The sequence below is a fragment of the Micrococcaceae bacterium Sec5.1 genome, from assembly GCA_039636795.1.
Lineage (GTDB): Bacteria > Actinomycetota > Actinomycetes > Actinomycetales > Micrococcaceae > Arthrobacter.
The window spans coordinates 4,944,244-5,001,914 of sequence record CP143430.1; the positions used below are offsets into that span (position 1 = coordinate 4,944,244).

Sequence of the window (57,671 nt, forward strand, 5' to 3'; positions counted from 1 at the left end):
TCATCATCCAGGAGAACGGCGAATCCGTGGCTGGCGGCGCGTTCCGGCGTTACGACGAGCACACCGCAGAGCTCAAGAGGATCTGGACCCACTCTGCGCATCGTCGTCGCGGCCTGGCACGGCGGGTGCTCACAGAGTTGGAGAATGAAGCACGACGCCGCGGCTACAGGAAGCTCTACCTCACCACCGGTCCACGCCAGCCGGAGGCCAGGAATCTGTACCTCGCCACGGGCTACAAAGCGCTCTTCGACCTCGCCGCCGACCCCGAAGACATCAAGCATTTGGCCTTCAGTAAGGATCTCGCCCGGGCCAGCTAAGCTATGCGCATGGCCAACAAAACCACTGCTGAAAAACTTGCCACCATCCAGCAGGGGTACGCCCTGGAAGGTGCAACCATCGAGCTGGGCGCCGCGATCGTCGATGGTGAAATTCACAAAGAGGCCCAGGTCCGGCTCCCTCTGGCCATGATGAACCGCCACGGCCTCGTGGCCGGCGCCACCGGTACTGGCAAAACGGTCACGCTGCACATGATTGCCGAACAGCTCTCGACGGCGGGTGTTCCGGTTTTCCTCGCGGACATCAAGGGAGATCTTTCCGGACTGGCCACGGCGGCAACGGGCAGCGAAAAATTGAGCGCACGAACTGAAGCCCTCGGGCAGCAGTGGCAGGGAAAGAACTTCCCTGTTGAATTCCTGAGCCTGGGCGGTGACGGCAATGGAATCCCGATCCGCGCCACCATCACCTCGTTCGGGCCCATCCTGCTCTCACGCATCATGGACCTCAACGACACCCAGGAATCCAGTCTTCAGCTGATCTTCCACTTTGCGGACAAGAACAAGCTGGAACTGATCGACCTCAAAGACCTCCGGGCCGTGATCCAGTTCCTCACCTCGGACGAGGGCAAGGAACAGCTGGAGGACCTTGGCGGACTCTCCAAAGCCACAGCTGGCGTCATCCTGCGGGAACTCGTCACCCTTGAGGCGCAGGGCATGGAGAAGTTCTTCGGCGAACCGGAGTTCGATACCGCCGAGCTCCTCCGCACAGCCCCCGACGGCCGGGGCGTGATCAGCTGCCTTGAGCTGCCCACCCTGCAGACCAAGCCCCTGCTGTTCTCCACGTTCCTCATGTGGCTCCTGGCGGACCTTTTCGAAGACCTCCCCGAAGCCGGCGACCTCGACAAGCCCAAACTGGTGTTCTTCCTGGACGAGGCACACCTGCTGTTCAGCGACGCCTCCAAAGCCTTCCTTGAGGCCATCACCACCACGGTCCGGCTCATCCGTTCCAAAGGCGTAGGCATATTTTTCGTCACCCAGACACCCAAGGACGTCCCCGCTGATGTCCTGGGCCAGCTCGCCAACCGTGTGCAGCACGCCTTGCGAGCGTTCACGCCGGAGGACGCAAAAGCGCTCAAGGCCACGGTTTCCACATTCCCCGTCAGCGATTACGACCTCGAAGAGACGCTCACCTCCGCCGGCATCGGTGAGGCCGTCATTACCGTGATGAACGAAAAAGGCGCCCCCACCCCTGTTGCCCTCACCCGGCTCCGCGCACCCGAATCCGTGATGGGACCCAGCGCCGATGACCTGATCCGCAGCACCGTGGCTTCGTCCTCCCTTCTGGTCAAGTACGGGACGGCTGTAGACAACGTGTCCGCCTACGAGAAACTCACTGGCAACGCCGCGCCCTCCACCGGCGACGCCGCACCGGGCTTGCCACCGGTTCCAGGCAACGCTTCAGGTTCTGGCGCTTCAGGTTCTGGCGCTTCAGGTTCTGGCGCTTCAGGTTCTGGCGCTTCGGGGGGTACGCCCTACGACATCGACGCCGAAGCGCGGCGCATCGAGGAAGAGATCCTCGGCCGCCCGAGTTCCCGTCCGGCGCCTGCACCCTCCTCGTTTCCTGCGCCGGCTCCCGCGCCCCAGCAGGCGCCGCAACAGTCATCCCAGCAGGATAGTGGCATGTTCGGCGACCTCGCCGGGGCACTCGGCGGAGCCTTGGGCGGCGGGCTGAAGAGCATGGTCCGCTCCATGGGGACACAGCTTGGCCGCGACCTCATGCGCGGCGTTTTCGGTACCTCCTCGCGGCGCCGCCGCTAGCCGTTCTTGACTGTCAAAAGCCCGACGGCGGGTGGCGGCACATCTTGCTGCCACCCGCCGTCGGGCCCTCCAGGAAGGGTCTTCGCAGGTCACGCTGACGCCCTCATGCACAGCTATCGCCGCCACGGCAGGTAACGTAAAGGGCGTGCAGTTGAGTCAAGCGATAGTCAGGACCGCAGCCGGATGGCTGCTCGGTCTGATGCTTGCTGCCGCCGGGGCCATCGTCTGCATCAACCTGGTGAGCTCCTCCGTGGCCAGTCCGCAACAGCCTGTCCGGGAGTATTTGGAGGCCTTGCAGAAGGGCGAAGGCGAGCAAGCCCTGGGCCTGTTGCGGGCAAAAGTTCCCAGTGCAAACGCCGCCATGCTCGACGGCACCGCCCTGCAAACTGCGGCCTCAAAACTGTCCGACATCAAACTCGGAAATGCCGAGGCCAGGGGCAGCAACCGTGTTGCCGTGCCCGTGGACTACACGTTGGACGGCAACCGGCTCCACACCGAATTCCTGATGGAGCGCACCGGTACCCAATGGTTGTTCTTCGGCAAATGGGCTTTCGTTCCCACCACGCTGCCCACCCTTGAGGTCACCGTCGTCAACTCCAACGAAGCAGCGCTCAATGGCGTCCCGGTGAACATGCCCAATGGTCACAACACTTTTGCAGTGTTCTACCCCGGCAAATACGAAGCCAGCCTGAACGGCACCTACTTCGAGGCGCCTGCTGCCTCGGCCCTCGTTTCAAACCGCGACGGCGGTCAGGCACCCCTGAACCTGCAGACGCGGTCAACCAAGGCCATGAACGAAGCCGTTGCTGGTAAAGTGCGGGAGTTCCTGGACACTTGCGCCGCCCAAGCCACCGAGCAGCAGCGGCTCCAACCTGATTGCCCGTTCTACCACGCCAGCAATGCGCGCGTCGTCGACGGAACCATCAAGTGGGAAATTACCGAGTACCCCAAGATCACCATCGAGCCCTTCGGCGGCAAATGGGTTGTAGCCCCGCTCAACGGCAAGGCAAGGGTTTCCGCCCGCGAGATCAATTTGTTCACCGGCCTGGTCAACGACCTCAACGTGGAGCACGATTTCAGCTTCACCACCCAGCTGGACACTGACAACAACACCGTGACCGTCACCCCGATGCTGACGTTCTAGGCCCCCCGCGCACTCCACAGTTCCCTACGCCGTCGATAAAGACCTGGCTCTCGGTCCGGATCCCCACATCCCTGAACAGGACACGCGCCAAGGTTTCGATCAGGGAACCCGCCCCACGATCAACTTTTGCAACGACTTCACGGGCGCGACTGGCCCAGTTCTGGAAGGCTGGGGGCAGGAAAAGGCCTAGGTCCTCCCCCTTCAAGGGTCAAACCCGGGCCAGTTCAGCAGGCTTTAGTCCATGCCGCGGAGATCAAGCACCAGCTCTGATTCGCCGTCAGCCTGCAAAATAACAGGGATGCCCCAATCCTGCTGGTACAGGTGACAGGCCGCGTGGTCCGGAATCTCTCCGTCCGCGGTTTCAGGTCCATCGCAGGCGGCCGCACGGGCAGTAATGTGAAGGATGCCCTCTGGCACGTCGGGCGACAATTCGATGGTGCGCAACAAGCCCACCGATGTCCCGCCGCCGGAGACCAGCAGTTCAGGCGGCGTGGAAGAGACCTTCATCTGCGTCGGATCGCCCCAACGGTCATCAAGCTTCTGGCCCGTGGGAGCCTTGAAGCGAACAGCCAGCTCCAGGATTCCAGGGGTCACGGGGCTCTTGGGACGGTGCGTCTGTGACGCGCCCTCATCCACCTGCTGGGCTTCCTTGGGAATCGGTACCAAAACCAGTTGATGCTTGTTTGATTCAACCACCACCAGCAGCGGCTCACTGTTGCCGTGGTTCACCACGACGACGTCACTCGGCTCGGCCAGGCCACGCGCCAACGTTGACACGTTCTTCGTCGCGGGATCGTACCGGCGAACGGCACCGTTGTAAGTATCGGCGATCGCTACGGAACCATCCGGCAGTACCGTGACCCCCAAGGGGTGCTGCAAGCGTGCCTCGCTGGCGTCGCCGTCACGGAATCCGAAGTCGAACAGGCCTTGGCCGACGGCTGTCTCCACTGTCACGCCGGACTCGTTAAGCACCAAACGTCGCAGCGAGGAAGTCTCCGAGTCGGCCACCCAGATGTTGTCATCGGCATCAATGGCCAGGCCGGACGACTGCGCGAACCAGGCATCCTCCGCGGCCCCGTCCAACAGTCCCTCCAGGCCCGAGCCCGCCAGGATGGAAACCTGGTTGGTCACGGGATCGAACGCAAAGATCTGGTGAGTTCCCGCCATCGCGATGACAACACGCTGCAGCTTCGCGCTCCACACCACATCCCACGGCGAGGACAAGGAGACCTCCGTACCGAGGCCAAGCACCCCGACGTCGATTGCGTCGGCAGCAAAGTCAGCCGGACCGCCGTCGTGGTGTTCGGACCAGGCACCCGCGCCCGTCTCGGTTACACGGGCAGGGCCGGCATCGAGCAAGCGCTGCACACCGTTGCCGGCAACAGTCCGGACATGCCCTGAACTCAACGTCACACCCCGAAGGCGGTGGTTAACGGTATCTGCGACCACGGCGTCATAACCGAGCGTGGAAGCGAGTTCCGCCGGAAGAACAGCTATGCCTTGCGGCTCGTTGAACTGGGCCGTGTCCGTCTGGCCGTCCGTGTAGCCCTTGGTTCCGGAGCCAATAACCCGCTCAACGGTTTTCAGGTCCGGGTGGAGCTCCACCAGGCGGTGGTGACCGGAGTCGACGACGAGGTAATTGCCGTTGGCCAACTGGGTCGTTTTGCCCGGGAAGCGCAAAGTGCCCGACGTCGGCACAGGAGCGACGTACGGACCGTTGCCCCGGTGAAGGGTCCCCTTTGCTTCATGCTCGGCCACAAGCTCCTCAAGCAGCACAGCGAGGCCATCTGCGTGGCCTTCCCCGGAAAGATGCGCCACGATGTAACCCTCCGGATCCACAACAACCAGCGTGGGCCAAGCACGGGCTGTGTACGCCTTCCACGTGGCCAGCTCAGGGTCATCCAGGACCGGGTGATGGATCTCGTAACGTTCCACGGCAGCTGCAAGAGCAACAGGATCAGCTTCGTGCTCGAACTTAGGCGAATGTACACCAACTGTCACCAGGACGTCAGAGTACTTTTCCTCGAGGGGCCTGAGTTCGTCGAGAACATGCAGGCAGTTGATGCAGCAGAAGGTCCAGAAGTCCAGCAGCACGATTTTGCCGCGCAGGGATTCCAAGTCAAGGGACTTGTCGCCCGTATTGAGCCAGCCGCGGCCCTCCAGTTCGGAGGCCCGGACCCGGTGTTGGGTGCGTACGGTTTCGCTCATCAGCGTCCTTCCAGCTTCGTGTTTCGTTCGGTCTTGCTGCTTGCTTGGTCAGCGTTTTCCTCTGGGGTGGCGCCTGCCGGGGCGTCACTTGTTCGGGTCGCTTCAGTCGTTTGAGTGGTCAGGGCCGTGGGGATGCCTGCGGCCGGGCGGCCGGCCAATTTGGCGTCGCGGTCAGCGAGCCGGGCAAACATATCGTTATAAGCGCTCAGATCGGCGTCGTTATTCCTGTCGGCCGCACGGTCCACCCGTCGGGTCTCCCGCTCGTCCGAGCGCGACCACATGACGGCCACGCCGATTGCCACCAGCAAGGTGGGAACTTCACCAATGCCCCAGGCCACAGCACCGCCCATTTGCTGGTCTGCAATGGCCGAGGCACCCCAGGTCCGGCCCAGGTTGCCAAAGTAGTCAGCAGCCAGCAGGCCAGTACCGCCCATAATGGCCACGCCAAAGAACGCGTGGAAACCCATGGTTGCGAGCAGGAGCAGCAGGCGCATGGGGTACGGCGCGCGGCGCGGCAGAGGATCACTGCCGATCATGCTGAGCACAAAAATGTAGCCGGTCAGCAGGAAGTGCAGATTCATGAGCTCATGGCCCACGTGTTCCCGCATGGCCAGGCCGAAAAGGTCCGAGTAGTAGAACAGCACGATGGATCCCGCGAAGTTCGCAGCGGCGAACAACGGATGAGTCACTACCTGCGAGAACCTGGAGTGGACGAACAAGAGCAGCCACTCCCGAAGACCCCGCGAACCGTGTGCGCCTTCACCGCGGGAAGGGAGTGCACGCAGTGCAAGGGTCACGGGCGAACCCAACACCAGGAAGATCGGTGCCACCATGGTCAGGGCCATGTGATCCACCATGTGGGCAGAAAACAGTACTCGGCCATAGACAGCCGGCGGACCCGAGGTGATGTAGGTGAGAATCACCAGTCCGATCATCCAGTTCACCGTCTTGAACCAGGACCAGCTATCCCCGCGCTTGCGGATCTTGATGATCCCAAGGATGTAGGACACGGCGCCAAATAAGGCGACTCCCACCCACAGCCAGTCAAGACGCCATTCGGTAAGCCAGCGCTCTGGCGTAAGTTCAGGGGGAACCTCATAGCCGGACAGGATAAAGGCCGGCGAGGCGTCCGGTGCGTACGTGGTGGGCTGCGGAGGGGCCGAACGCCCGAGCGCCACGGCGAGGCCCGACGTCGCGCCCATCACCAGCAGCTCAACCAGAACCAGCTGCCACAGCACCCGGCGGGCAGACATCGAACCGCTCTTCCCGAGCTGAGGTATGACCCACTGACGATGCATGAAGCCAATGCCACCGAGCACCAGGGTGGCAAGTGCCTTGGCGAGAATGAGCTGGCCATAGGCAGAGCCAAACAGATCGCCCAGGTTGGTAACGCGGATGGCTGCGTTTATCACACCGGATGCAAACACCAGGACGAAAGCAAAGCCTGCCAGGGCCGAGAAGCGTCGGAGGGTCGATTCAGTGATATCGCTGGTTCCATAGCTCCGCGAACCAGCGAGTAATCCGGAAAGGACCGCGAGCATGATGATGCCTCCCACCCACACGGAGACTCCAACCAGGTGAAGGCCCAGCGAGTTGATGGCGCCTTCGTGATCACTGGAGCTGGAGGAGTGGCCGATCAGCGCGGTTGGAATGAGCCCGATCAAGGCAAGCAGCAGGGTAAAGGCGAGGCCAGTCAACGAACGAACGCCGAAGAGTGCTGTGGTGACTACCGCGGCAATGATGGTGATGGACAGCCAAGCCTTGCCCGTATCGATGTCCGTCATAAAGTACACCAGCGAGCGGGTGAATTCGGCGTCACCGGAGAGTCCCTGACCCGCGACATCCGCGTAGGTCAATACCAGGACCGCTACGGCGGACAGTGTCCAAGCGGCACCTGCCGCGGCGGCAACGGCAAGGGCGCGTGCAAAAGCCGGATGCTCCGGAGCCTCCAGATCCTTCTCACGGGATCGCGACGCTCTAAGGTTCTTGGGCAGGATTCCGACTGCGAAGATCAGGCCACCAATAACTGTGGCTATGGAAACGTTGTGGACGGCTTTAGCCACCGGCAAGCCCCACCGGACCAGCGCTCCGGGGTCCGATACCTGGCGGGCAGCAGAAGCACCGGAGAAGATGAGGGCCGCCACCAAAGTCAGGAAGAGCACCGCCAGTCCAGCAAGCTGCCACGGAAGGGAAATGCCCGTGACGGCATTGCCTCCCCGCGCTCCCGGCTTGGGAACAGGCGATGGGGCAGTTGCGGAGCTTCTTGCTGATGGCACCTATCCATTGTCCGTTACGTGTGGCTGGGCTGCGAATCGGGAAGCATTTGGGGAGGAGAAGTGGGCACGAGCAATCCGGACCCCGCCTTGGTGTGGGGGACAAGTGATTGCTTAACGGCAAAAGGGGCGGCAACCAGTTGGTTGCCGCCCCTTTCAGGCGTTCGCCGAAGTGGAATTACTTCTTCTTGGCGACAGCAGCCTTCAGCTTGGAGCCTGCGGTCAGCTTAACGCTGTGGCCAGCGGCGATCTGGATGGTTTCGCCCGTCTGCGGGTTGCGGCCGGTGCGTGCTGCACGGTCGGTGCGCTCAACTGCGAGCCAGCCCGGGATGGTGATCTTCTCGCCAGCGGCAACAGAAGTCTCGAAAACTTCGAACAGTGCATCGAGCACGGAGTTGACGGCTGCCTGGCTGGTGCCAGCCTTGCCTGCTACCTCTGCAACGAGTTCACTACGGTTCTTAGCCATTTACGTCCTCCTGGACTAATACGTTTTTTGAGCTTTCAAGCGGAATGCGAGCAAGCCACTGCTCGAAAACTTACCAGCTTGCACCGGCTTGGCCAGCAAATTCCGCGTGTTTCCGCGCTTTTTTGACCAAAATCACCGGTTTTTCAGGGTTTTTGGGGCTGTGGACCGCACATGGCGTACCCTACGGCGTTGAAGACGTCCCCCACCATGGCGCCTTCAGAGCATCCGATCGCGGTGAATCAGAAGAGAATTCGCTGATACAGGACGTGGTCTTGCCACTCGCCTGCGATGTGGAGACACGACGGCGCCGGCCGATCCTCTCGAAGCCGGATCGTTTGAGGACCGCCTGTGAGGCCGCGTTGTGCACCAAGGTTGCGCCGTGGTTCCCATGGTTCGAGGTGCTCTGCGTTCCGGCTGTACGCGGCCGCCAATGGCCCGGCGTCCGACAAGGACAAAGTCCTAAGGTGGACTTTCCCGTTCACGGCGTTCCCCGTGGGGACATCCAGGGTTCGAGTCAGCGTCATCCTGCGACTCTAGCGGTCTTAATTGTCTGTTAAATGTGGGAGACCCCCCGACCCGTGTGGGTTGGGGGGTCTCGACCTAATGTGTGTCCGGCGGTGTCCTACTCTCCCACACCCTCCCGGGTGCAGTACCATCGGCGCTGTGGGTCTTAGCTTCCGGGTTCGGAATGGGACCGGGCGTTTCCCCCACGCTATGACCGCCGTAACCTTGTTACCCGAACCCCTGTGCCGGTTTGGTGCCGGTGTTGGGGTGGGAAGCTTTGTGGTTACAACATGTGTGTTCCCTCGATGTTGAGGGTCCTGTGGTGTTGTGTATTTAGTTGTGGTTTTTGTTCCTGGAAGCAACGGGTTTTGTTGTTCGGGAACCACATAGTGGACGCGTGCAGTGCTTTTGTGTGTGGTGTAAGTTGTTGGCCTATTAGTACCGGTCAGCTTCACGAGTCTTTAGTCCTCGCTTCCACATCCGGCCTATCAACCCAGTGGTCTGGCTGGGGGCCTCTCACACAAATTGTGTATGGAAATCTCATCTTGAAGCGAGCTTCCCGCTTAGATGCTTTCAGCGGTTATCCCATCCGAACGTAGCTAATCAGCGATGCACTTGGCAGTACAACTGACACACCAGAGGTTCGTCCGTCCCGGTCCTCTCGTACTAAGGACAGCCCTTCTCAAATTTCCTGCGCGCGCAGCGGATAGGGACCGAACTGTCTCACGACGTTCTAAACCCAGCTCGCGTACCGCTTTAATGGGCGAACAGCCCAACCCTTGGGACCTACTCCAGCCCCAGGATGCGACGAGCCGACATCGAGGTGCCAAACCATGCCGTCGATATGGACTCTTGGGCAAGATCAGCCTGTTATCCCCGAGGTACCTTTTATCCGTTGAGCGACGGCCATTCCACAATGTACCGCCGGATCACTAGTCCCGACTTTCGTCCCTGCTTGAGATGTCTCTCTCACAGTCAAGCTCCCTTGTGCACTTACACTCGACACCTGATTGCCAACCAGGCTGAGGGAACCTTTGGGCGCCTCCGTTACTTTTTAGGAGGCAACCGCCCCAGTTAAACTACCCATCAGGCACTGTCCCTGACCCGGATCACGGGCCGAAGTTAGATGTCCAAAGTGACCAGAGTGGTATTTCAACGATGACTCCACCCGAACTGGCGTCCGGGCTTCAACGTCTCCCACCTATCCTACACAAGCCACTCCGAACACCAATACCAAACTATAGTAAAGGTCTCGGGGTCTTTCCGTCCTGCTGCGCGTAACGAGCATCTTTACTCGTACTGCAATTTCGCCGAGTTTATGGTTGAGACAGCGGGGAAGTCGTTACTCCATTCGTGCAGGTCGGAACTTACCCGACAAGGAATTTCGCTACCTTAGGATGGTTATAGTTACCACCGCCGTTTACTGGGGCTTAAATTCTCAGCTTCGCCCACAAGGGGCTAACCGGTCCTCTTAACCTTCCAGCACCGGGCAGGAGTCAGTCCGTATACATCGTCTTGCGACTTCGCACGGACCTGTGTTTTTAGTAAACAGTCGCTTCCCCCTGGTCTCTGCGGCCCACACCCGCTCCACAGAGCAAGTCTGTATCACGGGGCAGGCCCCCCTTCTCCCGAAGTTACGGGGGCATTTTGCCGAGTTCCTTAACCATAATTCTCTCGATCGCCTTGGTATTCTCTACCTGATCACCTGTGTCGGTTTGGGGTACGGGCGGCTAAAACCTCGCGTCGATGCTTTTCTAGGCAGCATAGGATCACCGGATCCCCCCATACGGGGGTCCCATCAGATCTCAGGATCGTGCTCGAAACACACAGGAACGGATTTGCCTATCCCTGACCCTACATCCTTGGACCGGGGCAACCATCGCCCGGCCCGGCTACCTTCCTGCGTCACACCTGTTAATACGCTTACCTCCCGGGATCAGGTCCCGCGCTCGGCCAAAACCCACACACCACAAGGGTGATAGGGCAGGCTCCGGGCGGTTAGTATCCCCCGCTTGGCATGGGCGGTTTTTCGCCGGTACGGGAATATCAACCCGTTGTCCATCGACTACGCCTGTCGGCCTCGCCTTAGGTCCCGACTTACCCAGGGCAGATTAGCTTGACCCTGGAACCCTTGATCATTCGGCGGACGGGTTTCTCACCCGTCTTTCGCTACTCATGCCTGCATTCTCACTCGTGTAGGCTCCACCGCTGGTTTCCACCGCGACTTCACTGCCCACACGACGCTCCCCTACCACTCCACACCCCTGAACCACGAAGGCTAGGGCACTGTGTGAAATCCACAACTTCGGCGGTGTACTTGAGCCCCGCTACATTGTCGGCGCGGAATCACTTGACCAGTGAGCTATTACGCACTCTTTCAAGGATGGCTGCTTCTAAGCCAACCTCCTGGTTGTCTTCGCAACTCCACATCCTTTCCCACTTAGCACACGCTTAGGGGCCTTAGTTGGTGGTCTGGGCTGTTTCCCTCTCGACTATGAAGCTTATCCCCCACAGTCTCACTGCTGCGCTCTCACTTACCGGCATTCGGAGTTTGGCTGACGTCAGTAACCTTGTAGGGCCCATCGGCCATCCAGTAGCTCTACCTCCGGCAAGAAACACGCAACGCTGCACCTAAATGCATTTCGGGGAGAACCAGCTATCACGGAGTTTGATTGGCCTTTCACCCCTACCCACAGCTCATCCCCTCCATTTTCAACTGAAGTGGGTTCGGTCCTCCACGACGTCTTACCGTCGCTTCAACCTGGCCATGGGTAGATCACTCCGCTTCGGGTCTAGATCACGCCACTACACTCGCCCTGTTCAGACTCGCTTTCGCTACGGCTACCCCACACGGGTTAACCTCGCGACGTAACACTAACTCGCAGGCTCATTCTTCAAAAGGCACGCCGTCACCAGAATCAGACTGGCTCCGACGGATTGTAAGCACACGGTTTCAGGTACTGTTTCACTCCCCTCCCGGGGTACTTTTCACCTTTCCCTCACGGTACTGGTCCGCTATCGGTCATTAGGAAGTATTTAGGCTTATCAGGTGGTCCTGACAGATTCGCACGGGATTTCTCGGGCCCCGTGCTACTTGGGATCCTCTCCAGGCGGTACACAACATTACGGTTACGGGGCTCACACCCTCTCTGGCCGGCCTTTCAAGACCGTTCACCTATGCCTGCACTACACACCCCACCAGTCCGGCAGAACCAGTACGGAAAGTCCCACAACCCCGCCCATGCAACGCCCGCCGGCTATCACACATGGAAACGGTTTAGCCTGATCCGCGTTCGCTCGCCACTACTAACGGAATCACTCTTGTTTTCTCTTCCTGCGGGTACTGAGATGTTTCACTTCCCCGCGTTCCCCCCACGCACCCTATGTGTTCAGATGCGGGTCACACAATCACTTTTGACAGCGTTGTGCGGGGTTTCCCCATTCGGACATCCTGGGATCAACGCTCGGTTATCAACTCCCCCAGGCTTATCGCAGATTCCTACGTCCTTCTTCGGCTCCTAATGCCAAGGCATCCACCGTGTGCCCTTAAAAACTTGACCACACAAAGATCAAAAACTTACTCGAGAGAACCACGACCACAAGGGCCAGGTTCATTCATAAGAAATTGCTGTAAGAACACACACAAGTGTGTGTTCTAGATGCTCGCGTCCACTATGTAGTTCTCAAACAACAACCCCGTCAACCACACCCCACCCACCACAACCCACACACCCACAAAAACGCGGGAGCAGGGGCTGCTGACAGTGACCGGGACGCCGGAAGCAGGAACAAAAGAAACACCAGAAGATGCCCCCATGCATTGCTGCAAAAAGGTCCTGTTGCCTCAGGACCCAACAGTGCGCCAAACACAACCCCATACCAGCCACGCCCCGGCAGCGTTCCACACAACACCACACCCCCCAAAAAGGGGCACGGGTTGCCGTACTAACACCAGGACACAACCGGTAAAGGCCATGCCAAAGAAGTTTGATTCGTTGATGTTTCCACCCATGAGCACCCACCGCAGAACAGACGCCTGCGCAATGGGCAACACTGACAACCCGTCATCCGCCCATGCAGGCGAACAACACAGTTGTTAGCAGCTCCTTAGAAAGGAGGTGATCCAGCCGCACCTTCCGGTACGGCTACCTTGTTACGACTTAGTCCCAATCGCCGGTCCCACCTTCGACGGCTCCCCCCACAAGGGTTAGGCCACCGGCTTCGGGTGTTACCAACTTTCGTGACTTGACGGGCGGTGTGTACAAGGCCCGGGAACGTATTCACCGCAGCGTTGCTGATCTGCGATTACTAGCGACTCCGACTTCATGGGGTCGAGTTGCAGACCCCAATCCGAACTGAGACCGGCTTTTTGGGATTAGCTCCACCTCACAGTATCGCAACCCTTTGTACCGGCCATTGTAGCATGCGTGAAGCCCAAGACATAAGGGGCATGATGATTTGACGTCGTCCCCACCTTCCTCCGAGTTGACCCCGGCAGTCTCCTATGAGTCCCCGCCATCACGCGCTGGCAACATAGAACGAGGGTTGCGCTCGTTGCGGGACTTAACCCAACATCTCACGACACGAGCTGACGACAACCATGCACCACCTGTAAACCGACCGCAAGCGGGGCACCTGTTTCCAGGTCTTTCCGGTTCATGTCAAGCCTTGGTAAGGTTCTTCGCGTTGCATCGAATTAATCCGCATGCTCCGCCGCTTGTGCGGGCCCCCGTCAATTCCTTTGAGTTTTAGCCTTGCGGCCGTACTCCCCAGGCGGGGCACTTAATGCGTTAGCTACGGCGCGGAAAACGTGGAATGTCCCCCACACCTAGTGCCCAACGTTTACGGCATGGACTACCAGGGTATCTAATCCTGTTCGCTCCCCATGCTTTCGCTCCTCAGCGTCAGTTACAGCCCAGAGACCTGCCTTCGCCATCGGTGTTCCTCCTGATATCTGCGCATTTCACCGCTACACCAGGAATTCCAGTCTCCCCTACTGCACTCTAGTCTGCCCGTACCCACTGCAGAACCGGAGTTGAGCCCCGGTCTTTCACAGCAGACGCGACAAACCGCCTACGAGCTCTTTACGCCCAATAATTCCGGATAACGCTTGCGCCCTACGTATTACCGCGGCTGCTGGCACGTAGTTAGCCGGCGCTTCTTCTGCAGGTACCGTCACTTTCGCTTCTTCCCTACTGAAAGAGGTTTACAACCCGAAGGCCGTCATCCCTCACGCGGCGTCGCTGCATCAGGCTTTCGCCCATTGTGCAATATTCCCCACTGCTGCCTCCCGTAGGAGTCTGGGCCGTGTCTCAGTCCCAGTGTGGCCGGTCACCCTCTCAGGCCGGCTACCCGTCGTCGCCTTGGTAGGCCATTACCCCACCAACAAGCTGATAGGCCGCGAGTCCATCCAAAACCACAAAAGCTTTCCACCCCCCACCATGCGATGAGGAGTCGTATCCGGTATTAGACCCAGTTTCCCAGGCTTATCCCAGAGTCAAGGGCAGGTTACTCACGTGTTACTCACCCGTTCGCCACTAATCCCCCAGCAAGCTGGGATCATCGTTCGACTTGCATGTGTTAAGCACGCCGCCAGCGTTCATCCTGAGCCAGGATCAAACTCTCCGTTGAAGAAAAACAAATCAAACAGACACAACCACACCCACCGGAAATAACGGTAAACACGGCTGCACAAAATTCGAAACCAGCTGAAAACCAGACCACCACACACGGGGGTGCGCAGAGGCCCGGCCATAATTTCAACCAATCAATAAAACAATCGGCATCAACAAACTTGGCACACTATTGAGTTCTCAAACAACAGACCCCCCAAAACATCACCCCGCACAGCGCACCACAAAAACAGCGCACCCAACAAGGGCCATTGGAAAAGAAGAGTTATTTTTGGCCGCCTACCGAACCGTACACACCTTCCGGCTTTCCGTTTCGCACCCGGCGACTCAGAAAACAATACACGCCCCACACCCCCAACGCAAATCCACCCCAACAACCACCCAACACAACCCCAACAAACCCCCAACCGCCCGCGACAGCCCCGCCGTCGGGCATTCATTAGGGCGCGTCACCGAGCCAGTTGCGCACCGCTTCACTCAAGAAAGTCCGGCATCCCGAAGTGTCGATGCAGACCATCGTCGAGGAACCGCATGATCGATGCGATCTTGTCTCCAGCCTGAGCTGGCTCAATCACCAGGAGCCCCCGGGCCCGGCCTTGCAGATAACACACGAATGCCGGCCTGCCACCGGCAGTGACAGAGGTCAGCGCATAGTTGCCGCCAGGGCGCCCAGCCGCACTGGCACGGAGGAAACTCCCGACGGCGTGCTGACCCACGTAAAGTTCGCTGGCCGGGGGCATGGCAAGCCAGCATTGATCGGTGAGGAGCTCAAGGACGCCCTCGACGTCGTCTCGCGCGAAGGCATCCGCAAACTTGCGGGCTAGATCGTGGTGGTCTGCTCCGGTCGCGATTGACTCTGGAGACGGTCTGGCGCGGGCCCGCTGAAGAAGGCCCTTGGCCGCCGTCGGGCCTATCGCGAGCATCTCGGCAGCTTCGGTAACGGTGAAATCCAACACATCGCAGAGGATCAGCACCGCGGCTTGGCGCGGCGGCATCCGTTGAAGCGCAACCACAAACGCGAGCTCAACGCTTTCGCGGGCAACGGCCCGCACAGCAGGATCAAGCTCGTCGACCAATTCATCGGGGTAAGGCTGCAAATGCGGTTGATCGAATCGGTCGTTCGGAGTCGGCGGCTCGAAGGGAGGTGCAGGGGCGGGGCGAGGACGGCGACCCCGGTCCCTAAGCGCATTGAGCGAACGAGTAGTGGCAATCCGGTAGAGCCAAGTCCGCAGGGACGATCGGCCGGCAAATCCAGGCAACCCTTTCCATGCGGCAAGCAAAACCTCCTGCAGGACATCATCTGCATCGTCAACAGATCCTGTGATCCTGTAGCAGTGCAAGTGAAGTTCGCGGCGAAAGGGCGCAACGACGGAAGCAAAGGCTTCCTCATCACCGGCCCGGGCGGCCTCCAACTCCGCTGACGTCACAGCTCAATCTTGGCATGTACCCACTTAGGCGTTCCGATCTGCTGCCCCGTGGTGTCTAAACAGAAGTAAACCTCACGAAAGGAACCAGACCATGACTGAAAAGCAGGCCAAGGCCGTCGAGATCGCAGTGGCCTACCATCGGGCCTGGACAACCGGCAACTTGGACTCGGCGGCCGAGCACTTGGCCGAGGACGTCACCTGCCATGCGCCGTCCGGCACAATGAACGGTAGGGCAGCTGTCCGGGCGTTCATGGAGCCCTTCGCTGCTTCGCTCACAAAATCCGTGCTTCTTGCGGCTTATGGGTCCAACGACGAAGCAATACTCATGTACGACACTGCCAATCGGGCGGTTCCGAGCGCTCCGGGGGCTGAGCTGTATCGCATTCAGAATGATCAGATCGCCGAGATCCACATCATCTTTGATCGTCTGCCTTTCGCATTGGCGCGTGGCGACGTTGTTGGGGTGTGAACGCGATGGCTCCTCCCGATGTCAGCCGGAAGGTGGGTTAAATGAGGCAAGCCCCGACCGTCATGGTCGGGGCTTGCCCGTTAATGGTTGTCCGGCGGTGTCCTACTCTCCCACACCCTCCCGGGTGCAGTACCATCGGCGCTGTGGGTCTTAGCTTCCGGGTTCGGAATGGGACCGGGCGTTTCCCCCACGCTATGACCGCCGTAACCTTGTTACCCGAACCCCTGTGCCGGTTTGGTGCCGGTGTTGGGGTGGGAAGCTTTGTGGTTACAACATGTGTGTTCCCTCGATGTTGAGGGTCCTGTGGTGTTGTGTATTTAGTTGTGGTTTTTGTTCCTGGAAGCAACGGGTTTTGTTGTTCGGGAACCACATAGTGGACGCGTGCAGTGCTTTTGTGTGTGGTGTAAGTTGTTGGCCTATTAGTACCGGTCAGCTTCACGAGTCTTTAGTCCTCGCTTCCACATCCGGCCTATCAACCCAGTGGTCTGGCTGGGGGCCTCTCACACAAATTGTGTATGGAAATCTCATCTTGAAGCGAGCTTCCCGCTTAGATGCTTTCAGCGGTTATCCCATCCGAACGTAGCTAATCAGCGATGCACTTGGCAGTACAACTGACACACCAGAGGTTCGTCCGTCCCGGTCCTCTCGTACTAAGGACAGCCCTTCTCAAATTTCCTGCGCGCGCAGCGGATAGGGACCGAACTGTCTCACGACGTTCTAAACCCAGCTCGCGTACCGCTTTAATGGGCGAACAGCCCAACCCTTGGGACCTACTCCAGCCCCAGGATGCGACGAGCCGACATCGAGGTGCCAAACCATGCCGTCGATATGGACTCTTGGGCAAGATCAGCCTGTTATCCCCGAGGTACCTTTTATCCGTTGAGCGACGGCCATTCCACAATGTACCGCCGGATCACTAGTCCCGACTTTCGTCCCTGCTTGAGATGTCTCTCTCACAGTCAAGCTCCCTTGTGCACTTACACTCGACACCTGATTGCCAACCAGGCTGAGGGAACCTTTGGGCGCCTCCGTTACTTTTTAGGAGGCAACCGCCCCAGTTAAACTACCCATCAGGCACTGTCCCTGACCCGGATCACGGGCCGAAGTTAGATGTCCAAAGTGACCAGAGTGGTATTTCAACGATGACTCCACCCGAACTGGCGTCCGGGCTTCAACGTCTCCCACCTATCCTACACAAGCCACTCCGAACACCAATACCAAACTATAGTAAAGGTCTCGGGGTCTTTCCGTCCTGCTGCGCGTAACGAGCATCTTTACTCGTACTGCAATTTCGCCGAGTTTATGGTTGAGACAGCGGGGAAGTCGTTACTCCATTCGTGCAGGTCGGAACTTACCCGACAAGGAATTTCGCTACCTTAGGATGGTTATAGTTACCACCGCCGTTTACTGGGGCTTAAATTCTCAGCTTCGCCCTTACGGGCTAACCGGTCCTCTTAACCTTCCAGCACCGGGCAGGAGTCAGTCCGTATACATCGTCTTGCGACTTCGCACGGACCTGTGTTTTTAGTAAACAGTCGCTTCCCCCTGGTCTCTGCGGCCCACACCCGCTCCACAGAGCAAGTCTGTATCACGGGGCAGGCCCCCCTTCTCCCGAAGTTACGGGGGCATTTTGCCGAGTTCCTTAACCATAATTCTCTCGATCGCCTTGGTATTCTCTACCTGATCACCTGTGTCGGTTTGGGGTACGGGCGGCTAAAACCTCGCGTCGATGCTTTTCTAGGCAGCATAGGATCACCGGATCCCCCCATACGGGGGTCCCATCAGATCTCAGGATCGTGCTCGAAACACACAGGAACGGATTTGCCTATCCCTGACCCTACATCCTTGGACCGGGGCAACCATCGCCCGGCCCGGCTACCTTCCTGCGTCACACCTGTTAATACGCTTACCTCCCGGGATCAGGTCCCGCGCTCGGCCAAAACCCACACACCACAAGGGTGATAGGGCAGGCTCCGGGCGGTTAGTATCCCCCGCTTGGCATGGGCGGTTTTTCGCCGGTACGGGAATATCAACCCGTTGTCCATCGACTACGCCTGTCGGCCTCGCCTTAGGTCCCGACTTACCCAGGGCAGATTAGCTTGACCCTGGAACCCTTGATCATTCGGCGGACGGGTTTCTCACCCGTCTTTCGCTACTCATGCCTGCATTCTCACTCGTGTAGGCTCCACCGCTGGTTTCCACCGCGACTTCACTGCCCACACGACGCTCCCCTACCACTCCACACCCCTGAACCACGAAGGCTAGGGCACTGTGTGAAATCCACAACTTCGGCGGTGTACTTGAGCCCCGCTACATTGTCGGCGCGGAATCACTTGACCAGTGAGCTATTACGCACTCTTTCAAGGATGGCTGCTTCTAAGCCAACCTCCTGGTTGTCTTCGCAACTCCACATCCTTTCCCACTTAGCACACGCTTAGGGGCCTTAGTTGGTGGTCTGGGCTGTTTCCCTCTCGACTATGAAGCTTATCCCCCACAGTCTCACTGCTGCGCTCTCACTTACCGGCATTCGGAGTTTGGCTGACGTCAGTAACCTTGTAGGGCCCATCGGCCATCCAGTAGCTCTACCTCCGGCAAGAAACACGCAACGCTGCACCTAAATGCATTTCGGGGAGAACCAGCTATCACGGAGTTTGATTGGCCTTTCACCCCTACCCACAGCTCATCCCCTCCATTTTCAACTGAAGTGGGTTCGGTCCTCCACGACGTCTTACCGTCGCTTCAACCTGGCCATGGGTAGATCACTCCGCTTCGGGTCTAGATCACGCCACTACACTCGCCCTGTTCAGACTCGCTTTCGCTACGGCTACCCCACACGGGTTAACCTCGCGACGTAACACTAACTCGCAGGCTCATTCTTCAAAAGGCACGCCGTCACCAGAATCAGACTGGCTCCGACGGATTGTAAGCACACGGTTTCAGGTACTGTTTCACTCCCCTCCCGGGGTACTTTTCACCTTTCCCTCACGGTACTGGTCCGCTATCGGTCATTAGGAAGTATTTAGGCTTATCAGGTGGTCCTGACAGATTCGCACGGGATTTCTCGGGCCCCGTGCTACTTGGGATCCTCTCCAGGCGGTACACAACATTACGGTTACGGGGCTCACACCCTCTCTGGCCGGCCTTTCAAGACCGTTCACCTATGCCTGCACTACACACCCCACCGGTCCGGCAGAACCAGTACGGAAAGTCCCACAACCCCGCCCATGCAACGCCCGCCGGCTATCACACATGGAAACGGTTTAGCCTGATCCGCGTTCGCTCGCCACTACTAACGGAATCACTCTTGTTTTCTCTTCCTGCGGGTACTGAGATGTTTCACTTCCCCGCGTTCCCCCCACGCACCCTATGTGTTCAGATGCGGGTCACACAAATCACCTTTAACAGCGTTGTGCGGGGTTTCCCCATTCGGACATCCTGGGATCAACGCTCGGTTATCAACTCCCCCAGGCTTATCGCAGATTCCTACGTCCTTCTTCGGCTCCTAATGCCAAGGCATCCACCGTGTGCCCTTAAAAACTTGACCACACACATCAAACTCTCGTTTGACGATGCATCATCCATTCGAGAGAACCATGACCGCTAAGGGCCAGGTTCATTCATAAGAAATTGCTGTAAGAACACACACAAGTGTGTGTTCCAGATGCTCGCGTCCACTATGTAGTTCTCAAACAACAACCCCATCAACCAGACCCCCACCACAACAGCGGAAAAGGAGTACCGGAAGCAGGAACAAAAGAAACACCAGAAGTGCCCCCAATGCATTGCTGCAAAAAGGTCCTGTTGCCTCAGGACCCAACAGTGCGCCAAACACAACCCCATACCAGCCACGCCCCGGCAGCGTTCCACACAACACCACACCCCCAAAAAGGGGCACGGGTTGCCGTACTAACACCAGGACACAACCGGTAAAGGCCATGCCAAAGAAGTTTGATTCGTTGATGTTTCCACCCATGAGCACCCACCGCAGAACAGACGCCTGCGCAATGGGCAACACTGACAACCCGTCATCCGCCCATGCAGGCGAACAACACAGTTGTTAGCAGCTCCTTAGAAAGGAGGTGATCCAGCCGCACCTTCCGGTACGGCTACCTTGTTACGACTTAGTCCCAATCGCCGGTCCCACCTTCGACGGCTCCCCCCACAAGGGTTAGGCCACCGGCTTCGGGTGTTACCAACTTTCGTGACTTGACGGGCGGTGTGTACAAGGCCCGGGAACGTATTCACCGCAGCGTTGCTGATCTGCGATTACTAGCGACTCCGACTTCATGGGGTCGAGTTGCAGACCCCAATCCGAACTGAGACCGGCTTTTTGGGATTAGCTCCACCTCACAGTATCGCAACCCTTTGTACCGGCCATTGTAGCATGCGTGAAGCCCAAGACATAAGGGGCATGATGATTTGACGTCGTCCCCACCTTCCTCCGAGTTGACCCCGGCAGTCTCCTATGAGTCCCCGCCATCACGCGCTGGCAACATAGAACGAGGGTTGCGCTCGTTGCGGGACTTAACCCAACATCTCACGACACGAGCTGACGACAACCATGCACCACCTGTAAACCGACCGCAAGCGGGGCACCTGTTTCCAGGTCTTTCCGGTTCATGTCAAGCCTTGGTAAGGTTCTTCGCGTTGCATCGAATTAATCCGCATGCTCCGCCGCTTGTGCGGGCCCCCGTCAATTCCTTTGAGTTTTAGCCTTGCGGCCGTACTCCCCAGGCGGGGCACTTAATGCGTTAGCTACGGCGCGGAAAACGTGGAATGTCCCCCACACCTAGTGCCCAACGTTTACGGCATGGACTACCAGGGTATCTAATCCTGTTCGCTCCCCATGCTTTCGCTCCTCAGCGTCAGTTACAGCCCAGAGACCTGCCTTCGCCATCGGTGTTCCTCCTGATATCTGCGCATTTCACCGCTACACCAGGAATTCCAGTCTCCCCTACTGCACTCTAGTCTGCCCGTACCCACTGCAGAACCGGAGTTGAGCCCCGGTCTTTCACAGCAGACGCGACAAACCGCCTACGAGCTCTTTACGCCCAATAATTCCGGATAACGCTTGCGCCCTACGTATTACCGCGGCTGCTGGCACGTAGTTAGCCGGCGCTTCTTCTGCAGGTACCGTCACTTTCGCTTCTTCCCTACTGAAAGAGGTTTACAACCCGAAGGCCGTCATCCCTCACGCGGCGTCGCTGCATCAGGCTTTCGCCCATTGTGCAATATTCCCCACTGCTGCCTCCCGTAGGAGTCTGGGCCGTGTCTCAGTCCCAGTGTGGCCGGTCACCCTCTCAGGCCGGCTACCCGTCGTCGCCTTGGTAGGCCATTACCCCACCAACAAGCTGATAGGCCGCGAGTCCATCCAAAACCACAAAAGCTTTCCACCCCCCACCATGCGATGAGGAGTCGTATCCGGTATTAGACCCAGTTTCCCAGGCTTATCCCAGAGTCAAGGGCAGGTTACTCACGTGTTACTCACCCGTTCGCCACTAATCCCCCAGCAAGCTGGGATCATCGTTCGACTTGCATGTGTTAAGCACGCCGCCAGCGTTCATCCTGAGCCAGGATCAAACTCTCCGTTGAAGAAAAACAAATCAAACAGACACAACCACACCCACCGGAAATAACGGTAAACACGGCTGCACAAAATTCGAAACCAGCTGAAAACCAGACCACCACACACGGGGGTGCGCAGAGGCCCGGCCATAATTTCAACCAATCAATAAAACAATCGGCATCAACAAACTTGGCACACTATTGAGTTCTCAAACAACAGACACTAACCGGCACCACCGGACCCTTACAGGGCCACAGGATCGCTCCGGAGCAACTTTTCAAACTTACCCGATCAACCGGAACCATGCAAATCAACGTTTCCGCGATTCCCGATCCGATGTTCGGCCCCACCCGGCACCGGCACGCCCAAAAGCGCACCATATTCCAGGCTGTTATCAAAGGGGTTGGCCCCCGCAGTTCCCAGCACCAGGCTGTCTCACTCGCGGCGACTCAGAAGACATTACACGCCCACCAGCCCTGGAACAAATCGCCCCGAACACCACCCCAAAACCCCGCAAACACACGCCAAACAACACCATCCACGGCTCAGAAACAGCCCGGAAGCACCAAAACAACTTCCGTGAGGCCCATCACACCAACCAAAGCCCCCGCCCCAGACAGCCGCGGCACCCAGCCCAGCAACCGCCGTCGAACATTCCGAAACCCCCAACCAAAAGCCGACACGACATGAGGGAAGAAACCCCCAAACACGTCGCGATGTGAGAGAAGGATGCTCAAAAACAACGACGATGTGAGAGAACAACCGAAGGGGGCGGGGGTCATCCGGCAGCGCGCGTCCAAGGGAGGAACGAGCGAGCGGGCAGAGGATGACCCCAGCCCCGCCCAAGCCACACGCCGCACCGGCACCACGGACAAGCACGCTTAAACGCAGAAAAGGCCGGCAACCATAACGGTTACCGGCCCTTTCAGAGCTTCGTGATTACCAGGAAGACTTGGTGATGCCCGGGAGCTCACCGCGGTGAGCCATGTCGCGGAAGCGAACACGGGAGATACCGAACTTCTGGAAGGTGCCGCGGGGACGGCCGTCGATCTGGTCGCGGTTACGCAGACGGATCGGGGAGGCGTTGCGGGGCAGCTTCTGCAGGCCGAGGCGTGCAGCTTCGCGTGCTTCGTCAGTCGCGTTGGGGTCAACCAGGGTCTTCTTCAGTTCGAGACGCTTGGCAGCGTAACGCTCAACAATGACCTTGCGCTGCTCGTTGCGAGCAATCTTGGACTTCTTTGCCATGTGTTTAGCGCTCCTCTCGGAATTCGACGTGCTGGCGGATCTTGGGGTCGTACTTCTTCAGGACCAGACGGTCAGGATCGTTACGACGGTTCTTGCGCGTTACGTAGGTGTAACCCGTGCCCGCAGTGGACTTCAGCTTGATGATCGGACGTACGTCCTTGTCCTTTGCCATTAGAGCTTTACTCCTCGTGCCAGGATGTCGGCGACGACAGAGTCGATGCCGCGTACGTCGATTGTCTTGATGCCACGGGCTGACAGGGTCAGCGTGACGTTACGGCGCAGGGACGGAACCCAGTAGCGCTTCTTCTGAATGTTCGGGTCGAACCGACGCTTGTTGCGGCGGTGCGAGTGCGAAATGCTGTGTCCAAAGCCCGGCTCGGCCCCGGTCACTTGGCAGTGTGCTGCCATGACTCTCCTCCAAAGATTGAATGTAACGGTGTGCAGATGTTCCTGCGTTACCGTGCGACAGGCAGCGTTCGCATCCGATCCATACCATTTCGGTAGTTTCCGCATCAAGTACGGCGAAGAAGGTTGGGCCTCAGAGCCGGGCAGTGATAAACACTGGAACAGATCCTGGGATACCGGGCGAATACAGGAATGCACGCAACTTGAGCCCCTAACTACCGGCCATCGGGATGTCAGTCAGACTGACCTCACCGCCAACCGGAGCAATTGCACACGATCCGCACTACCTAGCGCCTAACTATTCTACGGGCCAGGCCAAATTAAGACCAATCAGGAATCATAAGCCCTCACAAGCCCTTTCACAGCAGAACGAAAGGATCATTGGCGAGTCTTGGATCATGACATCGCTTCTCTCACGTGTTTCGGGTGCTGAACGGTCCTCGGCGCCGGGCCCACGGACGCCACCAGCCGCCGTCGAACCCTTTCGGGCGCAAGCCCGACGGCGGCTGGCCCGGGCCGACCTTTTGGGTTTCCTCGCGTGGGTGTCCCCAGTCGTCGCGGTCGCCTTGTGGCTCGCAGACGGCGGCGCAGGCGGATTCTCCTCCTTTGCCGGAACCGCGACAGGATTGGGAATCGTGGCCGGTTTGGTCGGCATGGACGTGGTCCTCCTCATGCTGCTCCTCGCGGCCCGGATCCCGTTGATCGACAACACAATCGGGCATGACCGTGCTCTTGAGATCCACAAATCGCTGGGCAAGCCGGCGCTGTACCTGCTGCTGGCGCATGGGATCTTCATAGCCATTGGGTACGGCGTTGCCGAGGGTCTGGACCCGATCAGTGAGTCGGTCTCCCTGTGGGTCAACGTACCGGATATGTGGCTCGCGTTCGTCGCTATGGCGCTGTTCATAGCCGTTGTGGTCACCTCGTTGGTGGCTGTTCGACGCCGATTCCCTTACGAATTCTGGTACGCGATCCATCTCCTGACGTACGCAGCAGTGGCAACGGCCATTCCCCACCAGTTCAGTGTTGGCGGACTCTTTGCCGAAGGAACCTGGCAGCGCTGGTATTGGCTGGCAATCTGCATCGGAACGGGCGCGGCGCTCCTGTTCTTCAGGATTTACCAGCCACTCGCGGCGACAGCCCGGCATCAACTCACGGTCAGCCGCATAGTGCGCGTGGCACCGGACGTGTTCACCATCGAAATGACCGGACTGCGCCTCGAATCGCTGGCAGGCAGCGGCGGGAGATTCTTCATCTGGAGGTTCCTGGCTCCGGGGTTCTGGTGGCAGCCGCACCCCTTCAGCCTGTCCGCGGAACCACTTCCGGCCACGGGCACTACAGCGGGCAAGCTCCGTATCACCGTCCGAAACCTGGGCGACGGATCGGCCCGGCTGGCCCGCCTTAGGCCCGGCACCAGGGTCGCTCTTGAGGGACCCTACGGGATGTTCAGCACCGCCGCGCGGTCCCGCAACAAAGTGGTGATGATCGGCGCCGGCATTGGCATCACTCCGCTGAGGTCGCTGCTGGAATCCACCCCATTCGAGCCCGGCAACGCAACTGTCTTGCTGCGCGGACACGACGAATCAGAGCTCTTCCTTGGTCAGGAAATCATGGCGCTTTGCCAAGCCCGCGGCGCAACCCTCTTCCACTTGACCGGCCCGCGCTCCGCACGCCCGAACGAATGGCTGCCCGAATCAGCCGTCCACGCCGGTTTCACGCTCCGCGACTATGTCCCGGATGTAGCCAACGCCGACGTGTACGTCTGCGGCCCGGCCGGCTGGGCCAGCCAAGTGGTCAAGGATGTACAGGCCGCCGGGCTACCTGCAGAACAACTCCACTACGAAAGGTTCGACTGGTGAGAATCCGGGCAGCAATGGCAACGGCCCTGGCCTCCGCGGGCATCCTGCTCGCGGGCTGGCAGTCTGGGGCGCATGTTGCCGAGACAGGCACATCTACCACAACGAGCCTGAGCAGCAGCATGTCCGCCGGCGGTTCGGCTGCGAACGGCAGCACCGGTACCGGCAGCAGCGCGGAAAGCACGACGGCGGCAACGTACGACGGCGCGTCAGTCGGCACCCGCTTCGGCACAGTCCAGGTGCAGGTGACCATCCAGAATGGCAAGATCACCGAGGTCACACCCCTGCAACTCACCGATGCGGAACGGAAATCCGCACAGATCAGTAGCCGGGCAGCACCGGTCTTGCGATCCGAGGTCCTGCATGCCCAATCAGCCAACGTACAAACCGTCAGTGGCGCGACGGTCACAAGTGAGGCCTATCTCACCTCCCTTCAGGCGGCCCTCGATGCAGCCAACTTTTAGCGGCGAACAGCTCCGTGCCCGTACTTTCCGCAGCATGGGCACTGTGATGAGCCTGACCGTGGCGAGCGGCACGTCCGCCCAAACCGCCGCCGAGGAACTTGAGTCCGCCGTCGACGTCGTAGGAGAGATATTTATGCAGCTCGACCTGACGTTCAGCCTTTACCGCGAAGGATCTGAGGCGAGCCGGCTGGCCCGGGGCGAACTGACGTTGGCGTATGCCTCGGAGTTGATGCAGGAACTGTATGCAGCGGCCTCGGAATGGCGGGTGGATACCGAAGGTGCGTTCACGGCTGAGCGACCGGACGGCGCGTTGGATCTTTCCGGAATCGTCAAAGCCCACGCCATGCGCGAAGCTGCGCTGTCCTTAGGTGCCCTCGGCCTGCACGATTGGTGCCTCAACGCTGGCGGGGACGTGCTGGTGAGCGGATCACCGGAGCCCGCGGACTCTGGCTTTGAAGATCCCAGTCCGTGGCAGGCCGGGATCGTTGATCCGTTCGATCGCCAGAAGCTGCTCAGTACATACCGCCTCAGCGCCTCGGCCGAAAGCGGAATGACGGCCCTGGCAACGTCAGGCTCGACTGAACGGGGAGAACACATTTGGACCGTCGGGGCCGGACGGTCGGAGTTCCTTCAGGTTTCCGTCGCGGCGCAGGACATTCTTACGGCCGACGTCCTGGCAACGGCAATCGTCGCCGGCGGAATACAGACCTTGGATCATGCCGTGGAGAAATGGGGCGTCGAAGTGCTCGCGGTTGGCAGGACGGGAACGCTGCTCGCCACGCCGGGTTTCCGTTATGCGGCCTGAGGCCGGTCCATCTAAACCGGGCCTTCTAGACCGGGCGGATCAGGGCCGGATATTTCGGGCTAAGCCCATCGCCCGAGGACGTACCCCGCACACGGCGCACCACCCACGGACCGGCGAATTCCCGGACCCATCGTGCGTTTGCCCTGATGGCTTCGGAACGGTTCAGCGTAGGAAGCGGAGCGAGCTCGGGGACTTCGAGCACATGCTCATGCTCGAGGACGTCCAGCACGCGCTTGGCCATATTAACGTGGCCAGCCGTCGACATGTGCATCCTGTCCTGCGCCCACATCCGGACGTCGTAGTACTCGTCGAACCGCCAGTAATCCACCAGCAGGGCACCGTGGTTCTCCGCGATTTCGCGCAGCAGCTCGTTGTAGATCGCGGTCCGTCCACGCATCGTGCTAAAAACCTTGGAACCGCGGGCGTCAAAGCCCGTGAAGAGTACGACAGTGGCACCCGTCGCGCTTAACTTGGCGATGCCGGCGTCGTAATCCTCCAAAAGGGAGTCAATATCGATCTTCGGCCGCAGGATGTCGTTCGCGCCGGCGTACATCGTCACCAATGTGGGCTTCAGTGCGACCGCCGCGTCCACCTGTTCTGCAATGATTTGGCGGAGCTTCCTGCCGCGGATGGCGAGGTTGGCATAGCCGAAGTCCTCGTTGCTGTGGGCCAACTGCCGGGCAACGACGTCGGCCCACCCCCGGACGCCGTTGGGTCGCGTTGGGTCGTCGTCGCCAACGCCCTCAGTGAACGAATCCCCCAGAGCAACATAACGGGCAGAAAAATCCATGCCGTCAGTCTGCCATTAGCCAACCGCTACCTACAAAGCGTGGGCAAGGCTACGATTCGCGCAGGATCCAGTGGTTATTGTCCAGCCGGGAGACGATTTTCTCGCCGATGCGCGCGAGGTCCGCGACGTCGTCGGGCGAGAGTGAATCGAGCATCAGCGCTCGCACGGACTCAACGTGACCGGGAGCGAGGGCCACAATGGTGGACATGCCGGCCTCGGTCAGGTGGGCAACGGTGACCCGCGCGTCGCCCGGGTGCGCCTGGCGTTCCACCCAGCCGCGCTTCTGGAGTTTGGTGACCACGTGCGACAGCCGCGACAGCGACGCGCTGGTCCGGGCCGCGAGCTCGCTCATGGGCAGGTACCGGCCCTCGGTTTCCGAGAGCATCGCCAACACGTTGTAGTCGAACAGCGACAATTTCCCGGCAGACTGAAGCTGCGTATCCAACGCCGACGGAAGCAAGGTATTGATGCTCAGGAGGGCCAACCAGGCACGGCGTTCGTCGGCATTAAGCCAGCGGGGTTCAGTCATGGATCCATCTTAGGAGAATTAGCCGGTTGGCCCGGCCTTGCTGCAGCCGCAAACGGTAGGCTGACGGAATGTTCGTTGTTGCCCTGACCTACAAAGTTCCCGATGAGATCGCCGATTTCCACCGGCCAGCCCACATGGCCTGGCTTAAGGACGCGTTCGACGCCGGCGTATTCCTTGCGTCGGGACGTCGCGTCCCAGCCACGGGCGGCGTGTTGCTGTCCAAAGCAGACCGGGCAACACTGGATGACTCGCTGGCCAAAGACCCCTTCTTCAGCAACGGCGTGGCCGAGTTCGAGATCATCGAATTCACCGCGACCAGTGTGGCCGAGGGCTACGAGAACCTGCTCGAGAACTGAGGCTTGCCGGGTAGCTTCACTGCGTAGCCTGCTGGTTTTCGACCAGTTTCTTCAGTCCACCCTTCCGCGGGACCTTCACGGGCTGGGGCCACCGCGGATTCAGGGAGTCCCCCAATGTGACGCCGCGGAGTTTACGTCCAAAAAGCGGCAGCACCCAGTCGTTCACCCAGCGCCGCTGCCTGCGTTCCCATTCGCGCATGGTCATTCTTTGGGGCGGGTCCCATTGCTTCGGAGAAATCTTGTGCGGGACATTTAGGTGGTCCAGGACCTGGGCGGCGAGGTATTTGTGGCCAGCTTTGGACATGTGAAGCCGGTCAGGGGCCCACATCCGTGAATCTTTGTAGGCGTCGAAGCACCAGTAATCCACCAGGATCGCCCCATATTTTGCAGCAACATCACGGACCTTTTGGTTGTACATGGTGTTGCGCTTCTTGAATGGTTCCAGGACGGCTGAGACCTTCACGTCAAAGCCGGTAAAAAGGACCAGGGTTGCTCCCGTTTGGCTCAGGCGCGCGACAAGCAATTCGTAGTCGTTGAGGAGTGCGTCCATGTCCGTGCCAAAGTCCAGGATGTCATTGCCGCCGGCATACAACGTGATGAGTGTTGGTTCCATGGCCAGAGCGGGCTCGAGCTGTTCATCGATGATGTGCCGGAGCCTCTTGCTGCGCACTGCGAGATTCGCATACTCCCAGCCCGGCTGCGCTTTGGCCAATTTCTCGGCGACCCGGTCTGCCCACCCGCGAACCCCATTGGGCAGCACCTTGCTTGGGTCCCCCACGCCCTCGGTGAAGGAATCCCCAAGGGCGACGTACCGCCTTCGTCCGCTGTGCCCAGCCGCGTAAACATCCCGCATCCAGCCGACGCTACCTACCCCCGGTTACACCACAGCCAACCCCAAGTGAACAGGACGAACGGGACATGAGAGAACATCCCCCATAAACCCGGGGGAAGTGAAAGAAGATCCCCAAAAAACCGGGGGGAAGTGAGAGAGCATCGGAAGGGCGACCTGCCCGCAAGGCCGCAGCGGCAGTTTTGTGTAGGAGCGCATCGCAGCCCATCGTGGCGCGGAGGTCGCCCAGCGACCGGAACGGCACCTATGGGTTGTGTCTAAGCGACGGCAAAACTACCGCTGCGGCCGGACTCTGCCGCGGCGCCAAAACACGATTAGCCCTCTGCCTTGCCCCGTCGCCAGTAACCCATGAATGCAACCTGCTTCCGATCAATTCCAACGTCCCGCACCAAGTACCGCCGCATTTCCTTGATGACGAACGCTTCCCCGGCGATCCAGGCGTAGAACGGCAGCGCACCGGCAGGCAGAGTGGGGTTCTTGGTGGCTTCGATGGCTGCGGCGTCCATGCGTTGCGGGGTCTCCCAGAGGATGTCCTGATCCACGTTGACGTCTTCGGGCTCGGGTCCGGCGGCGGTGCCAGCGCCCTTGATGCCTACCCATCCCGGCACGGGAACGGCCTTGGCCACCGCTTCCTTGAGAAGTTCGCCATGGGGACGTGAGCGTCCAATGGCCGCTCCACGTGCCAGCCAGGTGATTTCGATGTCGGCTTCGGTGGAGATGTCCTGGAAGTCGCCGGCTTCGGGTACTTCGAGGAAGGCGTGGCCGGTCATGTCGGCGGGCAGGCTTTCCAAGATTGCGCTGATGGCAGGGACGGCGGTTTCGTCGCCGGCGAGCAGGACTCTCTGGGCCAGGCCGGGGCGCCATTCGATGCCGCCGTAGGCTCCGGCTGTGGTGCACTGCGCCGCACGGTTGTTGGGGCCGATGATGGTGATGGCGTCGCCGGGCTTGGCTTCTTTCGCCCAGTTGGCTGCGGGCCCGCCGCGGCCTGCATCGTCGAAGTGCATCACAAAGTCGATGTCGATCTCGGGGTAGACGGCGTCGAGTCGCTCAGCCCTGACGGTGTAAGTGCGCATGTCACCGCGGACGGACGGGTCCATGGCCAACCATTCCTGGTACCAGCCGGCTTCTTCCATCTTGAACGGAGGCAGCGGAATGACGTTGCCGGCCACGTCGCATGAAGGAATCATCAGCTTCACGCGCAGGTCCAAAGTGTCCCCTGCAACGCCGAAGCCGCGCAGTGAGTAGCCTCCAAACGTGATCCGGCGGAAGTTTGGGCTCAGGTCCTGCACGGCCGAGACGGTGACGTCGAAGGCGAGGGTCATCGGTTCCACGGCGGCGCTCGCTTGGGTCCGTGTTGGTTGGGCACTCATGAGGCGATCTCCAGTTCGTTGGTTGAAACGGGCTGTGCATGGTGGCGTCCGATGGGGACAATGAGCGGTGTTCCCGAGATGGGGTCGGGAACCACACGGGATTCGAGGCCAAAGACGTCGAAGACCAGTTGCTCGGTGACCACGACGGGTGCGGGTCCTTCGGCCACAATGCATCCGCCCTTCATGGCGATGACGTGGTCGGCGTAGCGCGCGGCGAGGTTGAGGTCGTGGAGCACGATCGCCACGGTGGTTCCGCGGCTGCGGTTGAGGTCCGTGATCAGGTCCAGGACTTCCACTTGGTGTGCCAAGTCCAAATACGTGGTGGGCTCGTCCAGCAGCAGGACTTCGGTTTCCTGCGCGAGGGCCATGGCGATCCAGACGCGCTGGCGCTGTCCGCCGGACAGTTCGTCGACGCTCCGCTCTGCGAGTTCCAGCGTTGCGGTAGCTTGGAGGGCGCGCTGCACCGCGGCGTCGTCGGAATCGCTCCAGCTGCGGAAGAACCCCTGGTGCGGATACCGGCCCCGTCCCACGAGGTCGCGCACGGTGATGCCGTCGGGAGCCGTGGGGTGCTGCGGCAGCAAACCCAAGGTCCGGGCGAGTTCGCGGGCGGGACGGGTGTGAATGTCCTTGCCGTCGAGCGTCACGGCACCACTGGCGGGCTTGAGCAGCCGCGACAGTCCTCGAAGCAGCGTGGACTTACCGCAGGCATTTGCGCCCACGATCATGGTGACTTTGCCCTCGGGGATCTCGGTGGTGAGACCCTCAACCACCTTGCACTGCTCATATTGAAGTGTCAGGTCCTTGGCATTAAGGACGGCCATGTCAGGCTTCCTTTCGATTCGAGGTGACCAGGAGCCACAGCAGGAAGGGTGCACCGAGGGCGCCGGTGATGACGCCGACCGGGAGAACGGTTCCGTCGAGGATGACTGGGGCGATGTTGGAGGCGAAGAAGTCAGCGGCCAGCACGATGAGCGCACCGGTAAGGGCCGACGCCGGGAGGCTGGGTTTGCGGACAATACGACGTGCAATTGGCCCGGCCAGGAAAGCGACGAACGCAACGGGACCGGCAGCGGCCGTCGCGACGGCGGCAAGCCCCACGGCGGTCAACACCAGTCCCAGCCGAGTGGCGTTGACCCTAATGCCTAGGCCGGCGGCTGCATCGTCGCCGAGTTCGAGGATGCGCAGCGGGCCGGCCAGGATGATGACAGCCGGAACCAGGACCAGCAATGAGGCCGTGAGGATCCCGGCGCGCTCCCAAGTGGCAGAATTCAGCGAACCGTTTAGCCAGACGAGGACGTCCGCTGCGGTACGGATGTCTGCACGGGTCATGAGGAAGTTGACCACCGCGTGCAGTGCCGCGGCGATACCAACGCCAGCCAGGATGAGGCGGTTGCCGGCAGCATTGCCGCGGCTGCCTCCGCCTGCCCCGGACCCGGTGCCACGCGAAATCGCGTAGATGATGGCCGCAACACCCAGCGCCCCGCCAAGGGCTGCACCGGAAACCACGGCTCCGGAAGCACCGAAGATCACGATGACTGTCACGGCCGCGGCACTGGCTCCGTAGCTGATACCAATGACATCCGGGCTGGCCAGCGGATTGCGCAGCATGGTCTGGAACAGTGCACCGGCCAGGCCAAAGGCCACGCCGATCAGCGTTCCGACGGTAGCGCGCGGCAGCTTGTGCTCCATCACGATGAAGCTGGCTCCTGGAATTTTCTCGCCCCCTGTCAGGTGGTTGATGACGATGGTGAAGAAATCAGGAATGGTGACGGTGTAGCTGCCCAGGAGAACGTACACGCTGAACATCACCACGAGGGCGAAGCCCAGAAAAAGCGTGGGGCTGAGCACGCGCCGAAGTGACATTTGATGCCCATGTTTCTGGGAATCATTGGTGTTAAGTGCCAACTCGGCGGGGAGTTTGTGGATGGTGGTCACAGCCCGGCCCCCTTTCCGCGGCGGATGAGCCAGACGAAGACCGGCGCACCCACAAGCGCGGTCATGATGCCGGCGGGAACTTCGCCCGGAAGCAGGACCACGCGGCCGATCACATCGGCGATGATCAGCAGGATGGGCGCCGAGATCATGGAGAACGGCAGGACCCAGCGGTAGTCCGGACCAGTGAGCGAGCGAACAGCGTGCGGAATCACCAGGCCGAGGAAGCCAATGGGTCCAGCCAGCGCAGTAGCGGATCCGCACAGCAAGACGATCCCCAGGCCGATGATTCCCCGGGACAGGGCAACATTCTGGCCAAGTCCACGGGCGATGTCGTCACCCAGCGCGAGGCTGTTCAAGATGCGGCCACTGGCCAGGACGATCACGGCGCCGACGGCCAGGAAGGGAAGCGCGGGCAACAGGACAGACCAATCGCGTCCGCCAATGCTTCCCACCTGCCAGAACCGGAATCGGTCCAAAGTGTCCTGACTTGAAACCAGGATGACATTCATCAGCGAGAACAGGCCCGCGCTCAGCGCCGCACCCGCAAGGGCGAGCTTGACCGGCGTCGCGCCGTCACGGCCCCTGGATGCGATCGCGTAAACGACGACGGCGGCCGCTGCGGCGCCGATGAAGGCGAACCAAATGTAGCCGGTCAGCGAACCGACACCGAAAACATAGATGCCCACGACAACAGCCAGGGCCGCACCCGCGTTGAGTCCCAGGATGCCGGGATCAGCCAGGGGATTGCGGGCCACTCCTTGCATTGCCGCTCCGGCCAAGCCCAGGGCGGCGCCTGCCAGGAGACCCAATACTGTTCGGGGAATCCGTGCGATGACCACTGCGTGGTCGCCGCTTTCAGGATTGAAGTTGGTGATAGCTTCCCAAATGGTGGTCAGGGGAAGCCCGCGCGCGCCGATTGCCAAGGATGCTGCGCACGCAGCGGCGAGTACGACGACGGCGACCACCAGCCAGGCACTCCGCCCACCTGTCACGTTGGGACGGGTTCCCCCTGCCGCCGCATTGCTCCGGGGGTCGCTACCTCTCTGGTTACCCGGCACGGATGCGCAGCCAACCTGCCCCAGAGACGCCGTCGTCGTACTCAATTTCATTGCAGTTACTTGCCTGCCGCGTCGGCAGCCTTGTCCGCGGCGCTGCCCAGCTGCGGCAGGAACGTGTCCAGCGCCCACGGCAGGCTCAGCGGCGAGGATGCGGAGATGGACAGGGTAAGGGTCTGATCGGCGTCGGCAACGAGTGCGCCGGACTTGACGGCGGGTATCTGGCCCAGCAGGGGGTCGGCCTTGATGGCATCGGCTGTGGCGGCTTCCGGCACCCATGTCACGAAGACATCGGACTGGAGCTCGTTGGCTTTCTCAGCGGACCACGGGATGAAGAAGTCCTTGTTGGTCTTCGTGTTCTGCTCCACTACCGGAGCGAGCTTCATACCGATTTCAGAGAGGAAGCGCGGGCGGTTGTCGATGGCCGTGTAGACGTTCACGCCGTCGCCCTTTGCCGGTTCCAGGTTGCCGTAGATAAAGGTCTTGTCCTTGATCTGCGGGTACTTGGAAACCTTGTCCTTGACGGTGGCTTCGGTGTCCTCTATCAGCTTCTTGGCTTCGGCTTCCTTGCCGAGGGCCTTACCGATGATGGTGGTGCTCTCCTGCCACGGCGTACCGTAGGCGAGCTCCGGGTAAGCAACCACGGGAGCGATTTCCGAAAGCTTCTTGTAATCGGCTTCCTCCAGGCCGGAGTAGGCGCCGAGGATAACGTCCGGATTCAGCTTGGCGATCTCTGTGAAGTTGATGCCGTCCGCCTCGGAGAACTGCGCGGGAGCCTTGTCCGAACCGAAGCCTGCGCCAAGCTTTTCCAGCGCGGCATCCTTCCACGGCGTGGAGCCCTTGTCGTTATTGCCCCACTCGTTCTTGGGAACGCCAACCGGGACAACGCCCAGGGCTATTGCGACGTCGTCATTGACCCAGGAAATGGTGACTACGCGCTTGGGCTGTTCCTTGATGGTGGTCTCGCCGAAAGCGTGCTTGATGGTCACGGGGAAAGCAGCGGTTTCGGCCTGCTCCGTTGCCGGAGTGGTGGTGGTGGCAGGCCCGGTGGAGCAGCCCGTGAGGGAAAGGGCGACGGCGGCCAAAGCGGCTGTGGCGGTGCCTGCGGTCTTCAGCAGGGCACGGCGTGGAAGAAGGGAAGCCACGGGACTCCTTAGGTAAGTGACGCGAACCTAAGTAAGGCTAGCCTAGCCTTTCAATAATTACGAAACGTTTGCATCACGTAATCACCTCGCCAGGGCATTGCTAAGATATCGGCAGCGGACTACCGCTTCCAGAGAGAACGACGAGTTCCAGAGAGAACGACGAGGAGATGAGCGTGCGCACTGTTTCAGTTGCTGCAGCCATGGTTGGCGAGGTGGCCATTTTGGCCTGCTTGGCACTCCCCCGCACGTCGGCATCACTCTAGCTCCCAGCCCTGGCACCCCTATTTTGGGTCTCTTTGCTGTGCCTCGCTTTCACTCGTGACCGACGCCCCCTGCCAGTTAACGCGCTCCTGTTTGCGCGACGTCGATCATCTCCGAAAGAAGCTTTGCCATGCAGAAAATCACTGCCCAACAAATCCGTTCATCGTTCATCAATGCCAGCCGCTCCGAAGCTGCCAAGCTCAATCTTCCCCGCGACTTTGAAACCATCGACTGGGACAACCGTGAATTCCTCGGCTGGCGCGACGAAAAGATGCCCCAGCGCGGATATCTGGTGGTCCCGCACAGGGGCAAGCTCACCGGAATCATGCTTCGCGCTCCCGAAGGTGGCTCCGGAAAGAAGCGCGTGGTCCTTTGTGAATTGTGCCGGGACGTCTTCTCCAAAGACGACGTCTATCTGTGGGTTGCCAAGAAGGCCGGACAGTCAGGCAAGGACGGCAACACCGTGGGGACCCTGATCTGCGCCGAGTTCGGATGCAGCGCCAATGTGCGCAAGGAACCGCCCGCCAACGAGATCAACCCGGACCCTGCCGTCGTCGTGGTTCGGCAAATCGCCGGGCTCGAAGAGCGGACGGCCCAGTTCCTGGATCGGGTGCGCGGGACCCCCACCCGCTAAAGACAACGCGGGGTCACATATGGCCCATTAAGGTCTCCACCATGGGCCATAAGTGACCCCGCGTTGCTTTATCGGAGGACGATATCCACGGGGTTGGCTTCGGATCGCCATGCGCCAGGCTCGCCAGGGCCTGCAATGACGGGAGCTGTTAGCACGCCGGACCGGTTGGTCCGCTTGTCGCGGAGGATTTCCGTGACCGAGCCAAGGTGCCGGGACAGATCGATGACGTTTTCCGGTGCGGCCAGCAACAACTGGAAGCCGAATTCGTGAAGGGCCTTGATTCCAGCCCCGGCGAATTCCTCGGATGCCAGCACAAATGCTTCGTCCATCATCACGGTGCCGTAAGTGGTGAAGCCCTGCTCGGCGATCCCCAGCTGGTAGCTCAGGGCCGCGGCCATGATGAACGCCGTGAAGCGCTGGCGCTCACCACCGGACATGGAACCGGTATCGGCATGCATGAAGACCTCGGTCTTCTTCTTACCGGATTTGCCGGCCTTGGCCGACTTCGCGGCCACCTCCCTGTGCTCCTTGCACTGGATAAACAAGTGGCCGCGGACGTCCAACACTTCGGCGCGCCAGCGGCGATCCTCAGGGGTTTGGGAACCGAGACGCTTCACCAGGGTCTCCAGGGACTTGTAGCGGGCGGTGAGCTCGGCGTCGTCATCGGCCTCTGTTCCAGCAGCGGCAGACGCACTGCGGGAGGGCCGCGTGTGCTTGGCTTTCAGCGCGTTCTGGATCGCGTCCTTGAACTGCTTGGCCGTAGCCGGAAGCGTCTGCTTGATGTCCAGTTCCAGGTAGCTGCCTTCGTGGAAATTGACCTCGGACAGGATGCCGTTGAGGGGCAGGATCCGGCTGGTGATGCTCCGGCGCTCCTCGTCCAGCAGGTGCAGGAGCGTACTGAACGACTCGTGCGTGCGCTGGTTGAAGAACAGCCGGAACTCCGCCTCCTGGGCGGGCAAGCCATCGCTCACGATCGCGTGATATCGCGATTCGAAGTCCCCGGCAGCACTAATGGACGTGCCATAGTCCGCGCTGATGGCACTGCCCCAATCGCGAACGAAAGCCTCGAAGATTCGCGTCAGACGCTCTGCCGTAGCCTGGCTGCGTGATTCGGCGGCGTGCAGCTCGTCGAGCAGCTTGTTGCGGACGCTGTTGGCCAGGTTGTCGAGTTCGTAAAGCTCGGACACCTCGCCGACGCCGGCAAAGTACGGTTCAAGCGCGGCTACGGTAGAGCCCGACGGCGGTGCTTGCTCAAGCTTCAACCTCGCGGCATCGAGCAGGCCGTCAGCTGTGACCATCTTCTGGTCGAGCGCTTTGTATTCACTCTGCAGCACGGCGGCCGCGCCTGTGGAGGACTGGTGCTTTTCGCGTACGGCCTCGATGCTGGCGCGCAACGGTTCCAGGTCCGCCTGGGCAGCCAGGGCATCAGTGAGGCGCTGTTCGATCCGGGCAAGTTCGTCCGCGGCCACGACTGCGGAAACCTGCTCCCACGGCCGCTCATCTTCAGCGACGCGGCGGAGCGCTTCCAGTTGCCGGGCCATCCCTTGGTGGGAATCCTCACGGCTTTGCGCCAATTCGGCAGCCTTTGCGAGCTCGTTTTCCAGCTCGCCCACCCGGGCCGCCACCAGTTCAAGCTTGGACGCATTATCGAAGCCGAGGACGTAATCCTGCCGGCTCGTGAAACGGTCGTCCTTTTCCACGGTGTGCCGGTTGCGTTTGACCACACCACCCAGGCTGAGGCCCTTATCCATCGAAGCAAGCTCGTCCGGGTCCTCCACGCACGGGTACGCGAAGTCCAAGGCGATCCGCTCGCGGATCCACTCCCCGGCGTCGGCATTGGCACCCGAGGTGAGGATGCTCAACTTAGTCAAGAGGTCGCCGTCGGACACGTCCTCCACAGCCAGCGCGCCACCGGCAACGGGCTTGGACACATCCACTGCACGCAGTGCGCCACGGACCGTGTTGTCGTTCAAGTACCGCGTAACAGCAGCGAAGTGCTCTCCCGGGACCAACAGTGTGGTGGCGAGGTTGCGCAGCGCACGTTCGGCGGACGGACGCCACTGATCCTGGCCCTCGGCGAGGTCGATCAGCTCACCGCCGAACGGCATGCGCTCCTCGGGGATGCCGGTCGCGGCTGCGATCGCGGCTCGGTTCTCAATACTCGACGGCGGCAGCAAAGACTTGCGCGACCGCAACGACAGCAGCTCCTGCTCAGCCGCGGCCAGCTCGCGTTTCTTCGTCGCGTGGCCGTCGAAGGCCTCGAAACGGAGCTCCTTCAAAGCCTCCGAATCGTCCTTCAACTCCGCTGAACGCGTGGCAGCCTGCTCATGGGCCTGGTCCCAGCCCTCGGCCGACCATTCAAGGTTCAGCCCGGCATCGGCCAACGCTTTCCTGGCGGATTCCTCCACCTGTTGGCGCAACTTCAGGCTTACACGGGCGTTCTCCAGCGACTGCTCGATAGCCGAAATCGCGTTACCACCGCGGTTGTTGTAATCCAGCTCCAGTTCACGCAGCTCCTTGGCCAAAGCATCCCGGACCGTGCGCTCGGCAGCGAGTTCCTGCGCCTTGGACTGCGCCAACTCCTTGAAACGCGCCAAGGTCTTGGCGTGGACCGTGACCGCAAGCTGCTGCTTGTACGCCTCAAATTCCTCGCCGGCCAACTCGCGGAGCCTGTTCGCATCCAACAACGCCTGCGCATAGTCCTTGTTCAGCCCCGGAACCGGCGCCAGCTGGTCGCGCTGCTGCCGGACATCCTCCAACCGCTGCCGGATGGACATCAGGTTGCTGAATTCCTCCACCACATCATCAGCCGCAGCCAACGTAGCCGGGGCATCGAGTACCTGGTCCCGGAAGAACGTATTAACGCTGCCGCCAAGGCCCTTCCCGGCCTGGATCACACGCAGCAGGGGAAGCGCCTGGTCAGAGTTGATGCCAAGGAGCCTGCGGAACCGCTCGGCGAACGCCTTGTGAACGTCGAACACCTGGCCGTCAGGGAAGATCCCCTCCAACGCACCCTTGGTGAACCTCTTCTGGGCAATCCCCTCGATCGCTTCCAAGTCCAGCGGCTTGTTGTCGATCACGTAAAAACGCCCGACGCTGGACTCCGTACCATTCTTCGGCAAATCAAACAGCGCCGAGACCGTCACCTTCGTGCCGGCCGCGTTGTCGAACGTCAGCGCGACGGCGGACCAGGTGGCACCCGGGCGCTGGAAGGCACTGGCCGAACCATCGCCAACAGCCTTATCACCGACCTTGCCGCGCATATAAGTAAACGTGGTCCTCTTGTCCTCCACAGCACCGCCGGACCGCTGGGCAGCAGCCTCATTGGACCGCGGACGGGCATCAAACACCCGGAGCATGGCATCAAACAGCGTCGACTTGCCGACGCCCGAATTGCCCGTCAGGAGAGTGCCGTTTCGATCCACGTGCATAGTGTGGGCCCCATGGAACGTGCCCCAGTTGACCACCTGCACGAGTGCCAGGCGCATCTGTCCGGGGTTCGTGAGCTCGCCGAGCGGGAGCATGCTTGCGATCGTCACTTCTGTGTCCCGTCAGTGCTTGTTGCGTCGGTGCTGGTTGCGTTCGCGGCGGTACCGGACACATGCTCTGCATGCTCGGTCGTTCCTCCCTTAGACGCATGCTGCCGCATGTCTCCGGGATCGCCGCTCGTGCCGTTCCCGGCTTCCGAACCCGCGTCAAACCGTTTAGCAAGATCGACGAGGTCGCCGGTTGGATTGACCCCGGCACCATCTTCATTTTCATGGTCAGGGAGGGCGGCTGACGGCGCTGGATCGTCGAGGCCGCTGGCTGGATTGACCCCGGCACCATCTTCATTTTCATGGTCAGCGATGGCTGCTGACGGCGCTGGATCGTGGACTCCGGGTTCGACGCCGGTGAGGTCGGCACCCAAGGTAGACGACGCCGATGCCGCCCCGGGAGTGGCATCGGGCCTTCCGGAGCCGGCAGCATCGTCCACAGGACGAGTGCTGTCCGGCGAAGGGGCGGGGGCGGCATCGGCGTCGTCCTCCCCAACCCCCACGGCCGCGTCGGCATCGTCGTCCTCGGTTGAGGTGTCTGATGAATCCACGTCCAGCAGCGGCTCTGTTCCTGATTCGTCGGCGGCTACCGCTATGAGGGCCTCTATTTGGGCTGGGATGTCGCCGATGTTTTCGAAGGGGAGGGCCAGCGGGAGCGCGTTGCTGATGGTGTACGTGTCGTCCAAGGGGGTGGGGAGGAGGAGTTGGCGGGCCAGGAGTTTGGTGATGGTGCGGGTGACGACGTCGGAGTCGCGGAGTGCATCCTGTTGGCCTGCGGGGGTGTAATTGGCGACGAGTTCCGAGATCTCTTCGCGGGTGATGGTGGGGTCCGTCTGGGCTGTGACGTGACGGTCCAGGAGGAGGCGCAGGCGGAGGAGGACGATGGTTTCCACGCGGCTCAGTGCACGCTGCTGCCGGAGGATGCTTGATCGTGAGCTGGCGCCGATGATCTCCGGGTCGACGGGGCGGAGGACGGCGATCTTGCGGTCGTGATCCAGCTGGAGAGTGAGGAACAGTTCGGAGAGGCGGCTGCGGAGGATGAGTTGGTTGTCCAGGAGTGTGGTCCAGAGCTTCTCGTCGCGGCCGCCGTCGATGTAGGGGCCTTTCAGCAGTTTGACCAGCGCGTGACGGACCTTCATCGGCAGCACGCCTGTGTCGCCCGGGAAGAGGGCGGCACCGTCAACGAACGTGTCCCGCGGGGTGACCCGGAACGGGTCACCGTGGGTGGCGTGAGTCGCCGCTTCAGTCGGGACTTCAGCCTCCTCAACGGCTCCGTGCTCGTCGGTGGCATGCTCCTCGGTGACGTGCCCCTCCTCGGTGACGTCCGTCGTCGTGATTTCCTCAGTCATCAGAATCCTCATTCAGCGAGACAACGGGCAAGTACGCAGTGCGGATACTGCCGTCGATTTGTTCGAAGTCGATGTGTTCCCAAGCGGCCCGGTCGAAGGCCGCACCACCATGCAGCGCCATGGACAACAGGGTTCGGACAGTGTTGATGTGCCGTTCCTCGGCGGGCAGGTTTTCCCACGCCTCGCCCAGGGTAGCTGCGCCGGCCATCGCGGCCCGCACAGCAGCAGGCTTCGCCTTTCCGGTGCGGGCTGACCGAACCCGGTCCGAGTCACTGAAGGCGATGGGATCGGCCAATCGGGGCGGGGTCGCGAACTCGTCGGGGTCGAAAAGTTTGACCATTGCCAGCGACTCGAACCCTGCGTTGTACAGAACGGGGCCGCGGACCAGGCCTGGCCGGTCGCGTTCGTAGGGCATGGACCTGATGGCTTGCTCTGCCTCAGCTAAGACCTTGCGCAGGCTGACCGACTGGCGGACGTCGTCGCTCTGGATATAGGTGTTCAGGCTCTCGGAGAGCTTGCCGTAGATTCTCTGGATCTGGCTGTGCTGGGTGCGCAGTTCGGCCACGAGGTTCTTCAGCGTTTCGCGGTCCTCGTGCGAAAGATCGTCCGCGAACTGACGGCTCAAGACCTCGCCGATCGCGGAGCGGAAACGCAACTGCTGCTGCGGGTCTTCCAGAAAGGCTGTGAAGGAGCGGAACGTTCGGCCCTCTGGACTTTGACGCAGGCGTTTGTCGGCCTCCAGAACCTGGGCCATGGTTGCGCCCTTGCTCAGCGACTCCTCGATGATCTGGTTGCGGAGTTCGCCCACCAACTCCTCGATGCGGTCACGCATTTTCTTGTAGTCAGCGGGAAGGCTGGCTGCGAGGTCAAGGATGTTGCCGGCTGCCTCAACAGCCTCTTCGTCGTCCAGGAGGCCGTCGAACTGGCCGGAGCTGATGTCTTCGACGAGTTGCTGGCGCTCCTGGATTTCTTCCTCCAGCGCCTCCAAACGTGCGCTTTGGTCCGGATTGGTCTCGTTGGCAAGCTTCTCCACATCGCCGAGCAGCGTGCCCAAGCGGGAACCGTTGAGCGTGGAACGATCGCTTGAGAGGCTGTCCAGGAAGGCGAGCACGCGCGCCGCTGCTTCGGTGACTTCGTAAACGATCTGGCCTGACTGGTTGCGGCGCGTCAGGAACTGCCTGCGCGTCCATTCGTCGCCGAAGGCCTTGCCGTTCTGCTGGCCGCCCAGCCCTGGTTCCTGGCGGCGAAGCTGCTCAAGGAAGGCGTCGACGTCGGCATGGAACTCTTCCAGCGGAAGCTGCGGCCGGGTGCGGGTGAAGGAAGCCTGCAGCACCGCGATCACCCAAGGGGCCGAACGTGTGAGGGCCCAGGCTGGACCTTTGGTTAGTTGCTCGAGGTCGCGAAGCCGGGCACTGATGGCGTCGGCGGAGGACATGGCTGAACGGGACAACTACTCTCCTTCAGCTGCTGCGAAACCTGGCTGGCAGCGGAAACTGCCCCGTACAAGGTTAACGCAGAGCATCACCGCCGCGTCGGGCGGTACTGAAAGGGCCGCCGTCGAGCCTTCCAAGGACGATGCGAAGGCTGGCCCCGCAATCATTCCGTAACATACCGCCCGGTTCGGTTTCGATCCCATATCGACACGGCCGCGACGCGATTCTGTGCTGGCCGAAAACTACGCCCACCCTTAGTGTCGGATCATCGACGCAGCCACGCCGCGTCTACCCACGCATTGTCGCATAGGGGGAACCATGGATTTTGACTTTACCGCTCTGGAAACAGCCACCTACGTATTCATTGGAACGCTGGCCTTCGCCGCCATTTTGGTGGCGTTCATCGCAGCAGCAGCCATAGCAACTATCGTTCTCATCGGCGCCATGGGCATAGCCTGGTACACGGTCAAGGCCGTCTTGGGCGGCTTGGTGCATGGCATCAATTTTGCGTGGGACAGCCTGGTCCACCATGCAGGAAACGTCGAAATCCCGGCCGAATTCCAGCCCCAGGTTTCCCCTAGCACGGGTAGCTACTCGCGGGTAGCATTGAGGGACAGCTGAAGGGTTCCCCACCCGAGGCGGACCCTGGCTCCATCCGGCACAACCGGCTAGAGGAGTTATCCCATGACGTCCGCTACTGACAACAGTCTCACCGCCGCAAGCGTCAACGCCACAGCAGAAGAAGCCCGCGCCGTCGCCGAGGCCGCCCGCGAAACTGAATGGAACCGGCCCAGCTTTGCCAAGGGCCTGTACTTGGGTAGCTTCGACCTCAGCCTGATCCACCCGTGGCCACAAGCCAAAACGGAGGACGTGGAGCGCGGCGAAGAGTTCATGGCCAAGCTCGAGGCGTTCTGCCGGTCCATGTCCGGACGGGTGATTGAACGCGACGCGAAGATCCCGGACGAGTACCTTGCAGGCCTCGCGGACCTTGGCGTCTTCGGCATGAAAATCCCGCGGGAGTACGGCGGCCTGGGATTGTCCTTGGTCTACTATGGCCGCGCACTCGCTTTGGTGGGCTCCGTCCATCCGAGCCTTGGCGCACTGATTTCGGCACATCAGTCCATTGGTGTTCCGGAGCCCGTGAAGGAATTCGGCACGCCGGAGCAAAAGCAGGAATACCTTCCGCGCTGCGCTGCCGGCGCCATTACGGCTTTTCTCCTGACGGAGCCCGACGTCGGCAGCGACCCCGCCCGGATGGGCGCCACAGCCGTTCTTTCGGACGACGGTCGGTCTTACCTTTTGGACGGCGTGAAACTCTGGACCACCAACGGGGTGATCGCCGAGCTCGTGGTTGTTATGGCCAGGGTTCCTGCCCACACCGACGCCGACGGCACCACGCACAAGGGCGGCATCTCCGCGTTCGTCGTGGAGATGGACTCTCCCGGCATCACCGTGGAAAACCGGAACAGCTTCATGGGCTTGCGCGGTATCGAGAATGGCGTGACCCGTTTCCACCAGGTGCGTGTGCCGGTGGAGAACCGCTTGGGCCGCGAAGGCCAAGGCCTCAAAATCGCCCTCACCACGCTCAATACCGGACGCCTCTCCATCCCCGGCCTGTGCGTTGCCGCAGGGAAATGGAGCCTGAAGATCGCCCGCGAATGGTCCAACGCGCGGACACAATGGGGCCGCCCGGTGGGCAAGCACGAGGCCGTAGGAAAGAAGATTGCGTTCATCGCCGCCACCACCTTCGCGTTGGAAGCTGTGTTTGAACTGTCAGCCGAGATGGCAGACGCCGGCCAAAAGGACGTGCGCATCGAAGCCGCGCTGGCCAAGCTCTGGTCCACTGAACTGAGCTGCCGGATCGCCGATGAACTGGTTCAGATCCGCGGCGGCCGTGGCTTTGAAACCGCCGAATCCCTTGAAGCAAGGGGGGAACGCGCCGTAGCTGCCGAGCAACTCCTCCGGGACCTCCGCATCAACCGGATCTTCGAGGGTTCCAGCGAGATCATGAAACTCCTCATCGCCCGCGAAGCCGTGGACGCACACCTTGCCGCCGCGGGCGACCTCGCCTCATCGGATGCCAGCCTGCAGGACAAGGCGAGGGCCGCCGTCGGAGCTTCAGGTTTCTATGCCCGCTGGCTGCCGAAACTCGTTGCCGGAGCAGGCATGGATCCGCGCTCCTACGGCGAGTTCGGACGATTGGGCAAGCACCTGCGGTTTGTTGAAAGGTCCTCGCGCCGGCTCGCCCGGCAGACTTTCTACGGCATGGGGCGCTGGCAAGCGAAGCTGGAACACAAACAAGCGTTCCTTGGCAGGATCGTGGACATCGGCGCCGAACTGTTCGCGATGGCAGCATGCTGCTCCCGGGCCGAAATGCTGCTCCGTACCCACCCGGAACACGGCGCGGCGGCCTTTGAGCTCGCCGAGGCCTATTGCGAGCAGGCGCGCGTGCGGGTGGACGAATACTTCGACCAGCTGTGGCGGAACACCGACGACGGCGACCACCAGCTTTCGCGCAAAGTCCTCGCCGGCGATTACGCCTGGCTGGAGGCCGGGGTCCTGGATCAGTCCGAAGGAACCGGGCCGTGGATCGCCGATGCTTCCCCGGGCGCCTCAAACAAGGAGAACCTGCACCGGAAATATCGGTAGCCCGCTACAGGACCTCGCCGTCAACGTAGTACCAGCGCCTAGCCTCACGTACGAAACGGCTGTGTTCGCGCTGCACTCCCCGTTCGCCGTCGGACCTGTAGCGCGCGGCGAACTCAACGGTCCCGGTGGTGTCCAAGGGCCCGCCGTTTGACGTGCCCAGGATGTCGAGCCTGCGCCATTGCATGTCCGCGTCCAGCTCCAAGGAAGCCGGGCGGGTTGACGCGTGCCAAGTGCGCAGGAGGTATGCCGGATCCAGAATGACGAACGCCGAATACCGGGAACGCATAAGCTGCTCGGCTGTGGGCGCATCGGCCTCGCCGCGGTGGAAGCGCCCACAACAATCGTTATAGGGCTCCCCGGAGAGGCAGGGGCACGCACTGTTGCGGAGTCGGCTGAAATCAGGGGTCACGTTGTCCCAATCCGAGGCTGAAAATGAGAGCTGGACAACATATTTTCCCACGCCATGTAACAGCTTCGAAACAACCCCTGCCAGAGGGTGGTGCGGGGCGTGATTCCGTCGGTGCTGGACCTTAGGCTAGATGTGCAAGCTGGGTGGGCAATGCGCGCATCGCAAAACGACTGCCAGGGGAGGCTACGTGGAGGATCCGACAACACTCGCCATCAACCTGACATATTTGGGCACGGTGGGGATGGCTATCCTCATGTTCCTGGGCCTCGGGTTGGTCATCATCATCACTCTGGTAGTTGCCGGAGTCGGACGGCTTGTGTCAGTGATTCTCCTGGCGATGATCGGCGTCTTCCCCAAGAAGGAAACGGTCGCCATCGTTCATCTGCCTCCTGCTCCGGAACACGTACCCGTTTTGGCGGGTGACGACGTCGATTACTCCAGTCACGCTGTTGAGTCACCTCTTGAAGATCTTGCCTACGTTCCTACCGGTTCCACTGCCGAGGTGGCAGCCCATCCTGTTGTGGCAGAGCCCAAGAAGGATCGCTTTGGCGATGTTCGACGCCGGGTCTCGGATGCCGCTTCTGCCGTCAAGGACGGTGCGTGGAAGGTTAGCCCCAGGAAGGTACCCAAGCCTGCCCAGGTTAAGGAAGTGGTCGAAACACAGACCGCCCACCACCCCTTGCTCGTGGCCGCCAGCAAGGAACCCCCCGTGCTTGCGAAGGACTGGGCCGACGCCGTCGCGGAAGCTGACCGGAGGGCGGCCGAGCGCGCAAAGGCAGAGGAACCGCCCGCCATCAAGGTAACGGTCCGTGAGGTGGGCGAGCCAACACCGCCGTCCAGCAATGAGGAACCACCCGCCCCGAAGGCCCCGGATGCGCAGCAGTCTTCGGGCACCGAGGCGTCGCCGGGCAATGGTCCGAAAAAGTCCGGTCCTGAATCTACAAAATCCAGCCAGGGGAACAGCTCGGCCCAAGGGAACAACTCCAAGAAATCGGGCCCGAACACTTCCAAGAATGGAAAGCCTTCGAGCCCGGTCCGTAAGGGTTCGCTCAGCGGGGTAAGCCGCAACTCCTAAGCGGCGAGCTGCCGGAACGCTGCTCCGTGGTAGATCAGTGGTTTGGATTCGTGGTTGATGGTGGTCGCTTTGACCTCGAGGACAACGATCGCGTGGTCCCCGGCGGGCGTCTCGGAGACAACCTCGCACTCGAAACCCAGCACCGCGCCGTCGATCAGAACGGCCCCTGAGTCACTGACGCTGGTGGACAATCCGGCGAAGCGGTCCCGGGTTTTGGAGGACAGCTGAAGGCAGGCCGCTTCCTGACCCTCGGCCAGCACGGATACCCCCAGCCTGCTGGCCTGCCGAAGCTTGGGCCACGTTGTGGAGGAGTTCTGCACCGCGAACATCACCAACGGCGGCTCCAATGACACGCCCACCGTGAAGGACGATGCCACCAGGGCTTCTGGCGTGAAATCCACCATGGCACTGAAGGCAGCCACTCCGGACGGGAACTGCGCAAATGCAGCCTTGATGGCCGCCGTTTCTTCCACGGTTGTCTGTGTCATTTTTGCTGTCCCCTATCGTGCGTTGCTTGAGTTCCTTTCCCATAATTCACCCGCTTCCGGGAACGGCAATATTTGTTGATTCGAAAGACATTTGTGTTGCCGCATGTCAAGAAATGTCGCGAACTAAGGCCGCTTCCATTACCCCGCAAGACGAAAAACGAAGAAGTTCTACCGTTTGCATTTGGGCGTCCCACGGCCGTGTGTAGCCTCGATTGGACATGCCCTTGACCCACCACAGGAAGCCGACATGAGCCTCAACGAGCTACGAACGCTTGGACGCACTGGCGCCCTGATCAGCCCTCTCACCCTGGGTACCTTGAACTTCGGCACCGGCACCGCCCCCACGGGACCTGCGGAGAGCATCCGCATCATCCAGGCTGCGCTCGACGGCGGCATCACCAGCATCGACACCGCCGATATTTACTCCCAGGGCGAGGCCGAGGTAGTGGTGGGCCAGGCAATCCAAGGAAGGCGCGACGACGTTTTCCTCGCCACCAAATTCCATGGCCAGATGGGGTCCAACCCAGCACACGCCGGAAATTCGCGTCGGTGGATTGTCCGGGCTGTGGAGGACAGCTTGAGGCGGCTCAATACGGACAGGATCGATCTCTACCAAGCGCACCGTCCCGACTACAACACCGATCTCCTTGAGACCATCACCACCCTGAACGATCTCATCCGGCAGGGCAAGATCCTCTACTACGGCACCTCGGTGTTCAGCCCCGCGCAGCTCGTCGAGGCACAGTGGATCGCGAACACCAACCACCTGACGCCGCCGGTGGTGGATCAGGTTCCCTATTCGCTTTTGGTTCGCGCCAACGAACGCGACGTTTTCCCCATCACCCAGCAGTACGGCGTCGGGGTTTTGAGTTATGGACCGCTCGACGGTGGGTGGCTGGCTGGCGGTTACCGCGTTGGCGCGGGCCAGCCCGAAAGCTCGCGTTCGGCCGCTGTGCCCGGCCGGTTCGATGTGAACGCGCCCTTCAACCAAGGCAAGCTGCACGCGGCAGACGCACTCGCACAACTGGCCGCCAGGTACGGACTGACCCTCATCCAGCTCGCTGTGGCCTTTGCGTTGAACCATCCAGCCGTCACCAGTGTGATTATTGGACCGCGGACCGAGGACCATCTCACCGACTACTTGAAGGCCGCCGATGTGGTGCTCAACGACGCGGTTTTGGATGAAATCGATGACATCGTGGCCCCCGCCGTCAACTTCCTTGAGCGGGACGCCGGCACGGTTGCTCCGCATCTGGAGTACCCGGAACTTCGACGTCGGTAGCTCGCCACCCGTTGTGGGGACCGCTCTGCGGGCTTCTTCGCTCGCGGACAGTGCATACCGGGCCTCGCAATCGCCTATTGACGGCATTAGGTCCCCGCGTGATCCTTGTCCTAAGTGCTGCGGCACGCCCGCAGCGTCAGGTCCAGTAGAACGCCGCCTCCCATGTCCAAACACCATGTCAAGCAAGACGCGGCGAAAGCCGTCATCACGGGACAGCCGACCGAAGGTCCCCTGACCCACGAAGAGTTGCAGCTCTCCGGCCGCAACCATTCAATGCCGCTCGAAGCCCTCCACGACGACATCACGCCAGCAGGCCTGCACTATCTGCTCATTCACTTCGATATCCCGCACGTTACCGCCGAGGAATGGCGCCTGCGGCTCGGTGGCGCCCTTAATAACAGTCTGGAACTGAGCCTCGACGACATCAAGTCGCGGCCCTCAGTCACCATGCCTGTCACCATGGAGTGCGCCGGAAATGGACGCTCACTGCTGCAGCCACGTCCGCTCAGCCAGCCTTGGGTGCTGGGAGCTGTAGGCACTGCGGAATGGACTGGAACTCCGTTGGCACCACTGCTGGAGGAGGCAGGGTTGGCGAGTGACGCCGTCGAACTTGTCTTTACCGGCGCCGACAGCGGTATCCAGGGTGGAGTGGAGGAACCATACGCCCGTAGTCTTTCGATTGCCGAAGCGATGCATCCCGAAGTCATGTTGGTCTACGCCATGAACGGCAACCCGCTACCGATCCAGCACGGTTTCCCGCTGCGGCTGTTGGTGCCCGGCTGGTATGGCATGGCAAGCGTGAAGTGGTTGACCTCCATCGAGGCAGTGACTTCACGTTTCATGGGATTCCAACAGGCCGTGGCGTATCACTACCTTCAGGGACCCGATGGGCCAGGTTTGCCCGTGTCGCACATTCGCGTCCGCTCCCTGATGGTGCCGCCCGGGATTCCTGATTTCTTTACCCGACGCCGGGTAGTGGATGCCGGTCCTGTGATGCTGCACGGCAGGGCGTGGTCCGGTCACGGCGAAGTGGAACGGGTGGAGGTGGGGATCGACGGCGAATGGATGCCGGCCCATCTGGAACCCGCTATGGGTGATTTTGCCTGGCGTTCGTGGACCATGGTGTGGGTTGCGAGCCCGGGCGAGCACGAGTTGCGGTGCCGTGCGATGGACTCCTCAGGTGCGCTGCAGCCCAGCGACCAAGTGTGGAACTACCAGGGCATCGGGAACAACATGGCCCAGCGGGTTGAGGTGACGGTTCGGTAGGTTTTTCTCGCCGAGATCGCGGGAGAGCTGCGTGATCGCCGGAACTCTTCGGCGTGCTCGGTGGCTTCCCCTTGTACTCGCACGTTTCCGGCGTTCTCGCGGGTCTTGCTCGGCCCGGTTAGACTCTTCCCAATCATGAGTATCCCGACATCATCCCCGGCAAACGTCCGCGTCGATGCCTGGTTGTGGGCGATCCGCGCTTACAAGACCCGATCCGCGGCCACCGCCGCCTGCCGTGCCGGCCACATCCGGATCAATGGAAATCCGGTGAAGGCCTCGCAAACCGTGATCATCGGCGACACCGTCCGGGTCCGCGAATCGGGCTGGGAACGGATCCTCGAAGTACGGCGGCTAATCGCGAAACGCGTCGGCGCCGAGGCTGCGTCGCACTGCTTCACCGACCACACTCCCCCGCGGCCCGTTGCCCCCAAGCTCGGCCTTCCCCAGCGCGACCGCGGTGCTGGCCGACCCACCAAGAAGGATCGGCGGGATATGGAGAAATTGCGGGGTTAATTGTCCACATACAGCCCCCGATGGCTGTATTGCTGGCTAGCGGCCATTTAGCTTGGTGGAGGTCCCTGCGACAAAAGACCGGGTCCGATAACAGGGCCGAATGGTGGCGACGGGCTGAGTGGGCTTTCGACAGCATCCTTTCCCAAGAACCCCGCCGCGCAAAGGGTGGGCTTTCAGGTAATGACTGTATTGGCCGAATCAACACCAAGCCGTGAAGAAGTTGAATTTATAACTGTGGCTTGGAGTTATCCACTGGAAGAAGCGGCAGAATCGACAAAGATGGATGGCTTATCGCCACCCGAAGTCCCGCCCAGTTACCCCGACCCGGACCTCGATGTTGAGCTGGACCCCAACCCGGGCAACAATGAACCGACGGCAAGCGACACCAGATAAGGGGTTGGCGATGACGGAGCCAATGAGAGCACCAGCACACCAGGGAGCAGGGACCGGGGCAACCGACAGAATCGACCGCGGCGCCGCGGCGCGTGACCGCGGGGTGCAAATCGCGGCCGCCCAGCTACGACTGGTCACAGACCGACGCCTCGGAAAGGAAACTCCCGACTGGGTCAGGCAGCTCGCAGCAGAGAGCCCTCGGCGCGGCGTCTCGTAAACTCCGGGCAACAGCTCCACGAACAATAGTTATCCACAAGCGGTCCCCTTCGACGTGAAACCCTCCCTTTCCCCCACCTAGACTGGCCGACACATCGCCAAACAGTTGCTGGGGGAACCTGTCATGTCACGCCTTTTTGCCTATTCTTCACATGCCCGCATTCGAGGAGCGGTCTTCGGACTCACAGCCGCGTTGCTTCTCACTGGTTGTCAGGGCGGGCCGCCCGGCGGCTCTCCTTCCGAATCAAGCTCGACGACGGCGCCTACCTCGGGCGCTTCGTCGCCAGGTCCTTCGGGCACCGGCCCTTCCGGGAGTGCCGCTCCTGCCACTGTGTACAAGCCAGCCGATGCGAAGGGCAAAGCACAGAATGTGCCGGTTCCTGTGATGCCGGAGCTGGCGAAGGAGAACTCGGAGGCAGGGCTGGAGGCGTTTATCCGGTACTGGTACGCCACTTACTCGTACGCCACAGAAACGGGTGACCTCGAACTTTGGAGTCTTGCCACTGATACAACAACAGTCTCAGGTGCTGCCTATAAGAGGGCGATCGAGCTGAACTACATCGACGGCCGGTGGGTGGTCGGCGGGCGCATCAGTACTCCTGTCATCGAAGTCTTATGGAAAGACGATACGGATCCTCAAGCCGCTAAGGTGCAGGTCCTCCAAGAGCAAATTCAGTACTTCAATGCTGACGGAAGCTCCGGGCAGCAGGCCACGCCCGAGTACAACACAGCCGAAGCGGTCATGGTGAGCTATCAAAGCGGGGTTTGGCAAGTTGTCGACAACGGACTGATTGTGGGCTAGCCGTGCGAATGACTCGTCTCAGCACAATCGTATTTTTGGCTCTCGTCATGGTCCTGCCTATCGGCCCTGCTCATTCAATAGCAGATGACGAAACTCGAGTCAGCGTGGGAAAGCATGATACCGCCATAAGTATCGACGCAAGATTCACCCTGAATCCAGAAACTGGGATACCGTCCGAATTCCTCAATTCCAATGCCGCGGCAGAGGATCCCTACCAGTACAAGCCGGATACCCTTTGTCGCGCTGGCGGTGGAGGCTTGGGATGCCAAGGACTCGAATGCCCAGCCACAACGGAGGGTGGCGCAGAAGGAACTCCCGTTGTATGGAAAAAAGCACCAAAGGCGATCACAAATCCTGACTGGACAGACTATAGGGCGATCACCGGACCCACGTGCCTATACGACGCCAAACCCGAGAACGTCCTGGCCAACATCGCCACCCGGATCCTCAACGACTTCCGCCAACTCCCCGTCAACCCCGGAACCCTCGAAGCCCAACCCTTCCCCCACACCCTCAAAGGCGGACCCACGAACTTCTACACCACCGCCACCAAACAAGCCTTCGACGTCACCATCCTCGGCCAAGCAGTCCACCTGACCGCAACCCCGGCAAGCTACACCTACAACTTCGGCGACACCACCACCCTCGGCCCCACCCCGGTCGCCGGCTATGCCATCCCCGAAGCCGACTGGCTCCTCAACGACACCCGCACCAGCCACAGCTACACAGCAACAGGGAACTACCCCGCCACCATCACCACCAGCTTCACCGGAACCTACTCCGTGAACAACGGACCCCCACTGCCCATCAACGGAACCCTGGACCTCACCACACCACCCAAAACCATCCAGGTCTGGAAAACAGAAAAAGCGCTCGTCGCCGACACCTGCCAGGAAAACCCCAAATCCTGGGGCTGCCCCGACGCTCCAGGACTTTAGAGTGACTCCTGCAGAATGGCAGGTAGGAAGTCCCTTCTGTCCAGTTCCCTCACCAAGAGCGGTGTCAATTCACTGGGCGCTAGGCGAAGCCGGTAGCTTCGCCTTCCGTCACCAATCGGTTCGATGACTCCTCGCTCCAAGAGTCTCCGGATTCCTTGGCTCCGGGATGCCGCAGAACCAGGGAACGCGGGTTGGAGGTCCGCCGCCTTCACCTCAGTCTTCTGGGCAATGATGATGAGAGCATCTGTTTCCGCCTTAGTAAAACGCGCCACTTCCAGCCCGCGCTGGATGGCCGGAATCAATAGAGAATTCGTTACATACTCTTTGTTCCCCAGCTTTGACAGTCTGGTGAGGTCGTTCAGCAGGCCCTCGAGAACGTATGTAGCCCATCGAATCAATGAATCGGGCAGAAGGGAATCAGCGTCCTCCAGCCGCTCGTAGTAGAGTTCCCGGTTCTCTCCGAACACGGCTGTCGGGTTCAGGGTCCGGTAACCCGCGCTTTCCGAAAAGCCTTGCCTACGCATCGCGGCATAGGTCAAAAGCCTGCCTACACGACCATTTCCGTTTCCGAAGGGATGTATCCAAACGAAGCGATGATGGGCCAAAGCAATCTTCAACAACTCATAGTTCTGGTCCACGTCGGCGTTAATGAAGTCGAGAAGGGCGGTCATGTCACTGTGGACATCTCCCGGGGAAGGAGGACGATGAGCCGAGCCACTAATGTTCACATCCGACACACGGTACATTCCCGGCGTCCTGTCTCCCTCGCGCTCCAATCCTTCGACTGAGATTCTGTGCAGTTCCCTCACAAAGCCATGGGTCAGACTGGTCCCGCGCTCCACGACTGAATCGACGAAAGTGGTTGCCTCCTGCAGCTGCACGATCTCCTGAACATCATCGACTTGCTTGATGTTTTCGCGACCAGCCCGTTGGACCCCTGAGACGGCATCAACAATTGAAGTCCTGTTCCCTTCGATCCGGGCACTCATGATGCTCGAGAGTAACTGGAACAACTTCCGGAGCTGAGAGTAAAGCTCCGGCGGTGTGGTTCCTTCGCCCAGATCGGCTCGTACTCGCTCAAGCTGAATGATGGACTTAGCCAGGGGAGAGTTGAACGGAAACTCTGGAAACTCGATCGGCTTCACGACTCAGAACTTTCGATAACGGTTTGTAACAATTAATTCCGTACCCAATCCTAGCCCTGTACTGCGGGGGTTTTGCCGCTGGTTCGCGCTGAAAGATTTAATGTTGCACTGATCTGGAATTAAGTTCCTGCTTCGAAAGGGCTGCCTTTCACTGTCCTGTCCAGCAACGGTCTCTGGTGGGGAGGAAGGAAGGGCGATCGTTTGGAAGCGAGCGCTCAAATCCATCACGAACCCTGGGCGGCAGGACTGGATTCCGATCCTCGGACCAATGTGCTTCCACGGCCGAGAATCCTAAACGCTTTCAAGAGCAGCGATGGGAAGCATGTCCAATATGCTTCCCTTGCTTGTAAAGCTTGGTCGCCGAAGAGCGGGTGCAAAGAAGCTCAGGAAGCCACAGAGCGAAGCTGGATCAGGAGAACCAGGTATCCGGCGGGCCCATGAACAGGAGGAAGCTGAACACGCCAGCCACGCCCACCAAGACAATCGCAATGGCCAGGATCGGGTTTCCCAGGATCCAAGCCAGCCCTTTCTCCAGCCCGCCTTGAGGTTCCTCTCCCCCAGGGGCAAAGCGCCAACCGCCGGCAAGGAGACCCCGACGGTCGAGCGACTTTTCCACGGGAATAGTGACGTACGGGATCACGGCAGAGACGGTGGCAAGCAGACCCGTTCGGGCCGGCCATTTCTGGTTGATCCAAGTGAAAGCGGCTGTTGCTGCATAGCAAAGGAAGACAAAGCCATGAATGCCTCCGGCTATGCTGACGCCTACCTCCGTGGTGTGGGTGACGTACTTAAGGAACAGCCCAATCAGCAGCAGCGTCCACGTCACAGCTTCGGCAAAAGCAACGGTACGAAACAGGGTGCGGGGCTGCATGGAAGTCCTTGGCTGGGAAACGGGAGTCCCGTCCAATTTACCGTGACAGGACAAACACGTTCACCCCGGGAGAGGAAGCGAGTCCCGGTGCCGGATCTGCGAATCCCCGAATTCAACGGGCACTGGAGCAATCTCCATGGGCGGCTCATGGCGGGTCCGGGCCTTGCCGACGGCGATATGGGGCAACCAGCGGGGTGACCTGTAGCCAAGGGCAGGTGAGCTCAGGATGAAGTCGTCAATGTTGTCCAGGCCCAGATCATCCAAGAGCACATGGAGCCCCTGAACCAGAAGGGCCTGATAGTCGTGAACCTCTTGAGGAACGTCCACTTCCAGTCCCATAAGGCGGCCACCGCCCAGAGGGATCAATTTGTCCGACTTTCCCAGGAACCCCTGCAATACAGGCAACTCTGTCAACCAACCCACAAGCTCGGGAAGTACATTCTCTGCCCGGGACATTCCTTTGGTCCAGGCTTCAATGTCCTGGACCAAATCATCGAGGATACCCACGTGCAGCAGCGTCATGTGGAGTCCTTGCGGCTTCCGGAGGAAGTCGACGTAGCGGTTGAGTCCCTCGTATTCGGTTTGCCCGGCGCCTATGCGGAGGACAGGCACCTCGACGGTAATGCGGGATCCATGCGGTTTGCCTCCAGCGGGGTTACTGGCCGTCATGCATGACATTATGCGCCGCTCGCGGCTCCCATGGCAGGCCCCCAACAGAAGCCCAGTGCCGGCGTCGTGCCTAACGTCCTATTTCTTGGAGCGGGCTTGAACCAGATTCGCAAACGGCAGGCGGCCATAGGTGGCAACGAAATCAGCATGGTAGGCAGCCTCGGCTGCATTCACCTCGGAAGGAGGGAGTTCCTTCCACGCGATGATCAGGTCCAGAGCATCCCGGAGCTGCCAGATGAGCCGGGCGTCCCAGACGACGGTGGGCCGCCCGCGACCGTAATCCATGAACTCCTGGATCTGCTTCCGCAGCCCCCGATTTCCTTGGCTTCCGGCGCTGGCCTTGCCCAGGTACAAGACGGAAGCATCCGGGACCCACTCCGCTTCCAAAGCTTCCCGCTTAAGGGACGGGTCCTTTTTCTTGAACGTTCCCGCGGTGCTCTTGTTAAGGAAGGCGGGCTCGAAGGCAGCAGGGCAAAGCAGGACAAAGATCCCGGGGCCCTGGGGGACGCGCATGACATCGAGTTCGTCTAAGGCTCGAAAGCCCGTGAAACCTTCGGCGGTGAGTGACTTTTTGGTGAAGAGCATGGTCCATTGTGTCAACCGCTCGTTTGCGGTGCCTGCGCGCTTCCCTTCCTGGTCCGTGAGCGTCACGCAGGGCCCGCATCAAGATCAAGGACAGCGTGGCACTGTCGCCTTACGGCAACAAATGCTAAAGTCGTCGTACGGCGACATTTTCGAAAGTTGCCGTACGGCGACAGGAGTCCGAGAATGCGCACGGTGCGGGAGGCAGGGCCACTGGTACGTGAGCTTCGTGAGGAGCGTGGCTGGTCTCAGGCAGAGCTTGCCCGCCGAGCGAACGTTTCGCGAACCTTCTTGATCGACCTTGAATCCGGCAAGGCAACAGTGGAGACTTCAAAATTCATGGACGTCTTCCAAGCTTTAGGGTTTGAGCTTGCCGTACGCAACAGCGACACCGGCTACGTCAGATGGTAAATACCCGTGCACTTGACGTGTTCATGGATGGGGCAGCCTGTGGCCGGGTTGAGCAGACGCCCTCAGGAAATCTGATAATCCGCTATAAACCGGAATATCAGGCAATCCCCGACGCGACACCATTATCGCTTTCCATGCCACTGGCCGCCGCTTCACACAAGAAGCGCGCAGTCCTGCCCTTCCTGCAAGGCTTGCTCCCGGACAGCGACGGGGCCTTGCGGACCATAGCGAGGAGGTTTGGGGTCTCCCCATCAAACCCTTTCGCCATCCTTGAGTACATCGGTGCAGATGTCGCTGGCGCACTCCAATTCATGCGTCCGGGAACAGAATCCCCGGACGGCGGGCTCGCCAGGAACTCGGTCACCCCGGTCTCGGAATCCGATGTTGCCACCATGCTGGATCATGTCGTGGCTGAATATGAGGATGGCACGCCATACGACGATGCAGCAGGACGTTTCAGTCTTGCAGGAGCACAACCGAAAATCGCCCTTCATCAACTCCCCGATGGGACGTGGGGAGTCCCCGCAGATGCGACACCAACAACTCACATCTTGAAGCCGACAGCAGGGAACTTCAGCAGGCTCGACGTCGTCGAGCAGCTGACCATGAGGGCGGCAGCCTTGCTCGGCCTTGAGGTGGCGAGCTCCGAACTTGCACGCATCGGTTCTTGGGACGTATTCGTGACACGGCGCTATGACCGTCAACTGACCGATGGCGTCTGGCGCCGCATTCACCAAGAGGACCTCTGCCAGTCTCTGAGCGTTTCGCCGGCAAAGAAATACCAGCATCGCGACGGGGGTCCTGGGGCCGGCGACATGGCTTCTCTTGCGCGGTCGTTTCCCCTCGAAAGAGACCGCCGCAAAGCTGGAGAAGCACTTTACCGGGCCTTCGTGTTCAACACTGTGGCCGGTTGCACGGATGCTCACGCCAAGAACTACTCGATCCTGCTCCGAGGCAGTGAAGCGCAAATAGCACCGCTTTATGACCTCGCTACATACGCACCCTACTGGGATGGAGAATCGACCATCGACCTCGCAATGAGCGTGAAAGGCGAATACCGTCTGCAGAAAATCAGCAGGCAAATGCTGGTCTCCACGGGTAGGCAGTTCGGCGTCACGCCCGACGTAGCGGAAGAGATTGTTGGAAACTACTGCGGGCAGCTGGTGGAAGCGTTTGATGCCGCCAAAGACGAACTGCAAAACCATATGGGGCGGCTGCCGAAAGTCGCCGACGATGCAGTGACCAACGTACGCAAGCTGCCACTGGTGCAGTGAGCCAGCCGCTTGGCCAACCCCCAAACCCTGAAGCAAGCCTTTCAGCGTTGACACAGCCTTGTGACCCGTGCCATATTCGATAACGTGAACCTGTCAGACAGCCGGACAGCCGGACAGCCCGCATCGGGCAAGCCCGCTGGGCCCACCCCGATCTCGCGCATTTCCGCGGCTGAGGCGGTCTTCGCGGCACTGAGAAGGGCTATCGAGGGCGGCCAGTTCGATATCGGCACCAAGCTGAGCTCTGAAGCAACGCTGGCGGCCCAGTACGGCGTGAGCCGCTCCGTCATCCGAGAAGCCCTGCGATCCTGCAACACGCTGGGTTTGACCGTGACCAAGACCGGCAAGGGCACGTTCATTGTGGCCAACAAGGTCGCCAATGACCTTACCTTGGGCCAGTACAGTGCGCGTGATCTGAACGAAGCACGTCCGCACATTGAGATTCCCGCAGCCGGACTGGCAGCCCAGCGCCGCACGGAAGAAGAACTTGAGCACCTGAAGGACATCGTCCAGGAAATGCTCAATGAGAACGATCCCGAAGCCTGGGTAAACCTGGATGCCAGCTTCCATTCCGCCGTCGCCCGGGCCAGTGGCAACCGGGTGTTCGCCAGCGTCGTTTCCGATATTCGCGACGCCTTGGCCCACCAGTCTGAAACCCTCAACCTCGTCGCCGACCGGCAACACCGCTCTGACGAGGAACATGTTGCCGTGCTGAACGCAATCGAAGCAGGCGACTCCGAAGCAGCGAGCAAAGCGATGGCCGATCACCTTCAGGCCGTCAGCGTCGCACTGGACACGATCCTCAGCAAATGAACCACCCGAAGGACACCATGCCCCAAGTGACCGCAGCAGCAGCGGCCCAAACAGCACAGAGAACGCCCAACCACGTC

At 60.6% G+C, this 57,671-nt stretch carries 46 protein-coding genes, 6 rRNA genes and 1 pseudogene (2 of these 53 only partly in view); 21 read left to right on the forward strand and 32 right to left on the reverse strand.

Translation table 11 applies throughout. The features are described from left to right. The 3 genes from VUN82_22625 to VUN82_22635 all read left to right on the forward strand — a co-directional run. Positions 1-317, forward strand: the 3' portion of a protein-coding gene (locus VUN82_22625; protein XAS71840.1) for a GNAT family N-acetyltransferase. The gene continues 202 nt to the left of window position 1, outside the view; 317 of the gene's 519 nt are visible here — the last part of the coding sequence; the start codon falls outside the window, past its left edge; its stop codon occupies positions 315-317. A gap of 9 nt (positions 318-326) precedes the next feature. Next, entirely contained in the window at positions 327-2,093 is a 1,767-nt protein-coding gene (locus VUN82_22630; GenBank protein XAS71841.1) for a helicase HerA-like domain-containing protein, read from the forward strand. A 115-nt stretch (positions 2,094-2,208) separates the two neighbouring features. After that, the gene (locus VUN82_22635; GenBank protein XAS74773.1) at positions 2,209-3,237 is read left to right on the forward strand and encodes a hypothetical protein; all 1,029 of its coding nucleotides are present in this window, start codon (positions 2,209-2,211) and stop codon (positions 3,235-3,237) included. Between the two features lie 234 nt (positions 3,238-3,471). Here VUN82_22635 and VUN82_22640 read toward each other — a convergent pair whose 3' ends face one another. The 9 genes from VUN82_22640 to VUN82_22680 form a co-directional block, all read right to left on the reverse strand. After that, a complete protein-coding gene (locus VUN82_22640) occupies positions 3,472-5,445 on the reverse strand; it encodes an NHL domain-containing thioredoxin family protein (protein ID XAS71842.1) in 1,974 nt (657 codons plus the stop codon). Continuing rightward, positions 5,445-7,640 carry a cytochrome c oxidase assembly protein gene (locus VUN82_22645; protein XAS74774.1) on the reverse strand — a complete coding sequence of 732 codons (2,196 nt, stop codon included), beginning with the start codon at positions 7,638-7,640 and terminating at the stop codon, positions 5,445-5,447. The genes VUN82_22640 and VUN82_22645 overlap by 1 nt, the downstream gene beginning before the upstream one ends. Before the next feature lie 256 nt (positions 7,641-7,896). Beyond that, positions 7,897-8,184 carry an HU family DNA-binding protein gene (locus VUN82_22650; GenBank protein ID XAS71843.1) on the reverse strand — a complete coding sequence of 96 codons (288 nt, stop codon included), beginning with the start codon at positions 8,182-8,184 and terminating at the stop codon, positions 7,897-7,899. Between the two features lie 239 nt (positions 8,185-8,423). Further along, on the reverse strand, positions 8,424-8,708 hold the full coding sequence (locus tag VUN82_22655; GenBank protein XAS71844.1) for a hypothetical protein: 285 nt from the start codon (positions 8,706-8,708) through the stop codon (positions 8,424-8,426). Between the two features lie 85 nt (positions 8,709-8,793). Next, positions 8,794-8,910: ribosomal RNA gene (gene rrf / locus VUN82_22660) — 5S ribosomal RNA — on the reverse strand. A 192-nt stretch (positions 8,911-9,102) separates the two neighbouring features. Then, positions 9,103-12,248, reverse strand: a 23S ribosomal RNA gene (locus VUN82_22665). 95 nt (positions 12,249-12,343) lie between these two features. Continuing rightward, positions 12,344-12,505 (reverse strand): hypothetical protein, encoded by a 162-nt coding sequence (locus VUN82_22670; GenBank protein XAS71845.1) that lies wholly within the window; start codon positions 12,503-12,505, stop codon positions 12,344-12,346. A 294-nt stretch (positions 12,506-12,799) separates the two neighbouring features. Next, positions 12,800-14,319, reverse strand: a 16S ribosomal RNA gene (locus VUN82_22675). Between the two features lie 475 nt (positions 14,320-14,794). Then, positions 14,795-15,748, reverse strand: a complete 954-nt coding sequence (locus VUN82_22680) for an RNA polymerase subunit sigma-70 (protein ID XAS71846.1) — start codon at positions 15,746-15,748, stop codon at positions 14,795-14,797. A 91-nt stretch (positions 15,749-15,839) separates the two neighbouring features. Here VUN82_22680 and VUN82_22685 point away from each other — a divergent pair, with 91 nt between their 5' ends. Further along, the gene (locus tag VUN82_22685) at positions 15,840-16,217 is read left to right on the forward strand and encodes a nuclear transport factor 2 family protein (GenBank protein XAS71847.1); all 378 of its coding nucleotides are present in this window, start codon (positions 15,840-15,842) and stop codon (positions 16,215-16,217) included. Between the two features lie 89 nt (positions 16,218-16,306). Here VUN82_22685 and rrf (VUN82_22690) read toward each other — a convergent pair. The 6 genes from rrf (VUN82_22690) to rpmB all read right to left on the reverse strand — a co-directional run bounded on the left by rrf (VUN82_22690) (position 16,307) and on the right by rpmB (position 23,436). Beyond that, positions 16,307-16,423, reverse strand: a 5S ribosomal RNA gene (gene rrf / locus VUN82_22690). A 192-nt stretch (positions 16,424-16,615) separates the two neighbouring features. After that, positions 16,616-19,761: ribosomal RNA gene (locus tag VUN82_22695) — 23S ribosomal RNA — on the reverse strand. A 528-nt stretch (positions 19,762-20,289) separates the two neighbouring features. Then, positions 20,290-21,809: ribosomal RNA gene (locus VUN82_22700) — 16S ribosomal RNA — on the reverse strand. The 16S, 23S and 5S rRNA genes sit together here, the layout of an rRNA operon. A gap of 913 nt (positions 21,810-22,722) precedes the next feature. Continuing rightward, positions 22,723-23,028 carry a 30S ribosomal protein S14 gene (gene rpsN / locus VUN82_22705; protein XAS71848.1) on the reverse strand — a complete coding sequence of 102 codons (306 nt, stop codon included), beginning with the start codon at positions 23,026-23,028 and terminating at the stop codon, positions 22,723-22,725. 4 nt (positions 23,029-23,032) lie between these two features. Then, positions 23,033-23,200 (reverse strand): 50S ribosomal protein L33, encoded by a 168-nt coding sequence (gene rpmG / locus VUN82_22710; protein ID XAS71849.1) that lies wholly within the window; start codon positions 23,198-23,200, stop codon positions 23,033-23,035. Continuing rightward, entirely contained in the window at positions 23,200-23,436 is a 237-nt protein-coding gene (gene rpmB / locus VUN82_22715; protein ID XAS71850.1) for a 50S ribosomal protein L28, read from the reverse strand. Before rpmB ends, rpmG begins: the two co-directional genes overlap by 1 nt. 395 nt (positions 23,437-23,831) lie before the next feature. Between rpmB and VUN82_22720 the strand changes: the two genes are divergently transcribed. Genes VUN82_22720 through VUN82_22730 form a run of 3 tightly spaced genes read left to right on the forward strand, consistent with a single transcriptional unit; the run spans position 23,832 to position 26,558 of the window. Next, entirely contained in the window at positions 23,832-25,292 is a 1,461-nt protein-coding gene (locus tag VUN82_22720) for a ferredoxin reductase family protein (protein ID XAS71851.1), read from the forward strand. Between the two features lie 14 nt (positions 25,293-25,306). After that, the gene (locus VUN82_22725; GenBank protein ID XAS71852.1) at positions 25,307-25,753 is read left to right on the forward strand and encodes an FMN-binding protein; all 447 of its coding nucleotides are present in this window, start codon (positions 25,307-25,309) and stop codon (positions 25,751-25,753) included. Beyond that, positions 25,737-26,558, forward strand: a complete 822-nt coding sequence (locus tag VUN82_22730; GenBank protein ID XAS71853.1) for an FAD:protein FMN transferase — start codon at positions 25,737-25,739, stop codon at positions 26,556-26,558. The genes VUN82_22725 and VUN82_22730 overlap by 17 nt, the downstream gene beginning before the upstream one ends. 25 nt (positions 26,559-26,583) lie before the next feature. On the opposite strand, the gene VUN82_22735 is transcribed toward VUN82_22730, so the two are convergent. Together VUN82_22735 and VUN82_22740 are read right to left on the reverse strand one after the other, a co-directional pair. Continuing rightward, positions 26,584-27,348 (reverse strand): SGNH/GDSL hydrolase family protein, encoded by a 765-nt coding sequence (locus VUN82_22735; protein ID XAS71854.1) that lies wholly within the window; start codon positions 27,346-27,348, stop codon positions 26,584-26,586. A 49-nt stretch (positions 27,349-27,397) separates the two neighbouring features. Then, entirely contained in the window at positions 27,398-27,877 is a 480-nt protein-coding gene (locus tag VUN82_22740; GenBank protein ID XAS71855.1) for a MarR family transcriptional regulator, read from the reverse strand. Between the two features lie 68 nt (positions 27,878-27,945). Between VUN82_22740 and VUN82_22745 the strand changes: the two genes are divergently transcribed. Then, on the forward strand, positions 27,946-28,233 hold the full coding sequence (locus tag VUN82_22745) for a YciI family protein (protein XAS71856.1): 288 nt from the start codon (positions 27,946-27,948) through the stop codon (positions 28,231-28,233). A 16-nt stretch (positions 28,234-28,249) separates the two neighbouring features. Here VUN82_22745 and VUN82_22750 read toward each other — a convergent pair whose 3' ends face one another. The 6 genes from VUN82_22750 to VUN82_22775 all read right to left on the reverse strand — a co-directional run bounded on the left by VUN82_22750 (position 28,250) and on the right by VUN82_22775 (position 34,588). Then, positions 28,250-29,086 carry an SGNH/GDSL hydrolase family protein gene (locus tag VUN82_22750; protein XAS71857.1) on the reverse strand — a complete coding sequence of 279 codons (837 nt, stop codon included), beginning with the start codon at positions 29,084-29,086 and terminating at the stop codon, positions 28,250-28,252. 311 nt (positions 29,087-29,397) lie between these two features. Continuing rightward, on the reverse strand, positions 29,398-30,453 hold the full coding sequence (locus VUN82_22755) for a siderophore-interacting protein (GenBank protein ID XAS71858.1): 1,056 nt from the start codon (positions 30,451-30,453) through the stop codon (positions 29,398-29,400). Next, the gene (locus VUN82_22760; protein ID XAS71859.1) at positions 30,450-31,274 is read right to left on the reverse strand and encodes an ABC transporter ATP-binding protein; all 825 of its coding nucleotides are present in this window, start codon (positions 31,272-31,274) and stop codon (positions 30,450-30,452) included. Before VUN82_22760 ends, VUN82_22755 begins: the two co-directional genes overlap by 4 nt. A gap of 1 nt (position 31,275) precedes the next feature. Next, positions 31,276-32,388, reverse strand: coding sequence for an iron chelate uptake ABC transporter family permease subunit (locus VUN82_22765; GenBank protein ID XAS71860.1), 1,113 nt, complete (start codon positions 32,386-32,388; stop codon positions 31,276-31,278). Further along, the gene (locus tag VUN82_22770) at positions 32,385-33,497 is read right to left on the reverse strand and encodes an iron chelate uptake ABC transporter family permease subunit (GenBank protein ID XAS71861.1); all 1,113 of its coding nucleotides are present in this window, start codon (positions 33,495-33,497) and stop codon (positions 32,385-32,387) included. Before VUN82_22770 ends, VUN82_22765 begins: the two co-directional genes overlap by 4 nt. A gap of 5 nt (positions 33,498-33,502) precedes the next feature. Next, positions 33,503-34,588 carry an iron-siderophore ABC transporter substrate-binding protein gene (locus VUN82_22775; protein XAS71862.1) on the reverse strand — a complete coding sequence of 362 codons (1,086 nt, stop codon included), beginning with the start codon at positions 34,586-34,588 and terminating at the stop codon, positions 33,503-33,505. A 391-nt stretch (positions 34,589-34,979) separates the two neighbouring features. Here VUN82_22775 and VUN82_22780 point away from each other — a divergent pair, with 391 nt between their 5' ends. Beyond that, positions 34,980-35,483 carry an FBP domain-containing protein gene (locus VUN82_22780; GenBank protein XAS71863.1) on the forward strand — a complete coding sequence of 168 codons (504 nt, stop codon included), beginning with the start codon at positions 34,980-34,982 and terminating at the stop codon, positions 35,481-35,483. Positions 35,484-35,551: 68 nt separating this feature from the next. On the opposite strand, the gene VUN82_22785 is transcribed toward VUN82_22780, so the two are convergent. The 3 genes and pseudogenes from VUN82_22785 to VUN82_22795 all read right to left on the reverse strand — a co-directional run bounded on the left by VUN82_22785 (position 35,552) and on the right by VUN82_22795 (position 41,818). Further along, positions 35,552-39,022 (reverse strand): ATP-binding protein, encoded by a 3,471-nt coding sequence (locus VUN82_22785; protein XAS71864.1) that lies wholly within the window; start codon positions 39,020-39,022, stop codon positions 35,552-35,554. 509 nt (positions 39,023-39,531) lie between these two features. Beyond that, positions 39,532-40,368: pseudogene (locus VUN82_22790) on the reverse strand (DUF4194 domain-containing protein). After that, positions 40,361-41,818, reverse strand: a complete 1,458-nt coding sequence (locus tag VUN82_22795) for a DUF3375 family protein (protein ID XAS71865.1) — start codon at positions 41,816-41,818, stop codon at positions 40,361-40,363. The pseudogene VUN82_22790 and the gene VUN82_22795 overlap by 8 nt, the downstream one beginning before the upstream one ends. Positions 41,819-42,119: 301 nt before the next feature. Between VUN82_22795 and VUN82_22800 the strand changes: the two genes are divergently transcribed. Beyond that, positions 42,120-42,422 (forward strand): hypothetical protein, encoded by a 303-nt coding sequence (locus tag VUN82_22800; protein XAS71866.1) that lies wholly within the window; start codon positions 42,120-42,122, stop codon positions 42,420-42,422. A gap of 63 nt (positions 42,423-42,485) precedes the next feature. Then, entirely contained in the window at positions 42,486-44,450 is a 1,965-nt protein-coding gene (locus tag VUN82_22805) for an acyl-CoA dehydrogenase family protein (protein XAS71867.1), read from the forward strand. A gap of 4 nt (positions 44,451-44,454) precedes the next feature. Here VUN82_22805 and VUN82_22810 read toward each other — a convergent pair whose 3' ends face one another. Further along, entirely contained in the window at positions 44,455-44,910 is a 456-nt protein-coding gene (locus VUN82_22810) for a YchJ family protein (GenBank protein XAS71868.1), read from the reverse strand. 136 nt (positions 44,911-45,046) lie between these two features. Here VUN82_22810 and VUN82_22815 point away from each other — a divergent pair, with 136 nt between their 5' ends. After that, positions 45,047-45,934 (forward strand): hypothetical protein, encoded by an 888-nt coding sequence (locus VUN82_22815; GenBank protein ID XAS71869.1) that lies wholly within the window; start codon positions 45,047-45,049, stop codon positions 45,932-45,934. Here the strand turns inward: VUN82_22815 and VUN82_22820 are convergent. Then, on the reverse strand, positions 45,931-46,422 hold the full coding sequence (locus VUN82_22820) for a flavin reductase family protein (protein XAS71870.1): 492 nt from the start codon (positions 46,420-46,422) through the stop codon (positions 45,931-45,933). The two genes, VUN82_22815 and VUN82_22820, sit on opposite strands and share 4 nt — an antisense overlap. 247 nt (positions 46,423-46,669) lie before the next feature. Between VUN82_22820 and VUN82_22825 the strand changes: the two genes are divergently transcribed. The 5 genes from VUN82_22825 to VUN82_22845 all read left to right on the forward strand — a co-directional run bounded on the left by VUN82_22825 (position 46,670) and on the right by VUN82_22845 (position 51,832). After that, on the forward strand, positions 46,670-47,704 hold the full coding sequence (locus VUN82_22825; protein ID XAS71871.1) for an aldo/keto reductase: 1,035 nt from the start codon (positions 46,670-46,672) through the stop codon (positions 47,702-47,704). Positions 47,705-47,866: 162 nt separating this feature from the next. Further along, positions 47,867-48,970, forward strand: a complete 1,104-nt coding sequence (locus VUN82_22830; GenBank protein XAS71872.1) for a sulfite oxidase — start codon at positions 47,867-47,869, stop codon at positions 48,968-48,970. A gap of 135 nt (positions 48,971-49,105) precedes the next feature. Further along, positions 49,106-49,483 (forward strand): RNA-binding S4 domain-containing protein, encoded by a 378-nt coding sequence (locus VUN82_22835; GenBank protein XAS71873.1) that lies wholly within the window; start codon positions 49,106-49,108, stop codon positions 49,481-49,483. A gap of 733 nt (positions 49,484-50,216) precedes the next feature. Beyond that, entirely contained in the window at positions 50,217-50,894 is a 678-nt protein-coding gene (locus tag VUN82_22840; GenBank protein XAS71874.1) for a DUF6318 family protein, read from the forward strand. 104 nt (positions 50,895-50,998) lie between these two features. Further along, positions 50,999-51,832, forward strand: coding sequence for a hypothetical protein (locus VUN82_22845; GenBank protein ID XAS71875.1), 834 nt, complete (start codon positions 50,999-51,001; stop codon positions 51,830-51,832). Here the strand turns inward: VUN82_22845 and VUN82_22850 are convergent. The 4 genes from VUN82_22850 to VUN82_22865 form a co-directional block, all read right to left on the reverse strand. Beyond that, positions 51,829-52,977 carry a Fic family protein gene (locus VUN82_22850; protein ID XAS71876.1) on the reverse strand — a complete coding sequence of 383 codons (1,149 nt, stop codon included), beginning with the start codon at positions 52,975-52,977 and terminating at the stop codon, positions 51,829-51,831. The genes VUN82_22845 and VUN82_22850 overlap by 4 nt on opposite strands. A 409-nt stretch (positions 52,978-53,386) precedes the next feature. Then, positions 53,387-53,848, reverse strand: a complete 462-nt coding sequence (locus VUN82_22855) for a DUF3817 domain-containing protein (GenBank protein XAS71877.1) — start codon at positions 53,846-53,848, stop codon at positions 53,387-53,389. Positions 53,849-53,908: 60 nt separating this feature from the next. Further along, on the reverse strand, positions 53,909-54,517 hold the full coding sequence (locus VUN82_22860; protein ID XAS71878.1) for a hypothetical protein: 609 nt from the start codon (positions 54,515-54,517) through the stop codon (positions 53,909-53,911). A gap of 78 nt (positions 54,518-54,595) precedes the next feature. Further along, on the reverse strand, positions 54,596-55,102 hold the full coding sequence (locus tag VUN82_22865) for a hypothetical protein (GenBank protein ID XAS74775.1): 507 nt from the start codon (positions 55,100-55,102) through the stop codon (positions 54,596-54,598). 183 nt (positions 55,103-55,285) lie between these two features. Here VUN82_22865 and VUN82_22870 point away from each other — a divergent pair, with 183 nt between their 5' ends. The 4 genes from VUN82_22870 to VUN82_22885 all read left to right on the forward strand — a co-directional run. Beyond that, positions 55,286-55,510, forward strand: coding sequence for a helix-turn-helix domain-containing protein (locus VUN82_22870; GenBank protein XAS71879.1), 225 nt, complete (start codon positions 55,286-55,288; stop codon positions 55,508-55,510). After that, positions 55,504-56,784: a type II toxin-antitoxin system HipA family toxin gene (locus VUN82_22875; protein XAS71880.1), complete on the forward strand. Its 1,281-nt coding sequence runs from the start codon at positions 55,504-55,506 to the stop codon at positions 56,782-56,784. The genes VUN82_22870 and VUN82_22875 overlap by 7 nt, the downstream gene beginning before the upstream one ends. Positions 56,785-56,868: 84 nt before the next feature. Further along, positions 56,869-57,594, forward strand: a complete 726-nt coding sequence (locus VUN82_22880) for a FadR/GntR family transcriptional regulator (protein ID XAS71881.1) — start codon at positions 56,869-56,871, stop codon at positions 57,592-57,594. Positions 57,595-57,611: 17 nt separating this feature from the next. Continuing rightward, positions 57,612-57,671, forward strand: the start of a protein-coding gene (locus tag VUN82_22885) for an asparaginase (GenBank protein ID XAS74776.1). It continues 945 nt past the right edge of the window; only the first 60 of its 1,005 coding nucleotides appear in the window; the start codon lies at positions 57,612-57,614; its stop codon lies beyond the right edge, outside the window.

What these genes read in the sequence shown, in the direction of transcription:
- VUN82_22630 (XAS71841.1), top strand. Translation starts at nt 327, where the DNA reads ATGGCCAACAAAACCACTGCTGAAAAACTTGCCACCATCCAGCAGGGG.
- VUN82_22640 (XAS71842.1), bottom strand. Translation starts at nt 5,445, where the DNA reads ATGAGCGAAACCGTACGCACCCAACACCGGGTCCGGGCCTCCGAACTG.
- VUN82_22650 (XAS71843.1), bottom strand. Translation starts at nt 8,184, where the DNA reads ATGGCTAAGAACCGTAGTGAACTCGTTGCAGAGGTAGCAGGCAAGGCT.
- VUN82_22655 (XAS71844.1), bottom strand. Translation starts at nt 8,708, where the DNA reads ATGACGCTGACTCGAACCCTGGATGTCCCCACGGGGAACGCCGTGAAC.
- VUN82_22670 (XAS71845.1), bottom strand. Translation starts at nt 12,505, where the DNA reads ATGGGGGCATCTTCTGGTGTTTCTTTTGTTCCTGCTTCCGGCGTCCCG.
- VUN82_22685 (XAS71847.1), top strand. Translation starts at nt 15,840, where the DNA reads ATGACTGAAAAGCAGGCCAAGGCCGTCGAGATCGCAGTGGCCTACCAT.
- rpsN (XAS71848.1), bottom strand. Translation starts at nt 23,028, where the DNA reads ATGGCAAAGAAGTCCAAGATTGCTCGCAACGAGCAGCGCAAGGTCATT.
- rpmG (XAS71849.1), bottom strand. Translation starts at nt 23,200, where the DNA reads ATGGCAAAGGACAAGGACGTACGTCCGATCATCAAGCTGAAGTCCACT.
- rpmB (XAS71850.1), bottom strand. Translation starts at nt 23,436, where the DNA reads ATGGCAGCACACTGCCAAGTGACCGGGGCCGAGCCGGGCTTTGGACAC.
- VUN82_22720 (XAS71851.1), top strand. Translation starts at nt 23,832, where the DNA reads ATGACATCGCTTCTCTCACGTGTTTCGGGTGCTGAACGGTCCTCGGCG.
- VUN82_22725 (XAS71852.1), top strand. Translation starts at nt 25,307, where the DNA reads ATGGCAACGGCCCTGGCCTCCGCGGGCATCCTGCTCGCGGGCTGGCAG.
- VUN82_22730 (XAS71853.1), top strand. Translation starts at nt 25,737, where the DNA reads ATGCAGCCAACTTTTAGCGGCGAACAGCTCCGTGCCCGTACTTTCCGC.
- VUN82_22735 (XAS71854.1), bottom strand. Translation starts at nt 27,348, where the DNA reads ATGGATTTTTCTGCCCGTTATGTTGCTCTGGGGGATTCGTTCACTGAG.
- VUN82_22740 (XAS71855.1), bottom strand. Translation starts at nt 27,877, where the DNA reads ATGACTGAACCCCGCTGGCTTAATGCCGACGAACGCCGTGCCTGGTTG.
- VUN82_22745 (XAS71856.1), top strand. Translation starts at nt 27,946, where the DNA reads ATGTTCGTTGTTGCCCTGACCTACAAAGTTCCCGATGAGATCGCCGAT.
- VUN82_22750 (XAS71857.1), bottom strand. Translation starts at nt 29,086, where the DNA reads ATGCGGGATGTTTACGCGGCTGGGCACAGCGGACGAAGGCGGTACGTC.
- VUN82_22755 (XAS71858.1), bottom strand. Translation starts at nt 30,453, where the DNA reads ATGAGTGCCCAACCAACACGGACCCAAGCGAGCGCCGCCGTGGAACCG.
- VUN82_22760 (XAS71859.1), bottom strand. Translation starts at nt 31,274, where the DNA reads ATGGCCGTCCTTAATGCCAAGGACCTGACACTTCAATATGAGCAGTGC.
- VUN82_22770 (XAS71861.1), bottom strand. Translation starts at nt 33,497, where the DNA reads ATGAAATTGAGTACGACGACGGCGTCTCTGGGGCAGGTTGGCTGCGCA.
- VUN82_22780 (XAS71863.1), top strand. Translation starts at nt 34,980, where the DNA reads ATGCAGAAAATCACTGCCCAACAAATCCGTTCATCGTTCATCAATGCC.
- VUN82_22800 (XAS71866.1), top strand. Translation starts at nt 42,120, where the DNA reads ATGGATTTTGACTTTACCGCTCTGGAAACAGCCACCTACGTATTCATT.
- VUN82_22805 (XAS71867.1), top strand. Translation starts at nt 42,486, where the DNA reads ATGACGTCCGCTACTGACAACAGTCTCACCGCCGCAAGCGTCAACGCC.
- VUN82_22820 (XAS71870.1), bottom strand. Translation starts at nt 46,422, where the DNA reads ATGACACAGACAACCGTGGAAGAAACGGCGGCCATCAAGGCTGCATTT.
- VUN82_22825 (XAS71871.1), top strand. Translation starts at nt 46,670, where the DNA reads ATGAGCCTCAACGAGCTACGAACGCTTGGACGCACTGGCGCCCTGATC.
- VUN82_22830 (XAS71872.1), top strand. Translation starts at nt 47,867, where the DNA reads ATGTCCAAACACCATGTCAAGCAAGACGCGGCGAAAGCCGTCATCACG.
- VUN82_22835 (XAS71873.1), top strand. Translation starts at nt 49,106, where the DNA reads ATGAGTATCCCGACATCATCCCCGGCAAACGTCCGCGTCGATGCCTGG.
- VUN82_22840 (XAS71874.1), top strand. Translation starts at nt 50,217, where the DNA reads ATGTCACGCCTTTTTGCCTATTCTTCACATGCCCGCATTCGAGGAGCG.
- VUN82_22855 (XAS71877.1), bottom strand. Translation starts at nt 53,848, where the DNA reads ATGCAGCCCCGCACCCTGTTTCGTACCGTTGCTTTTGCCGAAGCTGTG.
- VUN82_22860 (XAS71878.1), bottom strand. Translation starts at nt 54,517, where the DNA reads ATGACGGCCAGTAACCCCGCTGGAGGCAAACCGCATGGATCCCGCATT.
- VUN82_22865 (XAS74775.1), bottom strand. Translation starts at nt 55,102, where the DNA reads ATGCTCTTCACCAAAAAGTCACTCACCGCCGAAGGTTTCACGGGCTTT.
- VUN82_22870 (XAS71879.1), top strand. Translation starts at nt 55,286, where the DNA reads ATGCGCACGGTGCGGGAGGCAGGGCCACTGGTACGTGAGCTTCGTGAG.
- VUN82_22875 (XAS71880.1), top strand. Translation starts at nt 55,504, where the DNA reads ATGGTAAATACCCGTGCACTTGACGTGTTCATGGATGGGGCAGCCTGT.